Below are 57,671 nucleotides of genomic sequence, written 5' to 3' on the forward strand. Positions count from 1 at the left end.
AATTTAATCTATGGCGATCGTTCATTAGAGGACGTTTCTGAGTACGCGAGTACGGAATGGTCGCCATCCTTATGTCTCTCCACTTCCCCGGTTCTGCATTCCGATCTCTTTAGGTCGCGCCCTGATGATAGCCATTTGCCGGCAGTGCATCAGCACCGCCGACTTTCTATGGTTAATTACCTGTTGGACTTCAGCGTTCCCTTAAGACCATGCGGTTCTGAGCGAAGATACTGCGGCGGAACGCTCACCTGAGCGCCCAGGGCTGCCGCGGCATGCCATGGCCAGTGCGGATTGTAGAGCACGGCGCGGGCAATGGCGATGAGGTCGGCGTCGCCATTTTGTAGCGCCTCTTCCGCCTGCTGCGCTTCCGTCACCAGACCCACACCGATCACCGGGATATTCACCTTCTCGCGGATTTCACGCGCGAACGGCAGCTGATAGCCGGGCCCCACCTGAATCGCCTGATGAGGCGACAGCCCGCCGCTGGAAACATGAATATAGTCGCAGCCAAGCGCCTCAAGCTGCTGGCTGAAGATAATCGATTGTGCGTTATCCCAGCCGCCATCCACCCAGTCTGTTGCTGAAAGTCGGACGCCCACCGCGATGTCCTGACTGACGGCCTCACGGATGGCCCGGAATATCTCGAGCGGAAAACGCAAACGGTTCTCCAGCGAGCCGCCGTATTCGTCGGTACGCTGGTTACTGAGCGGTGAAAGGAACTGGTGCAACAGGTAACCATGCGCGGCATGCAGTTCAATCAATTCAATACCCATCCGCTCAGCGCGTCTGGCGCTGTCTACGAATGACTGCTTGATGCGTTTCATGTGGTCCTGAGTAAGTTCAACCGGAGGTCGTTCACCTTCACCATAGGCCAGCGCTGATGGCGCAACCGTGTCCCATCCGCCAGAATCATGCGCAAGCTGGTATCCCCCCAGCCAGGGGGCTGCGGAAGAGGCTTTTCGTCCGGCATGGCCCAGCTGGATACCGATGGGGATTGAAGCGTACTGGCGGATATCGTTCAGCACGGTGCGTAATGCGGCTTCCGTTTCGTCATTCCATAAGCCCAGATCAGCCGGGGTAATGCGTCCGGCGGGCTCTACAGCGCTGGCTTCGATAATCAGTAAGCCCGCACCGGAAAAAGCCAGTTGTCCAAGATGGATACGATGCCATGCCGTGGCCTTGCCATTGTCGGCGGAGTACTGGCACATTGGCGCAATGACAATACGGTTCTCAAGTTCCAGCTTACCGATTCGCACCGGACTAAAAAGTTGACTCATAGATACCTCTCAATAATAGAAGCCTTACGGACATTATAAGTAGCATGTGTTGATGCATGGCACTTCCCGTTTTTTGCGTTTATACGCGTTGGGCCAGTCTTATGAGGTATGGCGCGATGCGACTTCCTGCCCGCCGCTGCTGATGCAAACAATAACGCAGGAGCCCGCGAGAAACCGGGTTTCGCCGGCAGAAGAAAGAGAGATGACAGTATAAGAATGTATGCTAAGAACGAAACGCTGATAAAACAAAAGGCACCGCGAGCGGTGCCTTTTGTTTCGACTCTCAACATTCAGAGAAGGTGAACAGCAGAGAGTGACGTTGCCGTTTAACCAGCTCCTTTCTGATGGAGAGGATGCGCATATTACGACGCGACTGGCCTTCCAGCCAGCGTGCTTTACGGCGACTCACCTGCCGAAGCATGCGCCAGCGCCCTACTTCCGTTCTACTACGCTTCATTGCAACTACTCTACAAGTAAAAACAGCCTGCATTATAGACCGATGAATCTGGCTAACCAACGCTTTCGCTGCGTTTTTATTTGCCAGATGGATGATGATGCGTAAACTCATGTCATCAAGTCATTCAAAAGGATTTTTCATCTATGACAACCTTTTACACGGTGGTGAACTGGCTGGTTATACTCGGTTACTGGCTACTTATCGCCGGTGTAACATTACGGATATTAATGAAAAGGCGCGCGGTCCCGTCAGCGATGGCATGGCTGCTTGTCATTTATATTCTTCCCCTGGTGGGCATTATCGCCTATCTCTCTTTTGGCGAACTGCATCTGGGTAAACGCCGCGCCGAACGCGCGCGGGCCATGTGGCCCTCAACGGCCAAGTGGTTAAAGGACCTCAAAGCCTGCAAGCATATCTTTGCCGAGGAGAATAGTCCGGTCGCGGAATCCTTGTTCAAGCTCTGCGAACGTCGGCAGGGCATTGGCGGCGTCAAAGGCAATCAGCTCCAGCTGCTCACCGAATCCGATGACGTCATGCAGGCGCTCATCCGCGATATCCAGCTCGCTCGTCACAATATTGAGATGGTGTTCTATATCTGGCAGCCCGGCGGCATGGCCGATCAGGTCGCCGAATCATTGATGGCGGCGGCAAGGCGCGGCGTACACTGCCGGCTGATGCTCGACTCCGCCGGGAGCGTGGCGTTTTTCCGTAGTCCCTGGGCCGCCATGATGCGTAATGCCGGCATTGAAGTCGTCGAAGCCCTGAAGGTCAACCTGATGCGCGTTTTTCTGCGCCGTATGGACCTGCGTCAGCATCGTAAAATGGTCATGATCGATAACTATATTGCCTATACCGGCAGTATGAATCTGGTCGACCCGCGTTTCTTTAAGCAGGACTCCGGCGTTGGCCAGTGGATCGATCTGATGGCGCGAATGGAAGGTCCGGTAGCGACAGCGATGGGCATTGTCTACTCCTGCGACTGGGAGATTGAAACCGGCAAACGTATTTTGCCTCCGCCGCCGGACGCGAACATTATGCCGTTCGAAGAGGCCAGCGGGCACACGATTCACACTATCGCCTCGGGCCCGGGCTTTCCGGAAGATTTGATCCATCAGGCTCTGCTCACGGCCGCCTACGCGGCCAAAGAGCATTTGATCATGACGACCCCCTACTTTGTGCCCAGCGACGACCTTTTGCATGCCATCTGTACCGCCGCCCAGCGCGGCGTCGATGTCAGCATCATCCTGCCGCGCAAGAACGATTCTCTGCTGGTGGGCTGGGCCAGTCGCGCCTTCTTTACCGAGCTGCTGGCTGCCGGGGTAAAGATTTACCAGTTTGAAGGCGGTCTGCTGCATACTAAGAGCGTGCTGGTTGACGGCGAACTTAGCCTTGTGGGCACCGTTAACCTCGATATGCGCAGCCTGTGGCTCAACTTCGAGATTACGCTGGTGATTGACGATGCCGGATTTGGCAGCGATCTGGCCGCGGTGCAGGACGATTACATCTCCCGCTCGCGCCTGCTGGACGCCAGGCTGTGGTTAAAACGTCCGCTGTGGCAGCGGATCGCCGAGCGACTGTTTTACTTCTTCAGTCCGTTGCTGTAAAACGTGCCAATCAGATGTTTAATGGGTAGCAATCATGGATATGGATTTAAACAATCGCCTGACCGAAGACGAAACGCTTGAACAGGCTTACGACATTTTCCTCGAACTGGCCGTCGACAACCTCGATCCGGCGGATGTCATTCTGTTCAACCTGCAGTTTGAAGAACGCGGCGGCGCCGAGCTCTTCGATCCGGCGCCTGACTGGGAAGAGCACGTCGATTTTGACCTCAACCCTGACTTCTTTGCTGAAGTGGTCATTGGTCTGGCCGATGAAGATGGCGGCGAAATTAACGATATTTTTGCGCGCGTGCTGCTGTGCCGTGAAAAAGACCACAAGCTCTGTCATATCCTGTGGCGCGAATAAGCTCTTTCTTAAGCAAATAGCTTATATATAAAAGAAGAAGCCTGCCTGAGTTAACCAGGGCAGGCTTTTTAGTTATTCAGGCAGTTCGCTGCCGCAGGCGTTGCAGTAGCGAGCGTCTTTTTCATGAACGTTATGCTGGCAATGCGGACACTGGCGCTGAGTCCGGCGACTCTGAAATGCGGTGGTCATATGGCTGGTAATTAAGCCGGTGGGGATCGCAATAATCGAGTAGCCAATTAAGATAAGAATGGAGGCCAAAATTCGCCCCAGCGGCGTATGCGGCGTAATATCGCCATACCCTACCGTGGTTATCGTCACTATCGCCCAGTAAACCGACGCGTTTAGCGTAGTAAAACCGTATCGCGGCCCCTCAACCAGATACATCAGGGAGCCAAAGATCACCATGACGATGGCAATAAAAGAATAGAACAGGATCAGCTGGTGGCGAGCGCTGACGATAGCGGCCCAGAAAATATTCAACGACGGCATAAAGCGCAGCAGCTTAAGGATACGCAACGCGCGGATAGCGCGCATGGCCCGCCAGGCAAACACGTACTCAATACTGATCTCGGGCCACAGCCACATAACGTAAAGCGGTAAAATGGTAGCCAGGTCAATAATGCCCCAGAAGCTGAAAATATACTTTAGCGGATTCGGCCAGCTGATAATGCGCAGAAAATACTCAAAGGTAAAAACCGCCGTCACGACAAGTTCGAGCCAGACGAAAATATGCCATTCGTCTAAGGTCAGATGATATTGCGTTCCGAGCCCGGACTCGATAAATATCACCAGCACGCTAAGCAGGGCAAATACGCCGCAAAGTCCCTCGAAATGCCGACCGGATCGTCGGTTTTGATCGAAGAGTAAATGATACAGCCGCAGACGAGCGGCATGAATATGAAAAGCCACGTTAACCTCGCTAAAAAAAGGGCTGACTAACGTCAGCCCCTGAGATTATAACGGGTCCACCTTCAGGCAGGAAACCGCATGGCGGAAACTGCCCTCCAGCACCGGTCGCGTCTTAGCGCACTCCGGCCCGGCAATCGGGCATCTGGTGCGGAATACGCATCCCGACGGCGGGTTAATCGGCGATGGCAATTCCCCCTCCAGAAGCTGGATCGTTTTATTCTTTTCCTTATCAGGGTCCGGAACCGGCACCGCCGACATCAGCGCTTTGGTATAGGGATGCAGCGGATTATGATACACCTCATCATAGGTGCCGAGCTCCACGGCATGGCCAAGATACATCACCAGCACGCGATCGGAGATATGCTTCACGACCGCCAGATCGTGGGCGATAAAAATCAGCGACAGTCCCATTTCCCGCTGCAGCTGCTGCAGCAGATTCACTACCTGCGCCTGAATCGACACGTCCAGCGCTGACACCGGCTCATCGCAGATAATGAGCTTCGGTTCAAGAATTAGCGCGCGGGCGATACCGATACGCTGGCACTGGCCGCCGGAGAATTCATGCGGATAGCGGTTAATCAGGTTCGGCAGCAGCCCCACTTTCATCATCATCGCCTTAACGCGATCGCGAACTTCCTGGCGCGGCATTTTGGGATGATAGGTGCGCAGCGGCTCGGCGATGATTTCCCCGATAGTCATGCGCGGGTTTAGCGACGCCAGCGGATCCTGAAAGATCATCTGAATATCGCTGCGTACGTCGCGCCACTCGTCGGCCTTCATCCCCAGCAAATCTCTGCCTAACCAGGCGACTTTACCGTCGGTGGCCTTCACCAGACCGATGATGGCGCGCGCGAAGGTCGATTTTCCGCATCCGGACTCCCCGACCACGCCCAGCGTTTCCCCTTCATACAGACGCAGCGTTACGCCATCTACCGCTTTCAGCGTTTTCGACGGCTGCCAGAACCACTGTTTGCCGTCTTTAATATCAAAGTGTACTTTCAGATCGGCGATTTCGAGCAGGACTTTTCTTTGTTCCGTTACGGCGTTCATAGCAAATCCCCCACCGGTTGAAAGCAGGCGCGCAGGCGGCCCGGCGCAAACTCCTCCAGAGGCGGAGCGCTGTTGCAAATCTCCATCGCGTGCGGGCAACGCGGCTGGAATGGACAGCCTTTCGGCAGACGCAGCAGGTTCGGCGGGTTGCCCGGAATCGTTAACAGGGCGTCGCCTTCTGCGTCCAGGCGCGGGACCGCATTGAGCAGGCCAATAGAATAAGGATGAGAGGGATGGTAGAAGACGTCGCGCGCCTGACCATATTCCATCGTGCGTCCGGCGTACATCACCAGCACCTTATCGCAGATCCCGGCGACGACGCCGAGATCGTGGGTAATCATAATGATCGCCGTATTGAACTCGCGCTTGAGCTCATTAAGCAATGTCATTATTTGCGCCTGCACGGTCACGTCCAGCGCCGTTGTCGGCTCATCGGCAATCAGCAGCTTAGGCCGGCACAGCAGCGCCATCGCAATCATGACGCGCTGGCGCATCCCGCCGGAAAACTCGTGCGGATACATTTTCATCCGTTTGCGCGCCTCGGGCATTTTGACCGCATCCAGCATTTTCACCGACTCTTCAAAGGCTTCGGCTTTGCTCAGCGCTTTATGCAGCATCAGGACTTCCATCAGCTGTTCGCCTACCCGCATATACGGATTAAGCGACGTCATCGGGTCCTGAAAAATCATTGAGATCTGCTCGGCGCGCAGCTTATTCAGCTCGCGCTCCGGGAGGTTAAGGATCTGCTTCCCGTTAAAGGTCGCTGACCCCCCGATACGGCCGTTGGCGGCCAGCAGGCCCATCAGCGCAAAAGCGGTTTGCGACTTACCGGAACCGGACTCGCCTACGATGCCTAAGGTTTCCCCCGCCCGTAGATTAAAATTGAGATCGTTGACCGCAGTCACATCACCATCGGGAGTCGCAAAGGTGACGCGGAGATCTTTCACATCCAGAAGCAATCCGGATTGTTGTGCTGCCTGCGGCGCTTTCGCCGTTTCCATCGTACTCATGTCGGCGCTCCTTAGCGGTCTTTCGGGTCGAGGGCATCACGCAGGCCATCGCCGATAAAGTTAAAACAAAACAGCGTTACCACCAGAAAACCGGCAGGAAACAGCAGCAGCCACGGCGATACTTCCATTGAGTTCGCGCCATCGCTGAGCAGCGCGCCCCAGCTACTTAACGGCTCCTGGGTACCCAGGCCGAGGAAGCTTAAGAAGGATTCAAACAGAATCATGCTCGGGACCAGCAGGGAGGCGTACACCACGACCACGCCAAGCACGTTAGGCACGATATGGCGGATAACGATATTGCCGGTTGAAACGCCGCCGACCTGCGCGGCTTCAATAAACTCTTTTCGCTTCAGGCTTAGGGTCTGACCGCGAACGATACGCGCCATATCCAGCCAGGAGACCATCCCAATGGCAACGAAAATCAGCAGGATATTCTGGCCAAAGAAGGTCACCAGCAGGATGACGAAGAACATAAACGGAAAGGAGTTGAGGATTTCCAGCAGGCGCATCATCACTGAATCCACCTTGCCGCCCAGATAGCCGGAAAGCGACCCGTAAAGCGTCCCCAAAATCACCGCCACCAGCGCTGCAGCCACGCCGACCATCAGCGAGATACGTCCGCCGATCGCCACCCGCACCAGCAGGTCGCGGCCCGAAGAGTCGGTCCCAAAGTAGTGTCCGGACTCCATATCGGGGGCGCTGGACATCATGCCCCAGTCGGTATCGTAATAGGAAAACTGCGATACCATCGGCGCGATGGTGACAAAGAGCGCGATGATCACCAGCACAATCAGGCTGGCAACCGCAGCACGGTTATGCATAAAGCGGCGGCGGGCGTCCTGCCAGAGGCTGCGCCCCTCGACTTCCAGCTTTTCACTGAAGTTTTCCAGCGCCTCGTTGTTTTTCTTACTTAACATCATGGCGAACCCCAGCGTTAGTAACGGATCTTCGGATCGATAACGGCATACAGCACGTCAACGATCGCATTAAACAGAATGGTCAATGCGCCAACCAGAATGGTCAGACTGAGTACCAGCGAGTAGTCGCGGTTCAGCGCGCCGTTGACGAACAGTTGACCAATTCCCGGCAGGCCATAAATGGTTTCAATGACCATCGAGCCGGTAATAATGCCGACAAACGCGGGTCCCATATAGGAGAGCACCGGCAGCAGCGCGGGCTTTAACGCGTGACGCAGAATAATGCGGCGCATCGGTAAGCCTTTTGCCCGGGCGGTGCGAATGAAGTTAGAGTGCAGCACTTCGATCATCGAGCCGCGGGTAATACGCGCGATACTGGCGATATAGGCCAGGGATAGAGCCACCATGGGCAAAATCATATATTGCAGCGCCCCACCGTTCCATCCGCCGCCCGGCAGCCAGTGCAGCGTAATGGCAAATATCATGACCAGTAAGGGCGCGACCACGAAACTCGGTATCACAACCCCGGTCATTGCCACCCCCATTACGGCAAAGTCCCATTTCGTATTTTGCTTCAATGCCGCAATCACCCCGGCACTCACGCCAAGCACCACCGCGAGAAAAAATGCGGCGAAGCCTAATTTGGCGGACACCGGGAAGCTGGACGCCACCAGATCGTTGACCGAGTAATCTTTATATTTAAAGGAAGGACCGAAATCACCGTGCGCCAGCTGCTTCAGATAATTGAAGTACTGGGTCATGATGGGGTCATTTAAATGGTATTTTGCTTCAATATTCGCCATGACTTCTGGCGGCAGCGTGCGTTCACCGGTAAAGGGGCTTCCCGGCGCAAGACGCATCATGAAGAAAGAGATAGTAATAAGAATAAATAGCGTCGGAATCGCTTCCAGACAGCGACGTAAGATAAATTTTAACATTGCCCGTACCTTCTGGCGTGTGCCTTCAATAGTGCGATGAAATAAGACACCGTGAGGCAAGCGGTAACGCCTGCCCCACGTATTGCCATTAGTGCTTCACAATGTACATATTTCTTGTATACGTATTATCCAGCGGATCTTTGCCGGTATAGCCACCGACCCACGGTTTAACCAAACGGGCGTTGACATAATAGAAGACCGGTACGATGACGGAGTCTTTATCCAGCTGCTGCTCAGATTGCGCGTAAAGGTCCGCTCGTTTCGCGTCATCGCTGGTTTTCAGCGTTTCAGCGATAATCTTGTCGAAAGCCGGGCTCTTATAATGCGAGGTATTGTTTGAGCTGTCGCTCAGCATCGTATTAAGGAAGGAGGTCGGTTCGTTGTAGTCCGCACACCAGCCGGCGCGCGCAACATCAAAGGTGCCCTGATGGCGATTATCGAGGAAGGTTTTCCATTCCTGATTTTCCAGCTTCACGTTTACGCCGAGGTTTTTCTTCCAGATAGACGCCACCGCGATAGCCAGTTTTTTGTGCAGATCGGACGTGTTATAGAGCAGATTGAAAGTCAGCGGCTTATCAGCGCTATAGCCAGCTTCGGTCAGCAATTTTTTCGCTTCTTCATTACGTTTTTCCTGCGACCACTTGAACCATTCAGGCTCAATCAGCTTCATGCCATCGGTGTACGGCGGCGTATAGCTGTAGGCTGGCAGGTCGCCCTGATTCTTCACTTTATTGACAATAATGTCGCGATCCAGCGCCATCTTCAGCGCAGTACGCACGCGAACGTCGGTAAATGGCGCTTTCTGGTTATTGATTTCGTAATAATAAGTGCACAGATACGGATCGACGTGAACTTCTTTCGGGATCTCTTTTTTCAGTTTCTGGAACAGTTCGATCGGCATGTTGTTATAGGTCATATCGATTTCGCCGCTGCGGTAGCGGTTGACGTCGGTGACTTCAGAAGAAATCGGCAGGAAGGTGACCTGATTAATCACGGTTTTGGCGTTATCCCAGTAGTTGGTATTACGCTCCAGAACAATGCGTTCGTTAACAACCCAATCTTTTAATTTATACGCACCATTGCTGACGATATTGGCCGGCTGGGTCCATTTGTCACCAAATTTCTCAATAGCGGATTTAGGTACGGGTGAAACGGATGGGTGAACGAGCAGTTTGTAGAAATACGGCACCGGCTCGCTGAGGGTCACTTCAAAGGTATGATCGTCCAGCGCTTTTACGCCCAGATCGGTCGCGGGTTTTTTCCCGGCGATAATGTCATCAACGTTGGCTAAATGGCCATACTGCAGATAGCTTGCATAAGGAGACGCGGTTTTCGGATCCGCCAGACGCTGCCAGCTATAAACGAAATCTTGTGCCGTGACCGGCGTGCCGTCGGACCACTTTGCATCTTTACGCAGATGGAAGGTCCAGACTTTAAAATCTTTGTTGTCCCATTTTTCCGCAACGCCCGCGACCGGATGGCCGTCCAGGTCGCTCACCAGCAGCCCTTCAAACAAATCGCGGTTAATATTGGACTCCGGCACGCCTTCAATTTTGTGCGGATCGAGAGACTGCACTTCGGAGCCATTGTTACGTACCAGCGTTTGTTTGTCCGCCAGCTGTACCCCTGCCGGTACATCTGCCGCAACGGCGGCGTTGATGGTCATTAACGCAGAGAGGACTCCTGCGGCAACCAGGCTTTTTTTCGTGATGATGGTCATGTGTTTGTTACTCCAATCATTATAATTACTGGCTATTTAACCAGCCTGTTTTCTCTTTTCTGGATTCTGAACAGTGCAGGAGTTTATGCTGCTGTCAGAGAGTACTGCTTGCTATCACCGACTTATTTATTACGACCGCTCAAACGGCAGTCTTGACGTCGATTCTTGCCCCCCTGTCCGGGGGCGATGTAGTCCCGATGGGCTATATAATAAAAATTCTCATTTGCGTACATATTCCGCTAAAGATCACGCCGGAAAGTACCAAAACGCTTTATTGTCCGCCAATGCAATTTGCAAATATGTTACCGGATTCTCTTTTGTGGCCTTCTGGCGGCGAAGATTTATCACCCCTCGCGCATGCCAGAAATAATTAATATTCTATTTATCAATCAATTAGTATAAATGTCTCGCACTATGTGCCCTGCATCGCCGAATAGATGCTTTTTTGTACGAAAAATTAACAATCGCTTATTATTTAGCACATTCATCTGCTTCATGAGTGAAATTACTAATATCATTTCGATTATCAGACGGCAAGCACCAGAGAATGGTGTGAGGAAAATAACAGTGATTAATGTGGGTAAAAGGCCGCACTCGTGGCAAATGAAATGGATAACTTATTGATAATAAATAACAATATCAAAACATTAGAAAATAGTATTGCAGGTCGATAAATCACTTTTTTTGATATGTTTTTCTGATAATGCGCAAACGCGGAACACGTTGTTCCGCGCGGCAACACAGGTTAATTCACAAGGCCAGGAAAGAGCGCCTTTATTCCGGTAACGATGAACTCGATGCCGAGAGCCATCAGCAACAGCCCCATAATACGGGTAATCACGTTAATGCCGGTTTGTCCAAGCAGGCGAACCAGCCAGGGGGCCATACGGAAAATGCCCCAGCAGCACAGCGCGAAAAGCGCAATCGCAACTGAAAATCCCACAAAATGGGCGATGCTATGGTAACGCGTGCCCCAGACAATGGTTGAACTGATGGCCCCGGGTCCCGCCATCAGGGGCAGCGCCAGCGGCACGACGCCGATACTTTCACGAATGGCCGTTTCTGATTTTTCTTGCTTGTTCTGTTTATCCTCGCCGAGCTTGCCGCTGATCATCGACATGGCGATGGTGACCACCAGAATCCCACCCGCAATACGGAAGGAGTCAATGGAAATACCGAAGATCTGGAGGATCGCATCGCCTAAAAACAGCGACGTGAGCAAGATGATGGCGACCGACAGGTTGGCTGTCAGATTGGTTTTATTACGCACCGCCGCCGTCTGGTAGCTGGTCATACTGATAAAAACCGGGATAATGCCAACCGGGTTTACCAGCGCAAATAGCCCAATGAAAAATTTAAAGTAGGCTGAAAAATCAAACAATGATTGAATCACAGGGTGCTCCGCAGCATCATTAAAAATGGCTGTTGACAGTTACCGGCATAAAATATCCGCGAGAAGATACGCTGTTTGAAAGCATAATTCATCCCTGTTGACGCATAAGTGCATAATTTAAGCTCGGATGTTAGTTATTTGTTTCTGCAATGCTATTTAAGTCTTTAATTAGCATACCGTATCATTACACTTGATCAAACAGGTCAAAAAATGAACTGCTGAAAGGTATCAGCTTGGCTGATTATTGATTTAGATCACATAAATTGTACTCAGAAGTGAGTAACCTTGTTTACACCCAGAAGAGGAGGCAAAGCAGCGGTACCTGAAAGAAAAAACAAAAGCTTTTTTAGTCAATCGGTGAAGTCAGAAGCACAAAATTCTTTACGTTAACATTTAAATGCAAGCCGTTAACACACTGTCTATACTGTCGAATCGAGCTACTGATTCACTAAAAAAGTTTAACATTATCAGGAGAGCATTATGGCTGTTACTAATGTCGCTGAACTTAACGCACTCGTCGAGCGCGTAAAAAAAGCCCAGCGTGAATATGCCAGTTTCACTCAAGAACAAGTAGACAAAATCTTCCGCGCCGCCGCTCTGGCCGCTGCAGATGCTCGAATCCCTCTCGCCAAGATGGCCGTTGCCGAATCCGGCATGGGCATCGTCGAAGATAAAGTGATCAAAAACCACTTTGCTTCCGAATACATTTATAACGCCTATAAAGATGAAAAGACCTGCGGTGTCCTGTCTGAAGATGACACCTTCGGTACCATCACCATCGCTGAGCCGATTGGTATTATCTGCGGTATCGTCCCGACCACTAACCCAACTTCAACCGCTATCTTTAAATCTCTGATTAGCCTGAAGACCCGTAACGCCATCATCTTCTCTCCGCATCCGCGTGCTAAAGATGCGACCAACAAAGCGGCTGATATCGTACTGCAGGCAGCTATCGCAGCCGGCGCGCCGAAAGATCTGATTGGTTGGATTGACCAGCCTTCCGTTGAACTGTCAAATGCGCTGATGCACCATCCGGATATCAACCTGATCCTTGCGACCGGCGGTCCGGGCATGGTTAAAGCGGCGTACAGCTCCGGTAAACCTGCCATCGGCGTAGGCGCAGGTAACACGCCTGTTGTTATCGATGAAACGGCTGATATCAAGCGTGCCGTTGCTTCCGTCCTGATGTCTAAAACCTTCGATAACGGCGTTATCTGTGCTTCTGAGCAATCCGTTGTGGTTGTGGATTCCGTATACGATGCCGTTCGCGAACGTTTCTCCAGCCACGGCGGCTATCTGCTGCAGGGCCAGGAGCTGAAGGCTGTTCAGAATATCATCCTGAAAAACGGCGCCCTGAACGCCGCGATCGTAGGTCAACCGGCGTATAAAATCGCTGAACTGGCTGGCTTCACCGTCCCTGTTTCCACCAAAATTCTGATTGGTGAAGTCACCGACGTTGATGAAAGCGAACCGTTTGCCCACGAAAAACTGTCTCCGACGCTGGCAATGTACCGTGCGAAGAACTTCGAAGACGCGGTTGATAAAGCTGAAAAACTGGTGGCAATGGGCGGTATCGGTCATACCTCTTGCCTGTATACCGACCAGGACAACCAGCCAGAACGCGTTGCTTACTTCGGTCAGCTGATGAAAACCGCACGTATCCTGATCAACACCCCTGCTTCTCAGGGTGGTATCGGTGACCTGTATAACTTCAAACTCGCACCTTCCCTGACTCTGGGTTGTGGTTCATGGGGTGGTAACTCCATCTCTGAAAACGTTGGTCCTAAGCACCTGATCAACAAGAAAACCGTTGCTAAGCGAGCTGAAAACATGTTGTGGCACAAACTTCCGAAATCTATCTACTTCCGTCGTGGCTCACTGCCAATCGCGCTGGATGAAGTGATTACTGATGGTCACAAACGCGCGCTGATCGTGACCGACCGCTTCCTGTTCAACAACGGCTATGCTGACCAGATCACCTCTGTGCTGAAAGCGGCTGGCGTTGAAACTGAAGTTTTCTTTGAAGTAGAAGCTGACCCGACGCTGACCATCGTCCGTAAAGGCGCTGAGCTGGCGAACTCCTTCAAACCAGACGTGATTATCGCGCTGGGCGGCGGTTCCCCGATGGATGCGGCGAAAATCATGTGGGTTATGTACGAGCACCCGGAAACCCACTTCGAAGAACTGGCGCTGCGCTTTATGGATATCCGTAAACGTATCTACAAGTTCCCGAAAATGGGCGTGAAAGCCAAGATGGTCGCCATCACCACGACTTCCGGTACCGGTTCTGAAGTTACGCCGTTCGCCGTTGTTACCGATGACGCAACCGGTCAGAAATACCCGCTGGCAGACTATGCCCTGACTCCGGATATGGCGATTGTTGATGCCAACCTGGTCATGGAAATGCCGAAGTCACTGTGTGCTTTCGGTGGTCTGGATGCGGTGACTCATGCCCTGGAAGCTTACGTTTCCGTACTGGCTTCCGAGTTCTCTGACGGCCAGGCGCTGCAGGCTCTGAAACTGCTGAAAGAAAACCTGCCAGCGTCCTACCACGAAGGTTCTAAGAACCCGGTAGCGCGTGAGCGTGTGCACAGTGCTGCGACCATCGCCGGTATCGCGTTTGCGAACGCCTTCCTCGGGGTATGTCACTCAATGGCGCACAAGCTGGGTTCTCAGTTCCACATTCCTCACGGTCTGGCGAACGCCCTGCTGATCAGCAACGTTATTCGCTATAACGCGAACGACAACCCGACTAAACAGACAGCATTCAGCCAGTACGACCGCCCGCAGGCACGTCGTCGCTACGCTGAAATCGCGGACCATCTGGGTCTGACTGCACCGGGTGACCGCACCGCAGCGAAAATCGAAAAACTGCTTGGCTGGTTGGACGAAATCAAAGCTGAGCTGGGTATTCCTAAGTCTATCCGCGAAGCTGGCGTGCAGGAAGCCGACTTCCTGGCCCACGTTGACAAGCTGTCTGAAGACGCATTTGACGACCAGTGCACCGGCGCTAACCCGCGCTACCCGCTGATCGCCGAGCTGAAGCAGATTCTGCTGGATACCTTCTACGGACGTAATTACGTTGAAGGCGGCGTGGAAGAGAAAAAAGAAGCCGCGCCGGCTAAAGCTGAGAAGAAAGCGAAAAAATCCGCTTAATTCCACAGCCGTAAAGTCAGTAACGCTGAGCCCCATCTTTTGATGGGGCTTTTTTGTCTCTGTCGTTCAGCAGCCGGCAAAACGCCTCAGACAGCCGAAACGTATAATCATGTGCCAAAGGCTTAGTAAATGAAAAAAGGCGCTGTAAAAGCGCCTGAGACGATTTAAAGGGTGGGTATTAGCAGCTGCGCTGTTTGTTCTGCACCGCGGTCAGAGAGCCTTCGCTCAGCGCCTCTTTATAATGTTTACGGCATACGGATACATAGCGCTCATTGCCGCCAATCACCACCTGTTCCCCCTCATTGTACGGCCTACCTTCCTGATCGAGGCGCAAAACCATACTCGCCTTACGGCCGCAGAAACAGATAGTTTTTAATTCAACCAGCTTATCGGACCACGCGAGCAAATATTGACTGCCCGTAAAAAGTTCGCCGCGAAAATCTGTCCGCAATCCATAGCACAATACGGGAATATCGAGCTGGTCCACCACCTCGGACAGCTCGCGCACCTGCTCCCGGGTTAAGAACTGGCTCTCATCAACTAATACGCAGTGGATGGGTTGACGCTTATGTTCGTCTGCAATGTCGGTAAATAACGCAGTTTGGGTATTATACAACCGCGCCGGCGATGAGAGACCGATCCTCGAACTCACTTTCCCTGAACCAAAGCGGTCATCAATCTCTGCCGTATAAACCACCGTGCGCATCCCTCGCTCCTGGTAATTGTATGATGACTGCAACAGAGCGGTGGACTTGCCTGCGTTCATTGCTGAATAGTAGAAATAAAGTTGTGCCATCGGCCGCGTAACCCCAATCAATGTGTTTTTTAGCAGTAAAATTGTATCATATATTCACACGCTATCAGCCCTCGCCGTGCGGGTATTGCCGGGAACGTTCACTCGGCGGAGACCTGAAAGATTAAGCCTGTTAATTGAATGGTAATGCCTGCTATTCGTACGACCCAGGCGGCCACGCAGACGTCACTATTGCCCTTTTGTGCTTATCAGCCATTTTCGGATAGCTATAACCGCGCTGGACAAGTGTTTTATATTAAACATCATCGTCGCTGCTGCGCTAATACCCACAATGATATTTATCCATGCAAAGTATAATTTTTCCCACTGCGCATCGGAAAAAGCATACTATCTCAGGGTTTTAGCTTATCCTCTCCATCATCCTATAAGCGAAAAAGATGTGAACCCGCACATAAAATTTAAGTTAAATGAATTAATTCCCGAGACAAATAACAAGTTATTTTGACTTCCTTACATTCTCCCCTATTGCACATCTGAATTTATCGCTCTATTATTAGTCCAACAAACCACCCCACAATATAAGTTTGAGATTACTACAATGAGCGAAGCACTTAAAATTTTGAACAACATCCGTACTCTTCGTGCGCAGGCAAGAGAATGCACCCTTGAAACGCTCGAAGAAATGCTGGAAAAATTAGAAGTTGTCGTTAACGAACGTCGTGAAGAAGAAAGCGCTGCGGCTGCGGAAATTGAAGAACGCACTCGTAAACTGCAGCAATACCGTGAAATGCTGATCGCTGACGGTATTGATCCTAATGAACTGCTGAGCACCATGGCGGCAGTTAAAGCGGGAACTAAAACCAAGCGCGCTGCACGTCCGGCTAAATACAGCTACGTTGACGAAAATGGCGAAACTAAAACCTGGACTGGTCAGGGTCGTACTCCGGCAGTGATCAAGAAAGCGATGGATGAGCAAGGTAAATCCCTGGACGATTTCCTGCTGTAATAAGCCATCCTGTTCGTTTAAAAATCCCGCTGCGGCGGGATTTTTTTTATCCGTTATTCGGGACCGGTTCCGGGCGGGCATAAAAAAACCGGGAAACGAATCTCGCTCCCGGTTTCGCATTCTGCCGCGAACGATTACTTCGCTACGGCTTTATCCAGCCAGGCTTTAAATTCAGCGCCCAGGGACTTGTGGCGTACGCCATATTCAACAAAAGCCTGCATATAACCCAGCTTATTACCGCAGTCGTGGCTCTTGCCTTTCATATGATAGGCTTCTACCGTTTCTTTTTCGATCAGCATATCGATGGCGTCGGTCAGCTGAATCTCATCGCCGGCTCCCGGAGGGGTTTTCGCCAGCAGTGGCCAAATATCCGCGCTCAGCACGTAACGACCGACAACCGCCAGATTAGAAGGCGCTACGTCCGCTTTCGGTTTCTCGACGACACCAACCATCGGTACGCTCTCACCCGGCTGCAGGGCCAGGCCCTTGCAATCGACAACGCCGTATGCGGTAACGTCAGCAACCGGTTCAACCATGATCTGGCTTGCGCCGGTCTCATCGAAACGAGCGATCATTTCGGCCAGGTTGTCGCGAGACAGATCGGATTCATATTCATCAAGGATAACGTCCGGTAAAATAACCGCGACCGGCTCATCACCCACTACCGGGTGCGCGCAAAGCACAGCGTGGCCCAGACCTTTAGCCAGCCCCTGACGGACTTGCATAATAGTCACGTGCGGCGGACAAATAGATTGGACTTCTTCCAGCAGCTGGCGTTTTACGCGTTTTTCCAGCATCGCTTCCAGTTCAAAACTGGTATCGAAATGGTTTTCAATCGAGTTTTTCGAAGAGTGCGTAACCAGAACAATTTCGGTAATCCCGGCGGCAATACATTCGTTAACAACATATTGAATTAATGGCTTATCTACCAGCGGCAGCATTTCTTTCGGAATAGCCTTAGTAGCGGGCAACATCCTGGTGCCTAATCCCGCAACCGGGATGACAGCTTTTCTTACTTTTGAATTAAGCGCAGCCATTGAAATCTCCTGGACTGTTCGTTTTTTAAACTTCTCGTTAATAATATGGTATCGAGTATATCAGCCTGCTCAGTCAAAGCTGTTCCGAAAAGGATTAGATATCTTCGAATTAGGAATTTTACGCATTAAACCCGGCGATAGTACCACCACAAAAGATCGCGTGGTAATCCCACGAGCCTAAAAATAAGCACAATTGTTCACTCCGTGGTCAACATCAGGCGTAAACGTCCGCCAGCCCCCCAAATTTGGCACTGCCATGATGCGCAGCGTTGACTAATTTGGTTGAGGTATGCATTACCTAAAGTGCCTAACGGAACGCCATTACTAATCTGAATTTGATGTTCTCCCGTATTCAAGGTGCCATTCAAACCCGCGGAGACTAAAATTAAATTCTTCAAGCCGCTGTGGTAATACCCTACCAATAATGGGAATTGCCCGGGTAAGTTTGCCTGCCGCAGCAATTGGTTAACCTGTTTTAGCAGACTGCCCATCTCCGGCAAACGCTGCCCCTGATGAGCGAGCTGCTCCTGCAGTAACCCATTAAACAGCGCGCGCAGCAATAGGGCCGCCAGAACGCCATTATCACCTGCTCGTGTGACATCCAGACAATAAAACGCCAGATCGTTTTCTGATAGCGGCGCAATATCGAGCACGAGCCCTGGCTTATCGACAGAGACAAGCTGGCGATAGTGAATACGGCAACGCGACATCTCCTGCTGCACCGGCGGCTGGAGCTCCTGAAGCAGCCTCGACGCCGCGCTAGGATCGCTTACCAGCGCATCCCAGTCCTCAAACAGGCGCTCTTCTTCTTCGACACGCGAATTAAACATATTGGGATAGAGGCAGGCATACACGGTTTCTCGCAGGCGATCGAAATCTTTAACCGGTTTGAGCAGGATATCCTGAACGCCCAGGCGCAACGCTTTGGCGATGTCCGCCATGTTTTCCGTCGCTGAAATCATCAGAATCGGCAACTGCTCGCCCTGGTTACGTACATGTTCTACCAGCTGCAGTCCGTTCATTCGCGGCATGGAGATATCGCAAATCATCAAATCGGGTTTTGACTCCGCCATTTTTTGCAGTGCATCTATACCATCTTCCGCCTGTACGATGGTCGCACCAAGTGAAGCTAACCAGGTGTGCATAAGAGAGCGGAAAACGGGTTCGTCTTCAACTATCAGAATCTGTTTTCCCGCCAATGGCTGCGTCATGATCTCTCCCCTGACTGACGATAATTTAATAGTGGCATGATATTCACGCTACCGCCTGTCAGAATTTACTTAAGTATGCATCAAATGCGCTCCACGGGGGTACGCACTAAAGGTAATAGTTCATCCATTTTCTTTTCCACTGCCAGATGTCCGGCGGCGATAGCTTCGCCGGCCCGGTGGAAATCAAGCGTGGAGATTTGCGGGCAAAAGGGCTGAATCAGGATATCAGGCGGGTCGCCCGCCATACGATTTCGCTTGAGGCGATTCTCCAGAACCTGAATTGACGTCGACATGATTTCCATCGCCGTTGGCGCCCTCGTCGCCCGACGTGACGTCATACGCGCCAGGCGCGTGCGCAGCCGTGAATGCCACGAAAAATCTTCCTCGCTCTCCGGACGAGGCACCTCCATTGACAGCAAATCCTGCTGCATCAGATGCGCATCGTGCTGCAAATCAACGGCAATGACGATATCTGCGCCCATGGCGCGAGCCAGAGACACCGGCACGGGGTTAACCACCGCGCCATCCACCAGCCAGTAGCCATTATGCATCACCGGCGCCATCAAACCCGGCATACTGCAGGACGCACGGATCGCCAGATGCAGATCCCCTTCCGTAAACCACAGTTCACGACCGGTGCTTAAATTCGTTGTGACCGCCGCGAAAGGACGTTCGCAGCGCTCGATCTCGCTGACGGGCATGAGTTTGCGGTATTGACTAAACACGCGCTCGCCCCGCAGCAGGCCACCCCGTTGCCAGGAGAGATCCATTAACTTCAGTACGTCCCAGTTACTAAAGGAGCATACCCATTTCTCCAGGGCCGGAAGCCGATTGCAGGCGTACGCCGCTCCGACCAGCGAGCCAATGGAGCACCCTGCGATAACATCGACGTCGATACCCGTCCGCCGTAAGGCATTAATCACGCCGATATGCGACCACCCGCGAGCGGCGCCAGCCCCTAACGCCAGGCCAATTTTAAGCTTTCTCATGAGTACCGAAACATATCCTTCCACTCCGGGCATGGCATCATCGCCATACCTCAGTTAACATAATGCGCTTTGGCGGCGTAGCGCCGTCTTTCTTTTTCCTGTGGAGGCCGTTTTGTCGCCATTATGCCCCTGTGGCAGCGCTCTGGAGTATAGCTCATGTTGTCAGCCTTATCTGGCTGGCGCGCAGCTGGCGCCAGATCCGTCACAGCTGATGCGCTCCCGCTATAGCGCGTTTGTTATGAAAGACGCCGACTATCTGATTAAAACCTGGCACCCCTCCTGTCAAGCGCAGCAGTTTCGCGCAGACCTGGAAAACGGTTTTACCCGCACACAGTGGCAGGGTCTCACCGTCTTTGCCGCCGAGACGGGCAAGAACCCGGATGAAGGCTTTGTCAGCTTTATCGCTCGTTACGCTGACGATAACCGCTCCGGAGCCATTATTGAACGATCCCGATTCTTAAAAGAAAACGGACAGTGGTATTATATTGACGGCACGCGACCGCTAATCGGTCGTAACGATCCCTGCCCTTGCGGTTCAGGTAAAAAATTTAAAAAATGCTGCGGTCAGTAAGCCAGCAGCAGAAATAGCAAACACTACAGGATTTTCCCCGCGATGCATTCACAACAACGTAAAGTACTGCGCACTATTTGCCCTGATCAGAAAGGCCTCATCGCGCGTATCACTAATATCTGCTACAAGCACGAACTGAATATCGTGCAGAACAATGAGTTTGTTGACCACCGAACCGGCCGCTTCTTTATGCGCACCGAGCTCGAGGGTATTTTCAATGATTCAATCCTGCTGGCGGACCTCGACAGCGCGCTGCCGGAAGGTTCAATTCGTGAACTCAATCCAGCAGGGCGCCGCAGGGTCGTCATTCTGGTCACCAAAGAGGCGCACTGCCTCGGCGATCTGCTGATGAAAGCTAACTACGGCGGCCTGGACGTAGAAATCGCCGCCGTCATCGGCAATCACGAAACGCTACGCTCACTGGTTGAACGGTTTGATATCCCCTTCCAGCTGGTGAGCCATGAGGGTTTAACTCGCGAAGAGCATGATAAACAGATGGGCGACGCGATCGCCGCCCTTGAGCCGGATTACGTTGTGCTGGCGAAATACATGCGGGTGTTGACCCCAGAGTTTGTCTCTCGTTTCCCGAATAAAATTATTAATATTCATCACTCATTCCTGCCGGCTTTTATCGGCGCGCGTCCGTATCACCAGGCCTATGACCGCGGGGTGAAGATTATTGGCGCCACCGCACACTACGTGAACGATAATCTGGATGAAGGCCCAATCATTATGCAGGACGTCATTCACGTCGATCATACCTACACCGCGGAAGATATGATGCGCGCTGGCCGCGACGTCGAGAAAAACGTTCTGAGCCGCGCGCTGTATCAGGTTCTTGCTCAGCGGGTATTTGTTTACGGTAACCGGACGATTATTCTTTAATCTCAGGGAAATGAATTGATTAGCTTTGCACCTTTACGGATAAAAAGCAGGCAAACAGCTTCATTTCCCTAAAGGAATGCTTTACAGGGGCGTCTCATTTGATATGATGCGCCCCGCTTCCAGCAGGAAGCAGGCCAGTAAATAGCATTACCCCGTGGTGGGGTTCCCGAGCGGCCAAAGGGAGCAGACTGTAAATCTGCCGTCATCGACTTCGAAGGTTCGAATCCTTCCCCCACCACCATTCTTTACCACGTTGTTGTGGTAATACCGATGAACGTAAACGATGTTTGCACTTATCGGGAAGGGTGAGAATCTTCGACCAAGGTTCGAGTCGAGCGAAAGCGAGACAACGTTGCCGCAGGCAACGGCCCGAAGGGTGAGGAGCGAAGCGACGAATAATCCTTCCCCCACCACCATCTCTCAGCTTGACCTCAAAATTTGAATTACCCCTGGTGGGGTTCCCGAGCGGCCAAAGGGAGCAGACTGTAAATCTGCCGTCATCGACTTCGAAGGTTCGAATCCTTCCCCCACCACCATCACTTCCATGTCGTATTGAATTCACACTTCGCTCAGTGCCCCATATCCATCCCATGCGGGAAGGATGAGAAGCTTCGACCAAGGTTCGATTCGAGCGGAGCGAGAAAGCGTTGCCGCAGGCAACGACCCGAAGGGCGAGGCGCAACGCGCCGAGTAATCCTTCCCCCACCACCATCACTTCCATGTCGTATTGAATTCACACTTCGCTCAGTGCCCCATATCCATCCCATGCGGGAAGGATGAGAAGCTTCGACTAAGGTTCGATTCGAGCGGAGCGAGAAAGCGTTGCCGCAGGCAACGACCCGAAGGGCGAGGCGCAACGCGCCGAGTAATCCTTCCCCCACCACCATCACTTCCTTGCAGTACCTCAGCAAAATCAAATTATCAAAACCGTCTTAGTTAGCTCTTTTATTTCTCCAGAACTGATTCTGTATTTCTGCCATATGTGCCCCGGCGGCGCTACGCTTGGCCGGGCTACAGACTGCATGCCCTTGTAGCCCGGCCAAGCGTAGCGCCGCCGGGAGCAGACCGCACAAATGAAAAACCCTGCCGCAGCAGGGTTTAGCTTTACTCGAAATAGAATTAGCGACGGGCGCGAACAATCTGGTATTTGCGCGTCAGGTACTCCACCGGCGCGCTCCAGATATGCACCAGACGGGAGAACGGGAACAGCACAAACAGCGTCATGCCCAGCACCAGGTGCACGCGGAAAATAAACGCCACGCCGTCCAGGTGCGAAGATGCTCCGCCGTGGAAGGTCACCACCGACTGCGCCCAGCCGACCAGCTTCATCATTTCGCTACCGTCCATATGCTGAGCGGAGAACGGAATAGTCAGCAGGCCCAGGGCGCACTGCACCATCAGCAGGGAGAGGATCAGAATATCCGCTCCGGTGGTGGTGGCGCGCACGCGCGGGCTCAGCAGACGACGTTTCAGCAGCAGCAGACCGCCCACCAGCGTCATCACGCCGCAGGCGCCGCCCGCAATCATCGCCATCTTCTGCTTCACGTCGACCGGCAGGAAGGATTCGTACATCCAGTGCGGCGTCAGCATACCGAGAAAGTGACCGGCAAAGATCCCCAGAATCCCGATATGAAACAGGTTCGAAGCCAGATTCATCCCTTTACGGTCCAGCATCTGGCTGGAGGCCGCACGCCAGGTATACTGCCCGTAGTCATAACGCAGCCAGCTTCCCACCAGGAACACCGTACCGGCGATATACGGATAGATGTCAAAGAAGAACATATTCAGGAAGTGCATTATTGCTGTCCTCCGTTAGAGATATTCAAATATTGCGGGGCAACGGCTCCGGCAAAACGACGCTGGTGAGCGGAGATCTCCGACTCGCCGCAGCCCTGATCGGCAAAGAATTTCACCTGTTCTTCTTCCCAGACGGCGTCCAGCGCCTGCGGCGTATCGTCGCGGGCTTCATCGGCGATTTTTTCCGCCACTTTCTGGCTATCGACCTGCGCGTTAGCCAGCTTGAGCAGCAGCTCAAACAGCGCCACGTAGCCGCTCTCGCGCTGCTGCAGGCGAGCGCTGAGCAGGCCGAGAATCGGCGCGACGTCCTGCAATCCGCCGAGCGCTTCCGCTTCCGGCAGCTGCGCCAGATACTCCAGGTACAGCGGGAGATGATCCGGCAATTCGCGGCTATCCAGCTGCAGACCGTGGCGCTCATACTGCGCCATCAGGTCAACCATTGCCTGGCCGCGATCGCGGGATTCGCCGTGCACGTGCTCAAACAGCAGCAGCGAGGTCGCGCGGCCGCGATCGAACAGTTCGCTATAGCGAGACTGCGCGTCCAGCACATCCTGAGCGGTCAGGTCACGCAGGAAAACGCTCAGCTTATGGGCATCCTCCGGCGCGAGCTTTTCCGAAGCGGCGATAGCGTCAAACAGCTCCTGCTGATGCTGCCATAAGGCAGCGTCAGGGTACTCGAGAAGGCGCGACACAATGACGAGTTCAATCATGGGTGCGGCTCCGTTTTGCTGGTGACGTCGATAGCATCGATACGGCGGCTGTTAAACAGATTGAACTGGCTGTCAGAACCGTGGCAGCCGTCGCCGAAGGTAAAGCCGCAACTGTTTTTCTCCGGGAAGGCGTCGCGGGCCTGCTCGCGGTGGCTGCTCGGCACCACGAAACGGTCTTCGTAGTTAGCGATAGCCAGATAGCGATACATCTCCTGCGCCTGGGCTTCAGTGAGGCCTACCTCTTCCAGCGCCCGGGTATCCAGTACGCCGTCGACGGTTTCCGCGCGTTTGAAGTGGCGCATCGCCAGCATGCGTTTCAGCGCCAGCAGCACCGGCTGGGTATCGCCCGCGGTCAGCAGGTTGGCCAGATACTGAACCGGGATACGCAGGCTTTCCACGTCCGGCAGAATACCGTTGCTGCCCAGTTCCCCCGCGTCGGCGGCCGACTGAATCGGCGACAGAGGCGGCACATACCAGACCATCGGCAGGGTGCGATATTCCGGATGCAGCGGCAGCGCCAGCTTCCAGTCCATCGCCATTTTGTACACCGGCGACTGCTGGGCTGCGTCGATAACGCCCTGCGGCACGCCGTCTTTCAGCGCTTGCTCAATCACTTTCGGGTCGTTCGGGTTGAGGAACACGTCCAGCTGACGCTGATACAGGTCTTTCTCATTCTCCGTGCTGGCGGCATTTTCAATGGCGTCCGCGTCATACAGCAGCACGCCGAGGTAGCGAATACGCCCCACGCAGGTTTCCGAGCAAACGGTCGGCATCCCGGATTCGATACGCGGGTAGCAGAAGATGCACTTCTCCGATTTCCCGCTCTTCCAGTTGAAGTAGATTTTCTTGTACGGACAGCCGGTGATGCACATACGCCAGCCGCGGCACTTGTCCTGGTCGATCAGTACGATGCCGTCTTCTTCACGTTTGTAGATGGCGCCGCTCGGGCAGGTCGCCACGCACGCCGGGTTCAGGCAGTGCTCGCACAGACGCGGTAGATACATCATGAAGGTGTTTTCGAACTGGCCGTACATCGCCTTCTGCATGTTCTCAAAGTTCTGGTCTTTGGCGCGTTTCTCGAACTCGCCGCCCAGAATTTCTTCCCAGTTTGGACCGCTGGTGATTTTATCCATCCGCTGGCCGGTGATCAGCGAGCGCGGGCGGGCGATCGGCTGGTGTTTGCTTTCCGGCGCGTTGTGCAGGTTCTGGTAGTCGTAGTCAAACGGCTCGTAGTAGTCGTCGATGCCCGGCAGATGCGGGTTAGCAAAGATTTTACCGAGCAGCATCGCGCGGTTGCCCATGCGCGGCTGTAGCTTGCCGTTGATCTTACGGATCCAGCCGCCCTTCCACTTCTCCTGATTCTCCCAGTCGTTCGGGAAACCGACGCCCGGTTTACTTTCAACGTTGTTGAACCACGCGTACTCCATACCCTCGCGGCTGGTCCAGACGTTTTTACAGGTGACCGAGCAGGTATGACAGCCGATGCACTTATCGAGATTCAGCACCATGCCGACTTGTGAACGAATTTTCATTTTACGCTCTCCTGTACCTGGTCGTTACCTTCGCCATCTAACCAGTTAATATTCTTCATCTTACGTACCACCACGAACTCATCGCGGTTCGACCCTACCGTGCCGTAGTAGTTAAAGCCGTAGGCCAGCTGGGCATAGCCGCCGATCATATGGGTCGGCTTCGGCGTAATACGGGTCACGGAGTTGTGGATCCCGCCGCGCTGCTCGGTGATCTCGGAACCCGGCAGGTTTACGATACGCTCCTGGGCGTGGTACATCATGGTCATCCCGGCCGGCACGCGCTGGCTGACCACCGCGCGGGCGGTCAGCGCGCCGTTGCTGTTGAACACCTCGATCCAGTCGTTATCCTCAATCCCCAGATCTTTGGCGTCCGCTTCGCTCATCCACACAATCGGCCCGCCGCGCGATAGCGTCAGCATCAGCAGGTTGTCGCTGTAGGTGGAGTGAATACCCCACTTCTGGTGCGGCGTCAGGAAGTTCAACGCCTTCTCCGGGTTGCCGTTGGATTTCGCCCCCATCACCGTTTTCACCGAACGGGTATCAATTGGCGGACGATAGACCAGCAGGCTTTCGCCGAAATCACGCATCCACTGGTGATCCTGATACAGCTGCTGGCGGCCGGAAAGCGTACGCCACGGGATCAGTTCGTGAACGTTGGTGTAGCCGGCGTTATAGGAAACGTGCTCATCTTCGAGTCCGGACCAGGTCGGGCTGGAGATAATTTTGCGCGGCTGGGCCTGAATATCGCGGAAGCGGATTTTTTCCTCTTCTTTATTCGTCGCCAGGTGCGTATGGTCGCGACCGGTAAATTCGCTGAGCGCCGCCCAGGCTTTCACCGCCACGTGGCCGTTGGTCTCCGGCGCCAGGGTCAGGATCATCTCTGCCGCATCAATTGCGGTGTTAAGCATCGGCTGGCCTTTCGCCGGGCCGTCCGCTTTGGTGTAGTTGAGCTTGCGCAGCAGATCCATTTCGCTCTGGGTATTCCAGGCGATGCCTTTCCCGCCGTTGCCGATTTTCTCCATCAGCGGGCCGATAGAAGTGAAGCGTTCGTATGTCGCCGGATAATCGCGCTCGACGGTCAGAATATGCGGCGCGGTTTTCCCAGGAATCAGGTCACATTCGCCTTTTTTCCAGTCCTTAACGTCCAGCGGCTGCGCCAGTTCGGCGGCGGAGTCGTGCTGGATAGGCAGCGTCACCACGTCGGTCTCTTTGCCGAGGTGCCCCACGCAGACTTCAGAGAATTTCTTCGCGATATCTTTGTAGATATCCCAGTCGCTTTTCGATTCCCAGGCCGGGTCGACGGCGGCTGATAGCGGATGAATAAACGGATGCATATCCGAGGTATTCATGTCGTCTTTTTCATACCAGGTGGCGGTCGGCAGCACGATGTCGGAATAGAGGCAGGTGCTCGACAGACGGAAATCGAGTGTCACCACCAGATCCAGCTTGCCGTCGAGACCGTTGTCTTTCCACTCCACTTCTTCCGGCTTCACGCCGCCCTGCTTACCGAGATCTTTGCCCTGAATACCGTTTTCCGTACCCAGCAGGTACTTCAGCATGTACTCGTGGCCCTTACCGGAAGAGCCCAGCAGGTTAGAACGCCAGATAAACAGGTTGCGCGGATGGTTTTTACCGTTTTCCGGCTGCTCTGCGGCAAAGCGAATGGAACCCTCTTTCAGGGATTTGACGGTGTAATCGACCGGCGTCATGCCCGCTTTCTTCGCCTCTTCCGCGATGCGCAGCGGGTTGGTGCCCAGCTGCGGCGCCGACGGCAGCCAGCCCATACGTTCAGCGCGCACGTTGAAGTCAATCAGGTGGCCGCTGTAGCGGGATTTATCCGCTAACGGCGACAGCAGTTCCTGTGCGGTCACGGTTTCGTAGCGCCACTGGCTGGAGTGGTTATAGAAGTACGACGTGCTGTTCATATGACGCGCCGGACGCTGCCAGTCGAGAGCAAACGCCAGCGGCTGCCATCCGGTCTGCGGACGCAGTTTTTCCTGGCCGACATAGTGCGCCCAGCCGCCGCCGCTCTGACCGACGCAGCCGCAGAAGATCAGCATATTGATAAGACCGCGATAGTTCATATCGAGGTGGAACCAGTGGTTCAGACCGGCGCCGACGATAATCATCGAACGGCCGTGGGTCTTATCGGCGTTATCGGCAAACTCCCGCGCGGTACGGATAATGTGCGCCCGGGAAACGCCGGTGATTTTCTCCGCCCACGCTGGGGTATACGCTTTGACGTCATCGTAGCTGCTGGCGCAGTTTTCATCGCCAAGACCGCGATCCAGACCGTAGTTCGCCATGGTCAGGTCGTAGACGGTGGTGACCAGCACGCTAGAGCCATCGGCCTTCTGCAGGCGTTTGACCGGCAGTTTGTGCAGCAGCACGTTTTCCAGCTCGACTTTATTAAAGTGCTCGGTGCCTTCGCCGCCAAAATACGGGAAGCCGACGTTGGCGATATCGTCGTGGCCGCCCAGCAGGCTCAGGCGCAGCTCAACGTCTTCGCCGGTTTTGCCGTCGCGCTGTTCCAGGTTCCACTTGCCTTTGTCGCCCCAGCGGAAGCCGATAGAGCCGTTCGGTACGGTGATTTCGCCCTTCTCATCAAAAGCGACGGTTTTCCATTCCGGGTTCGTTTCCTGACCTAATGCATCCACCAGGTCAGCCGCGCGCAGCATGCGGCCCGCCGCGTAATAGCCGTCGCGCTCTTCAAGCATCACCAGCATCGGCATGTCGGTGTAGCGGCGCACGTAATCGGTGAAATACTGGCTAGGTTTGTCGAGATGGAACTCGCGCAGCATGACGTGGCCCATCGCCAGCGCCATCGCCGCATCGGTACCCTGCTTCGGCGCCAGCCACAGATCGCAGAGCTTGGCGATTTCGGCGTAGTCAGGGGTGATGGCAACGGTTTTGGTACCTTTGTAGCGCACTTCGGTAAAGAAGTGGGCATCCGGGGTACGGGTCTGCGGAACGTTGGAACCCCAGGCGATAATATAGCTGGAGTTATACCAGTCGGCGGATTCCGGCACGTCGGTCTGCTCGCCCCAGGTCTGCGGTGACGCAGGCGGCAGGTCGCAGTACCAGTCGTAGAAGCTCAGGCAGGTGCCGCCGATCAGCGACAGATAGCGCGCGCCGGAGGCATAGGAGACCATTGACATCGCCGGAATAGGCGAGAAGCCCGCCACGCGGTCCGGGCCGTAGGTTTTGACGGTGTAGACGTTAGAGGCGGCAATCAGCTCGTTCACTTCCTGCCAGGACGAACGCACGAAACCGCCGCGGCCGCGCGCCTGCTTAAAGCTTTTCGCTTTGTCGGCGTCTTCAATAATAGAGGCCCAGGCATCCACCGGATCGCTGTGCTGAACTTTCGCTTCACGCCACATTTTCATCAGGCGTTTGCGCATCAGCGGATACTTCAGGCGGTTGGCGCTGTAAAGATACCAGGAGTAGCTGGCACCGCGCGGGCAGCCGCGCGGCTCGTGGTTTGGCATATCCGGACGGGTGCGCGGATAGTCTGTCTGCTGGGTTTCCCAGGTAACCAGGCCATTTTTGACATAAATCTTCCAGCTGCACGAACCGGTGCAGTTGACACCGTGGGTGGAGCGCACAACTTTATCGTGCTGCCAACGTTGACGGTATCCATCCTCCCAGTCCCGGTTGGTTTTTAGAAGCTGGCCGTGCCCATCGGCAAAGGTTTCACCCTTCTGTTTGAAGTAGCGAAACCGGTCCAGGAATTTACTCATCGGGTCTCTCCTGTGTGGAGCCTGACGGCTCTCTGATAAATCGACATTGCTGGATTTGCAGCGAAGGTAACGCTATGAAAGAGGGAGAGAATTGATAACGATCAAGACGATATGGCTTATAAAAACGGGTTAACACAGTAATTACCACCAAAGTAGTATTTATTTCTATTTTTTATTTTATTGATTAACAAAGATATTTTTCATAAAAGCCTGCAGAAAATAAGGATTAGCGATCCGCCATGGTATTAAGGGGTAGATACCCCTGAAGTCATTTTTTCTGTGACTTCAGGGGGCTTTTAAAATTACCCTATACCATTAGTATGTTGTAACTAAAAAATAAACGCTAAAAAGGGCGCAAATACCGTTGCGCCCTTTGCAGAAACTCAGAAAGAAATATTATTTCTGCTTGCGTCCGTAGACTGCCCAGGTAATCACCACGCAGGCGATATAGAACACCAGGAAGACCTTCATAGCGCCGGCCGGTGAGCCGGTTAAATCCAGCGAAATACCAAACGCTTTTGGAATAAAGAAGCCGCCAATCGCGCCAATCGCCGAAATAAAGCCCAGCGCCGCCGCCGTATCGGTCGCCGCTTCACGCATGGCCTGCGCTTCGCTGCCGCCCTGCGCCTTAACGCGATCCATGGTCATTTTGCGGAAGATAACCGAGATCATCTGGAAGGTAGACGCGCTGCCCAGACCGGCGGTCAGGAACAGCACCATAAATACCGCGAAGAAGGCAATAAAGTTGCCGCCCTCGCCGTGGGCCGGCAGCGTCAGGAACAGCAGGCCGCAGAAGATAGCCATAACCACGAAGTTCACCAGCGTCACGCGAGTCCCGCCGAGGCGGTCGGAGATCGCCCCGCCGGTCGAGCGCGCCAGGGCGCCGATAAACGGCCCGAAGAACGCATAGTGCAGAATCTGCACATCCGGAAACTGGGTCTTCGACAGCATGGCGAAGCCCGCCGAGAAGCCGATAAACGAGCCGAAGGTGGCAAGATAGAGCAGCGCCATAATCCACAGATGGGCGCGCTTCAGTACCGGTAGCTGCTCGCTCAGCGACGCCTTCGACGCCGACAGATCGTTCATAAAGAACCACGCCGCCAGGGTGAAGATAATCAGGAACGGCACCCAGATCCACGCCGCGTTTTCCAGATACAGCATGGAACCGTCCGGCTGCTCGCTGCCGGTACCGCCAAAGACGGCGAAGATCGACAGCGAAATCACCAGAGGGGCAACCAGCTGCATTACGCTGACGCCCATGTTCCCGAGGCCGCCGTTGATGCCCAGCGCGCCGCCCTGCTTCTGCTTCGGAAAGAAGAAGCTGATGTTAGCCATGCTGGAAGCAAAGTTCGCCCCCGCAAAACCGCAGAGCAGTGAAATAATCACGAAAACGCTGAAGGGCGTAGAGGTATCCTGTACCGCAAAGCCCAACCAGACGCAGGGCACGATCATGATCCCGGTACTGAACGCGGTCCAGCGACGTCCGCCGAACAGCGGTACCATAAACGCGTAAGGCACGCGCAGCAGCGCGCCGGAGAGCGCCGGGAGCGCGGTCAGCATAAACAACTGGTCGGTGGTAAACTGAAAGCCGACTTTATTCAGGTTGACGGCAACGGCGCTGAACAACATCCAGACGCAGAATGCCAGCAAAAGACACGGGACGGAGATCCACAGATTGCGGCTGGCGACGCGATGACCGCGCTGCTGCCAGAATTCAGGATCTTCGGGATGCCAGTCGCTAATGACTGAACTGTTAGTCTTCTCCGGGATTGAAGAGTGACTCATAGACACCTCTAATAATTCATATTAACCCTGGCTACCTTATGGGTTACAGGCGGCGGTAAGTTGATATAAATCAAAGGAAAAGTTGGCGCTAATTTGGCTAAAAAAAACGCATCACCCGAAGTGAGTAGCTATTTCTGCGTAAAAAAGTGTGGTTTTTCACGCCAGTGCTGGCATTGCCCGAACGTCTGCCACCAGCCCATCACACCCTGACAATTAAGGGGTAATCCTTTAGGGGTATGGGTATACTCCAGGGGATGTCCGAGAATAAGCGCCACTCCCGGATGATTTGCCGGTCAGGAGCCTCATACCCCATGTTGAAACGTCTTTTTACGCCGCTAACGCTGGTTAATCAACTCGCGTTAATCGTTCTGTTAGCCACGGTCATCGGCGTCGCCGGAATGGCGATCTCTTCTCGCCTGGTGCACGGCGTTCAGGGCAGCGCGCATGCGATTAATAAAGCCGGCTCGCTGCGCATGCAGAGCTACCGCCTGCTGGCGGCAGTACCGCTGGGCGAGAGCGATCAAAAGCTGCTCGATGAAATGACGGCCACCGTTTTTAGCCCGGAACTGCAGTACGCCGCCCGCCATGACGATCAGCAGCGCCAGCTTCAGGCGTTACAGCACTACTGGCAGCTGGAGCTGGCGCCGGGAATGCGCAGGGCGCAAAATCAGGCCTCGGTCGCGACGGATGTCGCTGGCTTTGTCGATCGCATCGACCAACTGGTGACCGCTTTCGATCACACCACCGAGGAGCGGATTAAACACGTGGTCTGGATCCAGCGCATCATGGCCGTGGGGATGGCGCTGCTGCTGGTGTTTACCATCGTCTGGCTGCGCGCCCGCCTGCTACGCCCGTGGAAACAGCTGCTCGGCATGGCCCGAGCGGTGAGCCGACGCGATTTTACCCAGCGCGCGCAGATTAGCGGACGCAACGAGATGGCGACGCTCGGTATGGCGCTGAACAATATGTCTGAAGAGCTGGCGGAGAGCTATTCGGTGCTTGAACGCCGGGTGCAGGAAAAAACCGCCGGTCTGGAGCAGAAAAACGAGATCCTCGCCTTCCTGTGGCAGGCCAACCGCCGACTGCACTCGAACGCGCCGCTCTGCGAGCGCATTTCGCCCGTTCTTAACGGGTTACAGGGGCTAACCCTGCTGCGCGATATTGAAGTTCGCGTTTACGATATGGAAGATGAAGACAACCATCAGGAGTTTTCCTGCCACTCCGATATTCAGTGCGACGACAGAGGCTGCTATCTGTGTCCGCGCGATCTGCCGCCGCTGCCGGATACCGGCACCACCTTAAAATGGCGGCTGTCGGATGCCCATAATCAGTACGGTATTTTGCTGGCCACCCTGCCCGCCGGGCGGCATCTGAGCCACGATCAGCAGCAGCTGGTGGATACGCTGGTTGAACAACTCACCGGCACCCTCGCCCTCGATCGCCATCAGGAGCGCCAGCAGCAGCTTATCGTGATGGAGGAGCGCGCCACTATCGCCCGCGAGCTCCACGACTCCATCGCCCAGTCGCTCTCCTGTATGAAAATGCAGGTTAGCTGCCTGCAGATGCAGGGCGACGATCTGCCGGAAGCGAGCCGCCAGCTGCTGGGGCAAATCCGTAATGAACTCAATACCTCCTGGGCCCAGCTGCGCGAACTGCTGACGACCTTCCGGCTACAGCTCACCGAACCGGGGCTGCGCCCGGCGCTGGAGGCCAGCTGCCGGGAATACAGCGCCCACTTCGGTTTTACGGTACGCCTGGATTATCAGCTGCCGCCGCGTTTTGTTCCATCGCATCAGGCCATTCATCTGCTGCAAATCGCCCGGGAAGCGCTCAGCAACGCGCTGAAACACGCCAATGCCACCGACGTCAGCGTTACCGTGGCGTTGCGGGACAATCAGGTCCGGCTGACGGTGGCCGATAACGGTCGCGGCGTGCCGGATCACGCGGAGCGCAGCAACCACTACGGCCTGATTATCATGCGCGATCGCGCGCAGAGCCTGCGCGGGGACTGTCAGGTTCGGCGTCGGGAAACCGGCGGTACCGAAGTGGTGGTCACTTTTATCCCTGAAAAATCGTTTTCAATCCAATAAGGAGAACTTCATGAGTCAACAGGAACGGGCAACCATCCTTCTCATCGACGATCACCCGATGCTGCGCACCGGCGTCAAACAGCTGATCAGCATGGCCCCGGACATCCAGGTTATCGGCGAAGCCAGCAACGGCGAGCAAGGGATTGCGATGGCGGAATCATTAGATCCCGATTTGATTCTGCTGGATCTCAATATGCCGGGCATGAACGGTCTGGAAACCCTCGACAAGCTGCGCGAAAAGTCGCTTTCCGGCCGCGTGGTGGTATTTAGCGTTTCCAATCATGAAGAAGATGTGGTGACCGCTCTGAAACGCGGCGCCGACGGCTATCTGCTGAAGGATATGGAACCGGAAGATCTGCTGAAGGCGCTGCAGCAGGCCGCGGCAGGCGAAATGGTGCTCAGCGAAGCGTTAACCCCGGTGCTGGCTGCCAGCCTGCGCGCTAATCGCGCCACCTCGGACCGCGACATCAGCCAGCTGACCCCGCGCGAACGCGATATTCTCAAGCTGATTGCCCAGGGCCTGCCGAACAAAATGATCGCCCGCCGTCTGGACATCACCGAAAGCACGGTCAAAGTCCACGTCAAGCATATGCTCAAGAAAATGAAGCTGAAATCGCGCGTGGAAGCGGCGGTTTGGGTCCATCAGGAGCGCGTATTCTAGGGCAGATGCTGCCACGACACGCCCTCGGCCGGTACCCGTACCAACGGCTCAGTCAGCGCCAGTGCGATCTCATTGGATGAGACGCGCTGACCCGTTTTATCCTCCACCACCAGCGAAAGATGCCAGCGGTTGCTCGCCCCGGCTTCGCTGCTCCAGCGCGGCATAATCACGGTCCAGCCGTCCGTACTGTTCGCCTCAATTGGCGATGTCAGGCTTAGCGCCTGGGTGTCCCCCTGCCAGCTCAGCGACTTAATGCCGTGCAGGCTGCGAATCTGCAGTTTCAGCTGCACCGTTTCCCCGGGCTGAAGATCCCAGGGCGGCGTCGCCAGATAAACCGACAGCGTTTTACGCTGGCGATATTCAACGACCGGCAGGTTATCCCGTTCCGGGCTGTCGTAGCGGCTGCCGCGAAGCGATCGGCTAACGGCGACTTCATCGGCCGCCAGCTGCTGCTTCAGCGGGACGCCGAAGCGATAGTTCAGCTTCAGCCCGACATCATTTTGGCTGACGCCGCTCTCGCCCTGCTTATGCTTAGCCGTGACCGTCACCAGCGGAACGGGAGTGTAATTCAGCCCCACCGACACCGCGACCGGGTTATGGTAGCCGGTACCCGAATGGAACAGATCGACGCTATCGCCAAAATACTGCTCCACGCTGACGCTGGTATTAATGTGCTGATAAAACGGCAGCCGCGCCTGGGCGGTGACATCGTAGCCGCTCGCCATACGCTGCTGCTGGGTCAGGCTACTCCCCTGCTGCCAGCCGCCGAGCGGCTGGTAGTAGTTCGCCGACAGGCGCAGCGACTCACCCCAGGCTTCGGCCCCGACGCTGCCGCGCGCCATCCGATCGTCCAGGGCTTTATCGTAGAAAGAGTTGTAGCCCAGCAGCCAGGAGCCCATCCGCCAGCGCTGGCCGAGACCAATATTGCCGACCAGACCCGTATCCCGCTGGGTGACCGAGTACTGATTCCAGGTAAGGTAGTCGCCGTTATCCTGCAGAGGGACAAACCAGCTCCCTTTGCTGCCGGTAAAATTGCCCTCTTTATCCACCAGCAGATCGACGTTGGCGTTGCCCCACGGCGAAAGCCAGTTCTCCAGCTGGTGGCTGACCTCGTTCCCCAGTTTACCGATGGCAAATACTCGCGCCTGTTCGCTGGTTGTCAGCCCGTTATCGCTCATACTGGCTTCGCCAAATTTCTTCGCCATCTCGGCAAAGTGCTTTGCGTCGTCGTCGACCTGCGGCGCCAGGCCGAGGTCGGGTAAGCTCTCAGGCGCGCCGGAGAACGCCTGATTATCCTGCAGCGCGCGGGCGGGCGCGCCTGCCAGCAGCAGGAGAAGCGGTAAATACGGGGTTATGCGGAACGACAGAGAGCTCAAATCGGTTACGTCTACTCACGAAGTGGTGGCGGCAAAACCTAAGTTTATCGTTTTTTGCCCGCCCTCGCAGCCTCTGGCGCGATTCCAGGAATATGCTGAATCTCAGGCCTCAACCCGCTTCGCCGCCAGCAGCGCCTTAAGCTCCGGGAGACAGGAACCGCAGTTGGTGCCGCATTTGAGTTTCGCCCCAGCGCGGCAGGCGTACGGCAGCCGCTGGCAATCGCTTCGCCTATCGCCCGTTCGCCCACGCTAAAGCAGCTGCAGATAATGCGCCCGCGCGGCATCTCATCGCCGCCTTTTCTGCCGCTCAATAGTGCATGGCGCCGGGCGGCGTTCTGCGGCGGGGTGCGAAACGCGGCGTGAATCCACTCGGCATCAATAGCCGGCTCGCTGGCGTCGCTCCACCAGCCGAGCATCAGCTCTCCCCCCTGCCACGCCAGCAGGTTCCAGACGTTGCCGCCTTCGGCTACCTGCATCTGCCATCCCTGCCGCTGACACCAGCCCACAAGCCAGTCGCGGGAGCGGGTATCCCCCGCCAGCGAAAGATGGATAACGCCCTGCGCCGCCCGCCGCCGCCAGTGCAGCGAGGCGGGGAGCGGAACCGGCTGGCGAGCAAAAAGCTCGCCTTTCCACGCCGGCAGCCAGGCGGCTATCGCTACCGCCGCCTGTTTACTTTCCGGCTGCCCGGAGTGCGGGTCGGTGACCGCCCTCAGCAGGTTATTCACCCGTCCCTGGCGAGCATACTGATCATTCCAGTGCATCGGCACAAACAGCGACCCGGGACGCTGGCCAGCGCTGATTGTCACTTTTGCTACCATCACCCCATTCGGTGAGCGGACCCGCGCCAGTTCACCTTCCAGCAGCTGATAGCGCGTCGCGTCCGCTGGCGCGACTTCCACCACCGGTTCGCTAATATGCTGCATCAGACGCGGCACCGCGCCAGTGCGGGTCATGGTGTGCCACTGATCGCGGATCCGCCCGCTGTTGAGGATCAGCGGATAGAACGCATCGGTGACCGCCCGAGTGGGCTGTGGTGTCACCGGGACCATGCGCAGTTTGCCGCTGCGGTGCCACCCCTTGAGCAAACCCCAGCTTGCATGGCTGCGGCTCACCGGCCAGCGCACCGGTTCCAGCGCATCCCACGCTTCGCGGCTGAGATCCGCCAGTCCGCCGATGTCAAACGCCCGCTGGCCATCGTTTTCATATCCTGAAAGCGCGGCGTGTTCGCTGAACACCTCGTGCGGATGCTGCCAGGCAAAGGCGGAGCCGAAGCCCAGCGCCTGGGCCACGCGGGCGACGATCCACCAGTCGGCTCTGGCCTCCCCCGGCGGCGGCATGAAAGCGCGCTGGCGTGAGATCCGCCGTTCGGAGTTGGTTACCGTGCCGCTCTTCTCCCCCCACGCCAGCGCGGGAAAGCGGATATGGGCAAAGCGTCCGGTATCGGTAGCGGCGGCGACGTCGGAAACGATGACCAGCGGACAGGCCGCCAGCGCTTCGCTTACCGCATGGCTGTCCGGCAGCGACACCACCGGATTGGTGCCCATAATCCACACCGCTTTCACCTCGCCGCGGCCAATGGCGGCGAACAGATCCACCGCCGTCAGCCCCGGCGTTTGCGCCAGACGTTCGGTCCCCCAGAAGCGCGCCAGACGCCGTAAATCATCGGTTTCAAAATTCATATGCGCCGCCAGCATGGTCGCCAGCCCGCCCACCTCGCGCCCGCCCATGGCGTTAGGTTGTCCGGTCAGCGAAAAAGGCCCGCAGCCCGGGCGTCCAAATTTCCCGCTCGCCAGGTGAACGTTGATGATAGCGTTGCATTTATCGCTGCCGCTGGCGGACTGGTTAATCCCCATGGTATAGAGCGTGATGGCGCGCGGAGCGGCGATAAACTCGCTGTAGAAATCGGCGACCTGCTGTCGCGGCAGGCCGCAGAACTGCGCTACTTTGTCGAGGTCCCAGTTCCGGGCGATAGCCAGCGCCTGCGGCGCATCGCTGAAATCACCGCTGATGGCGCCGCTGGCGGCAATGGAGTTCAGCAGGCCGACAAACAGCCCGCCGTCGCTGCCGGGAGCCAGCGCCAGATGCCGGTCCGCGATATCGCAGGTGGCGGTCCGACGCGGATCAATGACCACCACCCGCATCTGCGGATTGTCGCGCTTCGCCTGCGCCAGCCGCTGATAGAGTACCGGATGCGCCCAAGCGGCGTTCGACCCGACCAGCACCACCAGATCGCTGTTTTCCACGTCCTCATAGCTGCACGGCACCACATCAGCGCCCAGTGCCCGTTTGTAGCCGGTAACCGCTGAAGACATGCACAGCCGCGAATTGGTATCGATATTTGCCGCGCCGATAAACCCCTTCATCAGCTTATTCGCCGCGTAGTAGTCTTCGGTCAGCAGCTGGCCGGAGGCATAAAACGCCACCGCCTGCGGCCCGTGACGGTCGATGACCTCCCGCAGGCGCGAACCCGCCGCCGCCAGCGCCTGGGTCCAGGTTGCGCGCTCGCCGTCGACTTCCGGGAAGAGCAATCTTCCCGCCAGGCCGACCGTTTCGCCCAGCGCCGCCCCCTTCACGCACAGGCGTCCAACGTTTGCCGGGTGCTGCTCATCCCCGCGTACGGTAACCTGGCCATCGGCATTCAGGCTGGCGATAACGCCGCAGCCGACTCCGCAATAGGGACACGTGGTCCTGGTTTCCGTCATCAGGAGGCCTCCGCGCGCGCCAGCAGCTGCTGGTTGCCAACCCACACTTTACCGTTCTCCACTTTAACCGGCCAGGCGCGTACCGCCAGTTCGCCGCCGTCGCACTGGCGGCCATCGCGCAGGCGGATACGCTGCTTATACAGAGGCGAAATCACGATCGGTTCGCCGCCCGCATCGCCAAGCAGGCCGCGCGACAAAACGTTGGCCTCGCTGCCCGGTTCAAGGTTATCGAGGGCATACACCTGGTCGCCGAAGCGGAACAGCGCAATCTGCCGCTCGCCGAGCCGCGCGCCAATCCCCGCCTGCTGTGGAATAGCATCGAGTTCGCAAATGGCCTGCCACGGGCGGGACGGCAGCGCCGGTTCGGCATGCGCCGCGAACGGGGCCAGCTGCGGCTGGCCGCGCAGGGTTTGCCGCTGTACGCTTTCGTCCGGCTCATCGCTGTTCACGTAGGAGCGGAACAGCGCCAGCCGCTGCGGATCGTTAAGGGTGGTTTGCCATTCGCACTGGTAGCTCTCGACCACCCGCGCCATCTCCTGCTCCAGCTCTTCGCCGATGCCGAGGCTGTCTTCGAGGATCACCTCGCGCAGATAGTCGACCCCGCCTTCAAGGTTATCCATCCAGGTACTGGTGCGCTGCAGGCGATCCGCGGTACGAATGTAGAACATCAGCAGCCGATCAATACTGCGAATAAGGGTGGCCTCATCAAGATCGCTGGCGAACAGGTCGGCATGGCGCGGCTTCATGCCGCCGTTGCCGCAAACGTACAGGTTCCAGCCCTTCTCCGTGGCGATAACCCCAATATCTTTCCCCTGGGCTTCCGCGCATTCGCGGGTACAGCCGGAGACGGCCATTTTAATTTTGTGCGGCGCGCGCAGCCCCTTGTAGCGATGTTCGAGGGTGACCGCCAGGCCGGTGGAATCCTGGACGCCGTAGCGGCACCAGGTCGAACCGACGCAGGATTTCACCGTCCGCAGGGATTTGCCGTAGGCGTGGCCGGTTTCAAATCCCGCCTCTGCCAGCTCGCGCCAGATTGCCGGGAGCTGCTCCAGGCGCGCGCCGAAAAGGTCGATACGCTGGCCGCCGGTCACTTTACTGTATAGCTGATAGCGTTTGGCGATCTGGCCGATCGCAATCAGCCCGTCCGGCGTCACCTCGCCCGCCGCCATGCGCGGCACCACCGAATAGGTACCGTCTTTCTGAATATTGGCGAAGTAGCGATCGTTGGTGTCCTGAAGCGGCAGATGCGCCGGCTTCAGCAGATATTCATTCCAGCAGGAGGCCAGCACCGAGGCCACCAGAGGTTTACAGACTTCACAGCCGTGGCCGTGTCCATAGCGGGCAATCAGCTGTTCGAAGGTGCGGATATGGTTGACGCGTACCAGGTGATAGATCTCCTGCCGCGACCACGGAAAGTGCTCGCAGATATCCTTTTTAACTTCGACGCCCTGCCCGGCAAGCTGGTACTCCATCACCTGTTTCACCAGCGCGCTACAGCCGCCGCAGCCGGTCGCCGCTTTAGTGCAGCTTTTTATCGCCGCCATATCGCCCGCGCCGCCGCTCACCGCCTGGCAGATATCGCCTTTGCTGACGTTGTGACAGGAGCAAATCTGCGCGCTGTCCGGCAGCGCCGCTACCCCGAGCGCTTTTGGCGCGCTGCCCTCCCGCGCCGGCAGGATCAGGCTTTCCGGGTGTTTGGGTAAAGCCATCCCGTTAAGCATCATCTGTAGCAGCGTGGCATAGTCGCTGGCATCCCCGACCAGCACCCCGCCGAGCAGTTTTTTGCCCTCCGCGCTGACCACGATTTTTTTGTAGATCTGCTGCGGCCCATCAGTCCACTGATAGCTCTGACAGCCCGGCGTGCGCCCCTGGGCGTCGCCGAACGAGGCGACATCGACGCCCAGCAGCTTCAGCTTAGTGCTCATATCCGCGCCGCTAAAGCAGCCCGCCTCGCCCGCAAGGGTGGCCGCCGCGGCGCGCGCCATCTGATAGCCGGGCGCCACCAGACCATAAATTTTGTTTTCCCACAGGGCGCATTCGCCGATCGCCAGTACGTCCGGGTCGGAGGTACGGCACTGGTTGTCGATGCATATGCCGCCACGTTCGCCTACGTTCAGTCCGCCGCTGCGCGCCAGCGCGTCCTGGGGGCGAATACCGGCGGAGAACACCAGCATATCGGTCGCCAGCGAGCTGCCGTCGGCGAAGTTCAGCTGCAGCCCCTGCTCATTGCGCACAATTTCCGTCGTCGCCTTGCTGGTATGCACCCCGACGCCCAGTTGGCTGATTTTTTCCCGCAGCATCGCCGCGCCGCCGTTGTCCAGCTGCACCGCCATCAGGTTCGGCGCAAACTCGACAACGTGAGTTTCCAGCCCCAGCTGCTTCAGCGCGTTGGCCGCTTCCAGCCCGAGCAGGCCGCCGCCGATAACCACACCCCGTCGGGCGGTTGCGGCGCGGGCGGCAATCTGGTCGAGGTCGTCTAGCGTACGATAAACAAAGCAGCCCTCGAGATTATGACCCGGCACCGGCGGAACAAACGGGTAAGACCCCGTCGCCAGCACCAGCTTATCCCAGTGGGTTTCGTGGCCGAAGGCATCGCGCACCACCCGCGCTTCGCGGTCGATGCTGGCGACCGATTCGCTGAGGCGCAGCTCAATACCGTGCTGAGCGAAAAAATCGCCCTCAACCAGCGACAGCGATTCCGCGCTGCGTCCGGCGAAATATTCAGTCAGATGAACCCGGTCGTAAGCGGCATAGCGCTCCTCGCAGAACACCACAATCCGGTACTGTTGATGAAGGTGACGGTCGACGCATTGCTCAAGAAAATGGTGGCCGACCATACCGTGTCCGACCAGCACTAATACAGGTTTTGTCATCGTAGTTTGTCCCGCAGCGCGCGGCTGCATCGTTGAAGAGGGATCGAAGAGCCACTCTGCCGGCGCCGGCGCATGCGCCCCCAGCAGAGCGGTGAGGGGCGCGGCGCTGCTGCAATCGCCCAGCAGCAGTACGCCGCGCAGCTTGCCGTCGCGCAGCAGCAGGCGACGGTAGTGGCGATCCAGCGGATCCCAGCTGGTATATACGTCATCCTGTTCGGCGGCCCGCAGCTCGCCGGCGCTGAAGAGCTCAATGCCGGTGACCTTCAGGCGGGTGCCGCTGTCCTGCCAGCTGAAATCCTCGCCAGGGGTCGCGCACAGGCGGTCCGCCAACACCTCCGCCTGGCGCAGACACGGTGCCACCAGCCCCCAGGTCTGACCGTCGATTTCACAGCACTCGCCGATGGCGCTGACGCCCGGCTGCGCGGTTGCCAGCTGGCGGTCAACGAGGATTCCGCGGGCGCAGGCCAGCCCGCTGCGCTCGGCCAGCCGTTTGTTCGGCTGCACGCCGGTCGCCAGCACCACCCGCGAGGCGGCAAACGCGCGGCCGTCCTCCAGCCGCACCTGATGTTCATCAATAGCGGCGATACGGCTCTCCATCACGCAGCGAATCCCGCGCTCGGCAAGCAGCATTTGCAGCTGCTCGCCGGCAAAAGCATCGATTTGCTGCTCCATCAGCCCGCTTCCGCGATGGAGCAAAGTGACACTGTCACAATGACACCGCAGCGCCGCGGCGGCCTCTACGCCGAGTACGCCGCCGCCGATGACCACCGCCGGGCCGTCGATGGCCAGGATGCCCTCAACGTCCGCCAGGGTGCGGAAAGCAAAAACGTGCGGCTGGGTGATGCCCGGCAGCGGCGGCAGAAACGGCAGCGAACCGGTGGCGAACACCAGCTCATCCCAGCCCAGTTCGCCTGCGGTGGTTTGCAGCGTACGGGCCGCAATATCCACCGCCGTAACCGTTTCACCGGCGCGTACCGTCACGTTATGCCGCGGATACCACGACGCGGGCAGCAGCCGCGTCTCGCTTGCCGCTTTCTCGGCGCCAAGCACCGGCGACAGCTGAATGCGGTTATAGGCCTGGCACGGCTCATCGCCGATGAGGGTGATGCTAAACCGCTGCGCATCGCGCTCCACCAGCGCCTGCGCCAGGCGCGTGGCCGCCATACCGTTGCCAATAATCACCAGTTGCCGCCTCATCGCCGCCCCCTATGCCGCTTTCGGCTGTTTTTCATAGAGGAAGTGCAGGATCTGCTGGCGCAGATGGTGATAGCGGCTATCGTCCGCCAGCTGCACGCGATGGCGCGGTCGCGGCAGATTGACGTCGAGGATCTCCCCGACCGTCGCCGCCGGACCGTTGGTCATCATCAGCACCCGGTCGGAAAGCAGCACCGCTTCATCAACGTCATGGGTAATCATGACGATGGTGGTATTCAGCGACTGCTGGATCTGCATAACCGCGTCCTGTAAATGCGCCCGCGTCAGGGCATCAAGGGCGCCAAAGGGCTCATCAAGCAGCAGCACTTTCGGTTTCATCGCCAGCGCCCGGGCAATGCCAACGCGCTGCTTCATGCCGCCGGAGATTTCTCCCGGGCGCTTGTGCAGGGCGTGTCCCATCTGTACCCGCTCGAGGTTGTGCTCAATCCACTCTTTACGCTCGCCTTTGCTCATGCTGCGGCGAAAGACCTGATCCACCGCCAGCGCCACGTTGTCAAAGCAGGTTAGCCACGGCAGCAGAGAGTGGTTCTGAAACACCACCGCGCGTTCCGGCCCAGGCCCGGCGATTTCACGGTTGTCGCACAGCAGGCCGCCTTCCGTCGGCAGGGCTATCCCGGCTATCAGATTCAGCAGGGTTGATTTACCGCAGCCGGAGTGGCCGATCAGGCTGATGGTTTCCCCTTCGTAGATGTCGAAGGAGACGTTCTGCAATGCCAGGAATTCGCCGCTGGCGGTGTTAAAACGCTGGCTGACGCCCTGGACCTGAATTAATGGTTTCATCTACGACTCCCTATTTTTCCTGCCAGCTAAAACGACGGGCGAGCAGCATCAACCCCTGTTCCAGCAGCAGCCCGACCACGCCGATAATGACGATGGCGATGATGATGTTTTCGACGTTGAGGTTGTTCCACTCGTTCCAGATCCAGAAGCCGATCCCTAAGCCGCCGGTGAGCATTTCGGCGGCGACAATCACCAGCCAGGCGATACCGATGGAGAGACGAACCCCGGTCAGCACCGCGGGCAATACCGCCGGAAAGAGGATCTTGCGCATCACCGTCCACTCCGACAGCTGCAGCACCCGGGCGACGTTGAGGTAATCTTCCGGAATGCGCCGCACGCCCTCGGCGGTGTTAATGACCATCGGCCAGATCGAGCAGATAAAAATGGTCCAGCTGGAGGCGGGTTCCGCTTTCTGGAACAGCAGCAGGCCGATGGGCAGCCAGGCCAGCGGGCTGACCGGGCGCAGCAGCGCGATCAGCGGGTTAAACATGCGGGCGAAAAACAGCGAGCGGCCAATCAGGAAGCCGAGCGGAATTCCCGCCAGCGCGGCAAGGCCAAATCCCACCGCCACCCGCTGCAGCGACGCCAGCACGTTCCAGCCGATGCCCATATCGTTCGGCCCGTCCTGATAAAACGGGTCGGCGAAAAGGGTTAGCGCGGAATCCAGCGTGCTGAGCGGCGTCGGAAAGCCTTTGCTGTTCATCGCCGCCAGCTGCCAGCCCAGCAGCAGCAATCCCAGCCCGAGCAGCGGCGGCAGAAGACGTTGGGTGACATCCCGCAGCCAGCGGCTGAGCGGAGGCGTGGTTTTGCGCACCTGCAGCGGCGGCAGGGTAATGACTTCGCCGGGCGCGCTGTCGGCGCCGGCCTGCGGTTGCGGTTTATATGCGTGTTTCATCTCATGCCCCCTTACGTTGAATCGCGAAACTGCGGGCGTAGCCTTCCGGATCGGCCCCATTCCAGACCTTGCCATCGATCAGCGTGCTGCTGCGCATCGCCTGCGTCGGCGCGCTGATGCCGCCGACCGCCTGCGCGGCCTCTTTCCAGACGTCAATCCGGTTAATGCGCTGGGCCACCGCCAGATAATCCGGCGCCGACTTCAGCAATCCCCAACGGCGGAACTGGGTCAAAAACCACATGCCGTCCGAGAGCCACGGAAAACTCACTTCTCCCCGTTCGTAGAAGCGCATCGGGTGCGCGTCCTGCCAGCGGTGGCCGATACCGTTGTCGTATTCGCCGAGCATGCGCCCGCTGAGGTACTGCTCTTTGGTGTTCAGCCACGCGCGTCTGGCGAGAAGGCGCGCCGTTTCGCGAGTGTTCTCGGCGGATGCGTCAATCCAGCGCTGGGCCTCTATCAGCGCCGCCACCAGCGCGCGCGCGGTGTTGGGATGACGCTCAACCCATTCGCTGCGGGTGCCGAGAATTTTTTCTGGATGCTCCGGCCAGATATCCTGCGAAGTGGCGGCGGTGAAGCCGATACGATCGTTTATCGCGCGCGCGTTCCACGGTTCGCCAACGCAAAAGCCGCTCATATTGCCGATGCGCATGTTCATTACCATCTGCGGCGGCGGCACAACGACGGTGCGAATATCGTCAAAGGGATTAATTCCACCGCTCGCCAGCCAGTAGTAGAGCCACATCGCGTGGGTGCCGGTTGGGAAGGTGTGGGCGAAGGTGTAGCTGCCCGGCGCCTGCTGGCCGATCAGTTTTTTCAGCCCGCCCAGGTCGGTGACGCCCTTCTCCTGCAGCTCGCTGGAGAGCGTTATCGCCTGACCGTTGCGGTTAAGGGTCATCAGATTGGCCATCGCCTGAGGTTTACTGGCGATCCCCAGCTCAAGGCCGTAGAGCATGCCGTACAGAATGTGCGCGGCGTCCAGCTCCCCGGCAACCAGCTTGTCGCGCACCGCCGCCCAGCTGGCCTCCTTGCTCGGGACGAGGGTGATACCGTACTTTTTATCGAATCCCTTCAGGGAAGCGATAGCTAAGGGGGCGCAGTCGGTCAGCGGAATAAAACCGACCCGCACGGTAGTCTGTTCCGGCTTATCCGACCCCGCCGCCCATGCCGCCTGCATCATGCCGGGCAGCAGCATCGCGCCGCCCAGCGTCGCCCCCGCCTGTAATAAACGCCGCCGTGAAATTGAAAACGTATCGCCCATACCCGCTCCAGAAACGCGCAAAAAAAAGCGCCCGGCGGTGCTTACGCACCGCTGGACGCCTTTATCCTTAGACATACGTGCCGCCGTTGGCCCGCTGCCCAAAACCTTTATTCACTCGTTTTATTTAATGCAAAGCCAATGCCAGATTTGCGGAGGCCCGGTTCACGCGCGTTGGCTCACTCGTCGGGGGCGTTTGAGGCAAAAATTGCACCGTCGGCTGGCAACATATGCCCACTGATTGTGCATCTACTCCTTAGGTGGTACTTGCCATAGCGACTTCACCGTCAGCAGCGCGCGGGCTATCTCAACCATGCGCTGATTTTTGTCCATCGCCATTTTACGCAGCGCCTGCCAGGCCTGCTCCTCCTGCATTCCCTGGTGGGTCATCAGCACGCTTTTGGCTTTTTCAATCAGCTTGCGCTCTTCAAGCGCATCTTTTAACGACGCGAGCTGGGCGGAGAGCTGCTGTAGCTCATGGGCCTGCTGGCGCACCAGCGGCAACAGCTGCTTATCCAGCCGCAGGGCTATACCGTCCTCCTGCCAGTCGGCGGGCGGCACCTGGACCTCCCGATCGTCTCCCTCCAGCAGCGCATCGGCCGCGTTAAGCAGGTCTGCGATCAGCCGCTCTTCCACGCCGCGCAGCTGCTCAAGACGCTGGGTCTGAACGCAAAACCAGCGCAGCGCCGTTTCTCCCTCGTCCGGCGGCGGTTGGCGGGTGCAGGCGACCCGCCGCAGCTGTTCAATTTCCAGGCCGGCCTGGCACTGCTCAACAAACAGAACGGTTTGCGGCGAACTGGCTAAAGCCTGAAAAGTGTCAAAACAGGGCTGCTGGCCGTCAATGCGGTCCACCAGCTGCTGGCGCAGCTCATCGCTGAACAGTCCGCGGGCAAAGCCCAGCGCGCCCAGCGCGCGCTCCTGTCCGACCAGCTCTTTCCCCTGCATAAAGCTGTAAAGCGCGACCATCCGCCCGGCGATTTGCGGATCGTCGATACTGTCGTTGAGCTGCGGAACGATATTCAACAGGTGGCGGATAATGCGGCTAAACTGCCCGGTGGCCTCTTCGGCGGCTATCTCCAGGCCGCGCACGCGTTTACGCAACGCGACAAGCTGCGTCAGATACCACACCGCGCAGGCAATGCGCCAGCAGAGCGCGCTGCTGGCGGCATCGCGGGCAGGTTCCAGCGCCGCATAAAACCGCGTGAGCTGCTCATCAACCAGCGCCGCGCCCGCCCGGCACTCCGCCGCGTATAGTCTGCCGCCCGAGCATAGCCAGATATTTGACGCGCCGCGCTCGCACTGCAGCATATGCACCAGCGCGCTTATCTGGCCTGCCAGCGCCCCCTGCTGCGCCAGCTGGTGCAGCTGCCGCTTCTGTAAGCGACGCGCGCGCGCAAACCAGTCGACCACCTCAGGCGTATTACCCGCCACATTATTCATACCCTTCCCCCGGGTTAACGCTTTATACTTCAGCCAAGCAATAACCGTGCCTTATAGAAGGAGTCCTTATGCAACGTATTGTGATTATCGCTAACGGTGCTGCCTACGGCAGCGAATCCCTGTTCAATAGCCTGCGTCTGGCTATCGCCCTGCGCGAGCAGCAGTCTGACCTCGAACTGAAATTATTTTTAATGTCTGATGCGGTGACCGCCGGCCTGCGCGGACAGAAGCCAGCGGAAGGCTACAACATTCAGCAGATGCTGGAGATCCTCACCGCGCAAAACGTGCCGGTGAAGCTGTGTAAAACCTGCGCTGACGGTCGCGGAATCGGCGCGCTGCCGCTGATTGATGGCGTGGAGATTGGCACCCTCGTCGAGCTGGCGCAGTGGACGCTGGCGGCAGATAAAGTCCTGACCTTCTAAAAATCCGCCATTCAACGGGATTAAATATTAAGCTGGCGGCGTTTGTTAACCGAAAACAATGTCAGCTGAATGCTTTCAGGCACAACGTCATTTTTGTTTAATCTTTATTCCTTTTTTTGATCAAAATCAGCATCTGCCCCCCTCCCCTTTGGTGTTATGCACAGAGCAAAGTGTGAACAATATCACGCGGGTTAATGGGCTGGCAGGATGCTGTAGACAGAAACGGGGTCGAGATTAAATGGCAATGGTAAAAGCAAGTTTAACGTTGTTTGGCGGTGATACGTTGGTGGTGCGTTGTTCCGAACGCTGCCACATTCACCTGATGAGCGCCAAAGTGCCTGGCGATAGTCATGCGGATATTCTGAGTGTGCAGGACAGAGATAGCGCGTATCTGACCGTGCCTTACAGCGGCACCTGGAACGTTCTCATCGACAGCCACAGCCAGTCGCTGGAGCACTCCATCAGCTACGTTCCCGCCTGATAGCAAACGCCCGGGGAAACCCGGGCGATATACTCTTAAGCCAGCCCGGGCTGGCTGCTTTCCCCCAGCAGATGACGCACCTTGCCGACTAAATCGTCGAGGCAGGCATCGTACATCCCGAGTTTGCGCAGCTCCTGATCGAGCGAGAACAGATACTGAGCGTTGGTGCCAAGCGGGCCGCTGGCGCGCGCTATCAGCGGCGCAATCACCTGCGCGCTGGTGTCCGCCTCAAACAGCGGATGACGCGGGTCCATAATAAAAACTAATGCATTGACGGTGCGGCCATCGTCCAGATCCAGCTTGCACCAGGTCGGCAGGTAGCAGCCGGTGATCATCTCCCGCTTCCACAGCAGGGTCAGCTCTTCTTCGAGAGTGTCATCAGGCAGGCGGTAGGCAACCCCGGTGGTGCGCCCGCCCTCTTTCAACGCCAGCATTCGACCCGGCTGAGTGGCGCTACCGCGCCCGGCGGTGAGCCGCAGGCAAAACGCGCGGTGCCAGCCCGGTAGCGTACCGGTACAGGATTCGCGATACTCCAGCGCCGGATTCCACATCAGCGAACCGTAGCCAAAGATCCACACCGAGCCATCGTCCGGACGACAGGCCAGGGTCGCCGCCAAAGAGGCTGCCCGCTGCTCTGCCGACCAAAGAAGCGATTCCTCAATAGCGCCAAACGCCGTTTTACAATCCGCATTCAGTAAGAAATCACGCGTTAACACTTTCTACTACCTCCGCCACTGCCCGCTTCCCGGCGATTATCTGGTGCCATCCGTGAAGTATTGCCGAATTATTATCCAGCTTTATTTGACAATAAGCAATGAACGAGCCGCGGGCAAGGGCTCAGGCAGCACATGAGGTAGCAAAAGCGATTACTTCTTCTTATGCCACTTATCATCATCGCCTTTTTGGTACTCATTTTTCACCGCCGCCCAGGCGACTTTGTGCGCCGTCTCTTCACGGCTGGCGTCATCGCGTCGGTCTTCTTTATGCTTATACTGGTCCCAGGCGCTGTTAAAGGCCTCTTTGTAAATCTCCTGGGCATGCGCAGGCAGAACGTGCTGAACGCTGTCGGGTAATTCACTTTTGTTGCTATAGGGCATGGCGACCTCCAGATTTAAGGTGAATAGTCAGTCTGTCAGGCGATTTACCGGCTGGCAAGGCGATGGATAAATGAGAAAGATGTTTTAGTAATTATCTGAATAATAAATACAAAACGATATTAACCGCAGTTTATGGCAATCTACCACTTTTCCATGGTCAGAGTGGTAAATTTAAGTAAAAAAACAAAGTAGTTCGATCAATGTCTGTTATTTTATTAACTTACAGTATCTATAATTATAACACCTGCACACCTGGAGATAATTCATGACCGATGCACATGAGGCGGTGAAAACCCGCCACAAGGAGACCTCCCTCGCCTTTCCGGTTCTGGCGCTGGCGGTGCTGTTTTTCTGGGGAAGCAGCCAGTCACTGCCAGTGGTCGTTGCCATTAATATCCTGGCGCTGGTCGGGATTCTGAGCAGCGCGTTCAGCGTTGTTCGCCACGCCGACGTTCTGGCGCACCGCCTTGGCGAACCCTATGGTTCGTTAATTTTAAGCCTTTCAGTGGTTATTCTCGAAGTCAGCCTGATTTCCGCATTAATGGCCACCGGCGACGCCGCGCCGACCCTGATGCGAGATACGCTTTATTCAATCATCATGATTGTTACCGGCGGGCTGGTAGGTTTTTCTTTATTGTTGGGCGGGCGCAAATTCGCCACCCAGTATATGAATCTGTTCGGCCTTAAACAGTACCTCATTGCCCTCTTTCCGCTGGCGATCATCGTCCTGGTCTTTCCCATGGCGCTGCCCGGAGCTAATTTCACCACCGGCCAGGCGCTGCTGGTTGCGCTGATCTCCGCCGCCATGTACGGCGTGTTCCTGCTGATTCAAACGAAAACGCACCAGAGCCTGTTTGTTTACGAACACGAGGATGACGGCGACGACGATGACCCGCATCACGGCAAACCGTCGGCCCATAGCAGCAAGTGGCACACCGCCTGGCTGCTGGTACACCTGGTTGCGGTTATCGCCGTGACTAAAATGAACGCCAATCCGCTGGAGACGCTGCTGACCAGCATGAATGCCCCCGTCGCCTTTACCGGCTTCCTGGTCGCGCTGCTGATCCTCTCTCCGGAAGGCCTTGGCGCGCTGAAAGCGGTCCTGAACAATCAGGTCCAGCGGGCGATGAACCTGTTCTTCGGCTCCGTGCTGGCCACCATTTCCCTGACGGTACCGGTGGTGACGCTTATCGCCTTCCTCACCGGCAACGAACTGCGCTTTGGCCTTGGCGCGCCGGAAATGGTGGTGATGGTCGCCTCGCTGCTGCTGTGCCAGATATCGTTCTCTACCGGGCGTACCAACGTGCTGAACGGCGCGGCGCACCTGGCGCTGTTCGCCGCCTACCTGATGACCATTTTTGCCTGAACCTTCCCCGGCGGCGTCCGCCTGTCGGGGAGATAAAAAAAGCCTGCCGGTTTTGCAACGGGCAGGCTTTTGTCATTTCAGCGACGGTTACTTGCTGGTATCGAGCTCATCGAAGCCTTTAACCAGATCGTCGATGGCTTTCATCTGCTTGAGGAACGGCTCCAGTTTATCCAGCGGCAGCGCGGACGGACCGTCGCATTTCGCGTGCTCCGGATCCGGATGCGCTTCAATAAACAGGCCGGCGATACCCACCGCCATCCCGGCACGCGCCAGTTCGGCAACCTGCGCGCGGCGTCCGCCGGAAGCGGCGCCAAACGGGTCGCGGCACTGCAGAGCGTGAGTAACGTCGAAGATAACCGGTGAGTTATTGGAGGCTTTCTTCATCACGCCAAAGCCCAGCATGTCGACCACCAGGTTATCGTAGCCGAAGTTCGCGCCGCGATCGCAAAGGATCACTTTGTCGTTGCCGCCTTCGATAAACTTATCGACGATATTGCCCATTTGGCCCGGGCTCACGAACTGCGGTTTTTTCACGTTGATCACCGCGCCGGTTTTCGCCATCGCTTCAACCAGATCGGTCTGACGGGCAAGGAACGCTGGCAGCTGAATAACGTCCACCACGTCAGCGACCGGCTGAGCCTGGCTGGCTTCGTGAACGTCGGTGATGATTTTCACGCCGAACGTTTGTTTCAGCTCCTGGAAAATCTTCATCCCTTCTTCCAGCCCCGGCCCGCGATAGGAGTGGATGGAAGAACGGTTAGCTTTATCAAAAGAGGCTTTAAACACATAAGGAATACCCAGCTTCTGCGTGACGGTCACGTAGTGTTCGCAGATACGCATCGCCAGATCGCGGGATTCCAGCACGTTCATGCCGCCAAACAGCACGAATGGCAGGTCGTTTGCTACGTTGATATCACCAATGCTAACCACTTTTTGTTTCATAAGTTCGCCTTATCAGGGTGTAACCGGAATGGTTTCAGACTAATGCAATGTAATTTGTTTGTGCGAAATGGTGTTGATCTGCGCGCGGATCATCTCGCTGATGGGATCCTCCGGGCACTGTTCAACGAAGTAACTGAGGTCCTGCAGCGCCACGTGATCGCAATCCAGCTGGGCGTATATCAGTCCCCGGTCGCGAATTTCGTACGGGTCTTCCGGATTGAACTGCAGCAGCGCTTCGCTGGTCCGTAACGCCAGTTCCATCTGCCGCTCTTCCATCAGCGCCGATTTGAGCGTGTCGAGCAGCTTGCGGATCACTTCCGCGTTGTCGGCTTCATCGAGGTCTTCGTTAAACAGCTCGGCGACCGGACTAATATTGCCCTTCAGCCACACTTCCAGCGTATGCTCGTTGAGCGTTTCGCCGTTAAATGGATTAATGAGCCACATCTCTTCGCTCTCTTCAGGGTCGGCGCGCAGCAGCATCTGGGTCGGAAAAATCACCGGCACCACCGGCAGCGCCAGGCGCTGGGCAATCCACAGCAGGATTGCGCCTAGCGATACCGCGCTACCCTGACGATTGTTCAGGACTTTATCAAGCCAGAGCACGTCGGACAGGCGGTAAACGCCGCGCGAATCGCTAAAGCCCCAGTCATGATAGAAAAGCTCCAGCAGACGTTCTATCTGGCGCTCCTGGTCCCACGAAGCGGCAATCTCCTCACGCGCCAGGCCCAGCAGCCGCTCCAGCTCATCCTGAACATAGTGCGTCGGAAAATCGTCGCGGATTAATTCAGAAATGAGGACCATGCCGTCGCATAACGGCGCTTTATTAAATTCGAAATCAGCTAACGACCTCATGCCTTACCCCAGTAACGGTGTTCTTGTGATGGCGAGTTGAATAATGATAAACAACACCACCAGGGCCAGCAGAAAGGCGACAAACCGGCTCTGCTGACTGCGCTGGCGACGACGGCCCAGCGCGATAAATCCCAATGCGATATAAATGATAACGCCAAACAGCTTCTCAGTCAGCCATGTACCCTCTTCGGTAAACGGCAGATAGTGCGTTATTGCCATTAGTCCGGCGCCGCTGAGAAACAGCAGCGTATCGCTACAGTGCGGCGCGATACGAACCCAGCGCTGGTCGAGCAGACGGTTACCGCTCCAGCTCCACCAGTAGCGCAGCACGAACAGGCTCACCGAAACCACCACGCAGGCGATATGCAGATACAGTACCGCGTTAAACAGATTCATACGCCTCCCTGATATTGCCCGAGCGTCAGACGCTCGTTGTCTCCGTAGTCCCGACAGGTGGCAATATTGCCATAACCCGCCGCGCGAAAGATTGCGCGCACGGCTTCCCCCTGCGTCCAGCCGTGTTCCAGCAGCATCACGCCGCCGGCAGCCAGATAGCGGCGGCCTTCGCGGATGATATGCGCCAGATCGGCCAGACCGCCATCGGCGGCGACCAGCGCCGTTTTCGGCTCAAAGCGCACATCGCCCTGCGCAAGATGCGGGTCGGTTTCATCGATATAGGGCGGATTGCTGACGATGATGTCGAACTGCTGCCCGGCGAGCGCGCTAAACCAGTGGCTTTGCAGTATCCTGACGTTAGGGATAGCGAGATGTTCAGCGTTACGCGCCGCCAGCGCCACCGCGTCGGGCATTACGTCAACGGCGGTGACGTGGCAATCGGGGCGTTCGCTGGCCAGCGCCAGAGCGATGGCCCCGGTGCCGGTGCCGAGATCGAGAATGCGGCACGGCTTGTCGGATAACCGCGCCAGCGTCTGTTCAACCAGGCATTCGGTATCCGGACGCGGGATCAGCGTGGCGGGAGAAACGAACAGCGGCAGCGACCAGAATTCGCGCTGGCCCACCAGATGAGCCACCGGCTCGCCCCGGGCGCGACGGCTGAGCAGCGTTTCCAGCTCGGCGGCCTGCGCCGCCGTCAGCGCCGTTTCGCCAAAGGCGAGAATATAGGTCCGCGCCCTGCCGGTCACGTGACCCAGCAGGATTTCGGCATCCCGGCGCGGGCTTTCACTTTGGCTCAGGCGGACGATGGCCTGCGTCAGCCACTGCTGAAAAGTCATCATTCCTGCTCGGAAAGAGCGGCCAGCTGATCGGCCTGATATTCCTGAACGATCGGCTCAATCAGCATATCCAGCTTGCCTTCCATCGCTTCGTCCAGACGGTAAAGCGTCAGGTTGATGCGGTGATCGGTCACGCGGCCCTGCGGAAAGTTATAGGTGCGGTTACGATCGCTGCGATCGCCGCTGCCCAGCAGGTTACGGCGCTCTGAGGCTTCCGCCTGCTGGCGCCTTGAAACTTCCGCGGCGCGAATACGCGCGCCAAGCACCGACAGCGCTTTGGCTTTGTTTTTGTGCTGAGAACGTTCGTCCTGACACTCGACGACGATGCCGGTCGGCAGGTGGGTAATACGGATCGCCGAGTCGGTGGTGTTAACGTGCTGACCGCCCGCGCCGGAGGAGCGGAAGGTATCGATGCGCAGATCGCTCGGGTTGATATCCGGCATTTCGGCTTCCGGCAGCTCCGGCATGACCGCCACGGTGCAGGCGGAGGTATGGATACGCCCCTGGGATTCGGTAGCCGGCACGCGCTGTACGCGATGGCCGCCGGATTCGAACTTCAGTCGCCCATAGACGCCGTCGCCGCTGATTTTGGCAATCACTTCTTTAAAGCCGCCGTGCTCGCCTTCGTTGGCGCTCATGATTTCCACGCGCCAGCGGCGTGATTCCGCGTAACGGCTGTACATACGGAACAGATCGCCCGCGAACAGCGCCGCTTCATCGCCGCCGGTACCGGCGCGAACTTCAACAAACGCGTTACGCTCGTCGTCCGGGTCTTTTGGCAGCAGCAGAACCTGCAGCTGCTGCTCCATCTGCTCACCCTTTTCTTTCGCTTCGCGCAGCTCTTCCTGCGCCATTTCGCGCATTTCCGGGTCGTCGAGCATCATCTGCGCGGCTTCGATATCATCCTGCAGCTGACGCCAGTCGGTGTAGCAGCGGGCGACGTCGCTCAGCTGTGCGTATTCGCGCGACAATGCGCGAAATTTATCCTGATCGGCGATGGTTGCGGCATCGCCGAGTAGCGCCTGAACTTCCTCATGGCGTTCGTAAAGGGCTTCCAGTTTGGCAACAATAGAAGGCTTCATAGGCGTGAATTCACCCTGTCCTAAAAAAGAGAGAAAGGTGCGCTATTCCAGCCCGAGGCTGTTGCGCAGAATATGCAGGCGTTCATCATCCCCGTCACGGGCGGCCTGCTGAAGAGATTTGGTTGGCGAGTGGATCAGGCGGTTAGTCAGCTTACGCGCCAGATCCTGCATGATTTCCTGCGCATCGCCGCCCTGATTGAGCGCAGCCAGCGCTTTTGCCGTCAGCTCCTCGCGGACCTGCTCGGCCTGGGAGCGATATTCGCGGATAGTCTCGCTGGCGCTCTGAGCGCGCAGCCAGGCCATAAATTCGCTGGCTTCCTGCTCGACAATGGTTTCCGCCTGCACCGCCGCGGCTTTACGCTGCGCCAGATTGTTCTGAATGATGTTTTGCAGATCGTCCACGCTGTAGAGATAGGCGTTCGCCAGCTTGCCAACCTCCGGTTCGACATCGCGCGGAACGGCGATATCCACCAGCAGCATCGGCTGATTGCGGCGCGCCTTCAGCGCGCGCTCCACCATCCCTTTGCCAATAATCGGCAGCGGGCTGGCGGTAGAACTAATAATGATATCCGCTTCTTTTAGCCGTTCGTCGATGTCGCTCAGGGCGATCACCTCCGCGCCGACTTCATCGGCCAGCGCCTGAGCGCGCTCGCGGGTGCGGTTAGCAATCACCATCTTGCGCACCTTATGCTCGCGCAGATGGCGGGCCACCAGCTCGATAGTCTCACCGGCGCCAACCAGCAGCACGGTCACGCTGGAGAGTGATTCGAAGATTTGTCGCGCCAGGGTACAGGCGGCAAACGCCACGGAGACCGCGCTGGCGCCGATATCGGTTTCGGTACGCACGCGTTTGGCCACCGAGAACGACTTCTGGAACATGCGCTCCAGCTCGCTAACGTTCAGGTGACCACGGCTGGAGTCGGCAAAGGCTTTTTTCACCTGCCCGAGGATCTGCGGCTCGCCCAGCACCAGCGAATCCAGGCCGCTGGCGACGCGCATCAGATGGCTAACCGCCTCGTTGTCCTGATGCCAGTAGAGGCTTTTGCGCAGGTCGTCTTCATTTAAACCGTGGTAGTCGCACAGCCAGCGGATAAGCACTTCCTGAAGGTTATCCTGCTCTTCGACGCTGAGATAGAGTTCCGTGCGGTTACAGGTCGACAGCACCACCCCGCCCTGCACCATTGGCTGGGCCAGCAAGCTCTCCAGCGCCTGATCGAGCGTATCCGGCGAAAACGTTACGCGTTCTCGCAGCGCTACAGGAGCTGTTTTGTGGTTAATGCCAAGAGCTAAAAGCGTCATTGTGAGGGAGTAGTACCAGCGTTGCTAAGGTTAGTCTGCAGGCATCATACAGGATGCGCGTAATCAATAAAAGAGAGGCTCCCCTTTTGGAGTAATAGCTAATCTGTAATAGCCATTAACGGTAATTTTTTGATTTCAGACAACTTGAACGTAGACGCTACCGTCCGGCAACGCTAGCATTAATGGTTATAATTGTAACCCGCTACACAAATCGGCCGCCTGTTTCTCCCATTCGCCGCATTTCACTGTAGACATCAAGGATTTGTCATCATTATGAATCGACTGTTCCGCCTGTTGCCGCTGGCAAGCCTCGTTCTGACCGCCTGTGCGATTAATGCTCCGAAAGGGCCGGGTAAAAGCCCGGATTCTCCACAGTGGCGTCAGCACCAGCAAGATGTCCGCAATCTTAATCAGTTCCAGACGCGCGGCGCTTTTGCTTATCTTTCTGATGAGCAAAAAGTCTATGCCCGCTTCTTCTGGCAGCAAACCGGCCAGGACCGCTACCGCCTGCTGCTGACTAACCCCCTCGGCAGCACCGAGCTGTCGTTAACCGCCCAGCCGGGCAGCGTGCAGCTGATTGACAATAAAGGCCAGACCTACACGGCGACCGACGCCGAAGAGATGATTGGCCGCCTGACCGGCATGCCGATTCCGCTCAACAGCCTGCGCCAGTGGATTATTGGCCTGCCGGGCGAGGCCACCGACTACTCGCTTGACGACCAGTACCGCCTGCGCGAGCTGAACTACACGCAAAACGGCAAAACCTGGCACGTCACCTACGGTGGCTACACCTCGGACACCAAACCTTCGCTACCGGCCAATATGGAGCTTAACGACGGCAGTCAGCGCATCAAGCTGAAAATGGATAACTGGATTGTGAAATGATGACCCGCTGGCCTTCTCCCGCAAAGCTGAATCTGTTTTTGTATATTACCGGGCAGCGCGCCGACGGTTACCACACCCTGCAGACGCTGTTTCAGTTTCTGGATTATGGCGACACGCTGACGATTGAACCGCGCGACGATGGCCAGCTGCGTCTGCTGACGCCGGTTGACGGCGTGCCGGATGAAGAGAACCTGATTATTCGCGCGGCCAGGCTTTTAATGCAGGCCGCAGCCCAGGCCGGGAAGCTTCCTGCGGGCAGCGGCGCCGATATCAGCATCGACAAGGTTCTTCCGATGGGCGGCGGCCTCGGCGGCGGTTCGTCCAACGCCGCGACCGTACTGGTGGCGCTGAATCACTTATGGGGCTGCCATCTCTCGGAAGATGAGCTGGCGGCGTTGGGTCTGCAGCTGGGCGCCGACGTGCCGGTGTTCGTGCGCGGCCATGCGGCCTTTGCCGAAGGCGTCGGGGAAATTCTCACCCCGGCCGAACCGGAGGAAAAATGGTATCTGGTGGCCCATCCGGGAGTGAGCATTCCCACGCCGATCATTTTTCGCGATCCGGAACTACCGCGCAATACCCCGTCAAGGTCAATTAATACGTTATTAAAATGTAAATTCGGCAATGATTGCGAGGTTATCGCAAGAAAACGTTTTCGTGAGGTTGATGCAGCGCTTTCCTGGCTGTTAGAATATGCGCCGTCGCGCCTGACTGGCACCGGTGCATGTGTGTTTGCTGAATTTGACACTGAATCCGCCGCTCGTCAGGTGCTTGAAAAAGCCCCGGCATGGCTGCATGGCTTCGTAGCGCGAGGTGTTAATATCTCTCCGCTCAAGCAGGCGCTGCGCTAAGTTCTGCTCATTATAGCAAATTTGGTGAAAACGCCGGGGAAACTGAGTTACGGTGACAACGTCACCCTGTTCCAGACGTTGCATCGGGCTCTTTAAATACACCGCCTGGATGAAATCGTGCCCACCCGCACCGTTTTTGGCCCATTTCATCCACCACTGGACGCATGCCTGAGGTTCTTCTCGTGCCTGATATGAAGCTTTTTGCTGGTAACGCCACCCCGGAACTAGCACAACGTATTGCCAACCGCCTGTACACTTCTCTTGGCGACGCCGCTGTAGGTCGTTTTAGCGACGGCGAAGTCAGCGTACAAATCAATGAAAACGTACGCGGTGGTGATATTTTCATCATCCAGTCCACTTGTGCTCCCACCAACGACAACCTGATGGAACTGGTTGTTATGGTTGATGCTCTGCGTCGTGCTTCGGCAGGTCGTATCACCGCTGTTATCCCCTACTTCGGTTATGCTCGCCAGGACCGTCGTGTTCGTTCTGCTCGTGTGCCTATCACCGCGAAAGTGGTTGCTGACTTCCTGTCCAGCGTCGGCGTTGACCGCGTTCTGACCGTTGACCTGCACGCAGAACAAATTCAGGGCTTCTTTGACGTTCCGGTGGATAACGTATTCGGCAGCCCGATCCTGCTGGAAGATATGCTGCAGCTGAACCTGGATAACCCTATCGTGGTTTCTCCGGACATCGGCGGCGTGGTTCGCGCTCGCGCTATCGCCAAGCTGCTGAACGATACCGATATGGCTATCATCGACAAACGCCGTCCGCGCGCTAACGTTTCTCAGGTGATGCACATCATCGGTGACGTCGCCGGCCGTGACTGCGTAATGGTTGACGATATGATCGATACCGGCGGTACCCTGTGTAAAGCTGCGGAAGCGCTGAAAGAGCGCGGCGCGAAACGCGTATTCGCCTACGCCACGCACCCGATCTTCTCCGGCAACGCCATCCAGAACATCAAAAACTCTGTGATTGACGAATTCGTCGTCTGCGATACCATTCCGCTGACGCCGGAAATCAAAGCGCTGGAAAAGGTACGTACTCTGACGCTGTCTGGTAT

At 56.7% G+C, this 57,671-nt stretch carries 46 protein-coding genes, 2 tRNA genes, 3 other RNA genes and 1 pseudogene (1 of these 52 cut by a window edge); 19 read left to right on the plus strand and 33 right to left on the minus strand.

Features of this window, described 5'->3' with window-relative positions; genetic code table 11:
• Positions 1 to 176: 176 nt before the first annotated feature.
• Both CDA56_RS08220 and CDA56_RS30680 read right to left on the minus strand, forming a co-directional pair.
• On the minus strand, positions 177 to 1,277 hold the full coding sequence (locus CDA56_RS08220) for an NADH:flavin oxidoreductase/NADH oxidase (RefSeq protein ID WP_048262493.1): 1,101 nt from the start codon (positions 1,275 to 1,277) through the stop codon (positions 177 to 179).
• Positions 1,278 to 1,560: 283 nt separating this feature from the next.
• Positions 1,561 to 1,734, minus strand: coding sequence for a YciY family protein (locus CDA56_RS30680; RefSeq protein ID WP_004851815.1), 174 nt, complete (start codon positions 1,732 to 1,734; stop codon positions 1,561 to 1,563).
• 143 nt (positions 1,735 to 1,877) lie between these two features.
• Between CDA56_RS30680 and cls the strand changes: the two genes are divergently transcribed.
• On the plus strand, positions 1,878 to 3,338 hold the full coding sequence (gene cls / locus CDA56_RS08230; RefSeq protein WP_009653730.1) for a cardiolipin synthase: 1,461 nt from the start codon (positions 1,878 to 1,880) through the stop codon (positions 3,336 to 3,338).
• A gap of 34 nt (positions 3,339 to 3,372) precedes the next feature.
• A complete protein-coding gene (locus CDA56_RS08235) occupies positions 3,373 to 3,702 on the plus strand; it encodes an HI1450 family dsDNA-mimic protein (protein ID WP_004103097.1) in 330 nt (109 codons plus the stop codon).
• A gap of 72 nt (positions 3,703 to 3,774) precedes the next feature.
• On the opposite strand, the gene CDA56_RS08240 is transcribed toward CDA56_RS08235, so the two are convergent.
• The 7 genes from CDA56_RS08240 to CDA56_RS08275 form a co-directional block, all read right to left on the minus strand.
• Positions 3,775 to 4,611 carry an ion transporter gene (locus CDA56_RS08240; protein WP_004851820.1) on the minus strand — a complete coding sequence of 279 codons (837 nt, stop codon included), beginning with the start codon at positions 4,609 to 4,611 and terminating at the stop codon, positions 3,775 to 3,777.
• A gap of 45 nt (positions 4,612 to 4,656) precedes the next feature.
• Positions 4,657 to 5,661, minus strand: coding sequence for a murein tripeptide/oligopeptide ABC transporter ATP-binding protein OppF (gene oppF / locus CDA56_RS08245; protein WP_004851821.1), 1,005 nt, complete (start codon positions 5,659 to 5,661; stop codon positions 4,657 to 4,659).
• Positions 5,658 to 6,671 (minus strand): ABC transporter ATP-binding protein, encoded by a 1,014-nt coding sequence (oppD, locus tag CDA56_RS08250; RefSeq protein ID WP_004851823.1) that lies wholly within the window; start codon positions 6,669 to 6,671, stop codon positions 5,658 to 5,660. The genes oppF and oppD overlap by 4 nt, the downstream gene beginning before the upstream one ends.
• A gap of 11 nt (positions 6,672 to 6,682) precedes the next feature.
• Positions 6,683 to 7,591: an oligopeptide ABC transporter permease OppC gene (gene oppC / locus CDA56_RS08255; protein ID WP_004121697.1), complete on the minus strand. Its 909-nt coding sequence runs from the start codon at positions 7,589 to 7,591 to the stop codon at positions 6,683 to 6,685.
• Between the two features lie 14 nt (positions 7,592 to 7,605).
• Entirely contained in the window at positions 7,606 to 8,526 is a 921-nt protein-coding gene (gene oppB, locus CDA56_RS08260; protein WP_004851825.1) for an oligopeptide ABC transporter permease OppB, read from the minus strand.
• Between the two features lie 88 nt (positions 8,527 to 8,614).
• Complete coding sequence (gene oppA / locus CDA56_RS08265; protein WP_025108232.1) at positions 8,615 to 10,246, minus strand: oligopeptide ABC transporter substrate-binding protein OppA; 1,632 nt, start codon at positions 10,244 to 10,246, stop codon at positions 8,615 to 8,617.
• Positions 10,247 to 10,991: 745 nt separating this feature from the next.
• The gene (locus CDA56_RS08275) at positions 10,992 to 11,639 is read right to left on the minus strand and encodes a YchE family NAAT transporter (RefSeq protein ID WP_004851832.1); all 648 of its coding nucleotides are present in this window, start codon (positions 11,637 to 11,639) and stop codon (positions 10,992 to 10,994) included.
• A 480-nt stretch (positions 11,640 to 12,119) separates the two neighbouring features.
• Here CDA56_RS08275 and adhE point away from each other — a divergent pair, with 480 nt between their 5' ends.
• Positions 12,120 to 14,795 (plus strand): bifunctional acetaldehyde-CoA/alcohol dehydrogenase, encoded by a 2,676-nt coding sequence (gene adhE, locus CDA56_RS08280; protein WP_004132197.1) that lies wholly within the window; start codon positions 12,120 to 12,122, stop codon positions 14,793 to 14,795.
• A 178-nt stretch (positions 14,796 to 14,973) separates the two neighbouring features.
• On the opposite strand, the gene tdk is transcribed toward adhE, so the two are convergent.
• A complete protein-coding gene (tdk, locus tag CDA56_RS08285; protein ID WP_025108233.1) occupies positions 14,974 to 15,591 on the minus strand; it encodes a thymidine kinase in 618 nt (205 codons plus the stop codon).
• A 556-nt stretch (positions 15,592 to 16,147) separates the two neighbouring features.
• Here tdk and hns point away from each other — a divergent pair.
• On the plus strand, positions 16,148 to 16,555 hold the full coding sequence (gene hns, locus CDA56_RS08295) for a histone-like nucleoid-structuring protein H-NS (protein WP_004121719.1): 408 nt from the start codon (positions 16,148 to 16,150) through the stop codon (positions 16,553 to 16,555).
• 134 nt (positions 16,556 to 16,689) lie between these two features.
• Here the strand turns inward: hns and galU are convergent, their stop codons facing one another.
• The 3 genes from galU to rssA all read right to left on the minus strand — a co-directional run bounded on the left by galU (position 16,690) and on the right by rssA (position 19,792).
• Positions 16,690 to 17,592: a UTP--glucose-1-phosphate uridylyltransferase GalU gene (gene galU, locus CDA56_RS08300; RefSeq protein WP_004851836.1), complete on the minus strand. Its 903-nt coding sequence runs from the start codon at positions 17,590 to 17,592 to the stop codon at positions 16,690 to 16,692.
• A 197-nt stretch (positions 17,593 to 17,789) separates the two neighbouring features.
• Entirely contained in the window at positions 17,790 to 18,803 is a 1,014-nt protein-coding gene (rssB, locus tag CDA56_RS08305) for a two-component system response regulator RssB (RefSeq protein ID WP_025108235.1), read from the minus strand.
• A gap of 80 nt (positions 18,804 to 18,883) precedes the next feature.
• Entirely contained in the window at positions 18,884 to 19,792 is a 909-nt protein-coding gene (rssA, locus tag CDA56_RS08310) for a patatin-like phospholipase RssA (RefSeq protein WP_025108236.1), read from the minus strand.
• A gap of 112 nt (positions 19,793 to 19,904) precedes the next feature.
• On the opposite strand from rssA, the gene CDA56_RS08315 reads away from it, so the two are divergent.
• The 7 genes from CDA56_RS08315 to CDA56_RS08345 all read left to right on the plus strand — a co-directional run bounded on the left by CDA56_RS08315 (position 19,905) and on the right by CDA56_RS08345 (position 22,134).
• A complete protein-coding gene (locus CDA56_RS08315; RefSeq protein ID WP_014229741.1) occupies positions 19,905 to 20,363 on the plus strand; it encodes a YchJ family protein in 459 nt (152 codons plus the stop codon).
• A gap of 42 nt (positions 20,364 to 20,405) precedes the next feature.
• Positions 20,406 to 21,248: a formyltetrahydrofolate deformylase gene (gene purU / locus CDA56_RS08320; protein ID WP_004121732.1), complete on the plus strand. Its 843-nt coding sequence runs from the start codon at positions 20,406 to 20,408 to the stop codon at positions 21,246 to 21,248.
• A 156-nt stretch (positions 21,249 to 21,404) separates the two neighbouring features.
• A tRNA-Tyr gene (locus CDA56_RS08325) sits at positions 21,405 to 21,489 on the plus strand.
• Between the two features lie 43 nt (positions 21,490 to 21,532).
• A non-coding RNA gene (locus tag CDA56_RS08330) (RtT sRNA) lies at positions 21,533 to 21,664 on the plus strand.
• 35 nt (positions 21,665 to 21,699) lie between these two features.
• Positions 21,700 to 21,784: transfer RNA gene (locus CDA56_RS08335), tRNA-Tyr, on the plus strand.
• Between the two features lie 44 nt (positions 21,785 to 21,828).
• Positions 21,829 to 21,959: non-coding RNA, RtT sRNA (locus tag CDA56_RS08340), on the plus strand.
• Between the two features lie 44 nt (positions 21,960 to 22,003).
• Positions 22,004 to 22,134: non-coding RNA, RtT sRNA (locus CDA56_RS08345), on the plus strand.
• A 233-nt stretch (positions 22,135 to 22,367) separates the two neighbouring features.
• On the opposite strand, the gene narI is transcribed toward CDA56_RS08345, so the two are convergent.
• The 5 genes from narI to CDA56_RS08370 all read right to left on the minus strand — a co-directional run bounded on the left by narI (position 22,368) and on the right by CDA56_RS08370 (position 30,812).
• A complete protein-coding gene (gene narI, locus CDA56_RS08350) occupies positions 22,368 to 23,045 on the minus strand; it encodes a respiratory nitrate reductase subunit gamma (protein WP_014229742.1) in 678 nt (225 codons plus the stop codon).
• On the minus strand, positions 23,045 to 23,755 hold the full coding sequence (narJ, locus tag CDA56_RS08355; RefSeq protein ID WP_064375320.1) for a nitrate reductase molybdenum cofactor assembly chaperone: 711 nt from the start codon (positions 23,753 to 23,755) through the stop codon (positions 23,045 to 23,047). Before narJ ends, narI begins: the two co-directional genes overlap by 1 nt.
• Positions 23,752 to 25,287: a nitrate reductase subunit beta gene (gene narH / locus CDA56_RS08360; protein WP_102803454.1), complete on the minus strand. Its 1,536-nt coding sequence runs from the start codon at positions 25,285 to 25,287 to the stop codon at positions 23,752 to 23,754. Before narH ends, narJ begins: the two co-directional genes overlap by 4 nt.
• Positions 25,284 to 29,027 carry a nitrate reductase subunit alpha gene (locus CDA56_RS08365; RefSeq protein WP_014229745.1) on the minus strand — a complete coding sequence of 1,248 codons (3,744 nt, stop codon included), beginning with the start codon at positions 29,025 to 29,027 and terminating at the stop codon, positions 25,284 to 25,286. The genes narH and CDA56_RS08365 overlap by 4 nt, the downstream gene beginning before the upstream one ends.
• A 396-nt stretch (positions 29,028 to 29,423) precedes the next feature.
• Positions 29,424 to 30,812 (minus strand): NarK family nitrate/nitrite MFS transporter, encoded by a 1,389-nt coding sequence (locus CDA56_RS08370; RefSeq protein ID WP_102803455.1) that lies wholly within the window; start codon positions 30,810 to 30,812, stop codon positions 29,424 to 29,426.
• Between the two features lie 311 nt (positions 30,813 to 31,123).
• Here CDA56_RS08370 and narX point away from each other — a divergent pair, with 311 nt between their 5' ends.
• Both narX and narL read left to right on the plus strand, forming a co-directional pair.
• Positions 31,124 to 32,902, plus strand: coding sequence for a nitrate/nitrite two-component system sensor histidine kinase NarX (gene narX / locus CDA56_RS08375; protein ID WP_014229747.1), 1,779 nt, complete (start codon positions 31,124 to 31,126; stop codon positions 32,900 to 32,902).
• 10 nt (positions 32,903 to 32,912) lie between these two features.
• Complete coding sequence (narL, locus tag CDA56_RS08380) at positions 32,913 to 33,563, plus strand: two-component system response regulator NarL (protein ID WP_004103129.1); 651 nt, start codon at positions 32,913 to 32,915, stop codon at positions 33,561 to 33,563.
• Here the strand turns inward: narL and CDA56_RS08385 are convergent.
• The 7 genes and pseudogenes from CDA56_RS08385 to nasR all read right to left on the minus strand — a co-directional run bounded on the left by CDA56_RS08385 (position 33,560) and on the right by nasR (position 46,099).
• Complete coding sequence (locus tag CDA56_RS08385) at positions 33,560 to 34,939, minus strand: YchO/YchP family invasin (protein WP_033837193.1); 1,380 nt, start codon at positions 34,937 to 34,939, stop codon at positions 33,560 to 33,562. The two genes, narL and CDA56_RS08385, sit on opposite strands and share 4 nt — an antisense overlap.
• Before the next feature lie 102 nt (positions 34,940 to 35,041).
• Positions 35,042 to 37,641 (minus strand): annotated as a pseudogene (locus CDA56_RS08390) (nitrate reductase).
• The gene (gene nirB, locus CDA56_RS08395; RefSeq protein WP_072351765.1) at positions 37,641 to 41,711 is read right to left on the minus strand and encodes a nitrite reductase large subunit NirB; all 4,071 of its coding nucleotides are present in this window, start codon (positions 41,709 to 41,711) and stop codon (positions 37,641 to 37,643) included. The pseudogene CDA56_RS08390 and the gene nirB overlap by 1 nt, the downstream one beginning before the upstream one ends.
• 9 nt (positions 41,712 to 41,720) lie before the next feature.
• A complete protein-coding gene (locus CDA56_RS08400; protein WP_014838761.1) occupies positions 41,721 to 42,509 on the minus strand; it encodes an ABC transporter ATP-binding protein in 789 nt (262 codons plus the stop codon).
• Between the two features lie 10 nt (positions 42,510 to 42,519).
• The gene (gene ntrB, locus CDA56_RS08405) at positions 42,520 to 43,404 is read right to left on the minus strand and encodes a nitrate ABC transporter permease (RefSeq protein WP_014229752.1); all 885 of its coding nucleotides are present in this window, start codon (positions 43,402 to 43,404) and stop codon (positions 42,520 to 42,522) included.
• 1 nt (position 43,405) lies between these two features.
• Positions 43,406 to 44,662 (minus strand): CmpA/NrtA family ABC transporter substrate-binding protein, encoded by a 1,257-nt coding sequence (locus CDA56_RS08410; RefSeq protein ID WP_064375344.1) that lies wholly within the window; start codon positions 44,660 to 44,662, stop codon positions 43,406 to 43,408.
• 246 nt (positions 44,663 to 44,908) lie between these two features.
• On the minus strand, positions 44,909 to 46,099 hold the full coding sequence (gene nasR / locus CDA56_RS08415) for a nitrate regulatory protein NasR (protein ID WP_057173986.1): 1,191 nt from the start codon (positions 46,097 to 46,099) through the stop codon (positions 44,909 to 44,911).
• A 68-nt stretch (positions 46,100 to 46,167) separates the two neighbouring features.
• Between nasR and CDA56_RS08420 the strand changes: the two genes are divergently transcribed.
• Positions 46,168 to 46,521, plus strand: a complete 354-nt coding sequence (locus CDA56_RS08420) for a DsrE/DsrF/TusD sulfur relay family protein (RefSeq protein WP_014229754.1) — start codon at positions 46,168 to 46,170, stop codon at positions 46,519 to 46,521.
• Between the two features lie 238 nt (positions 46,522 to 46,759).
• The gene (locus CDA56_RS08425; RefSeq protein ID WP_002910387.1) at positions 46,760 to 47,002 is read left to right on the plus strand and encodes a DUF1883 domain-containing protein; all 243 of its coding nucleotides are present in this window, start codon (positions 46,760 to 46,762) and stop codon (positions 47,000 to 47,002) included.
• Between the two features lie 35 nt (positions 47,003 to 47,037).
• Here CDA56_RS08425 and CDA56_RS08430 read toward each other — a convergent pair whose 3' ends face one another.
• Together CDA56_RS08430 and chaB are read right to left on the minus strand one after the other, a co-directional pair.
• Complete coding sequence (locus CDA56_RS08430) at positions 47,038 to 47,718, minus strand: gamma-glutamylcyclotransferase (protein ID WP_004851874.1); 681 nt, start codon at positions 47,716 to 47,718, stop codon at positions 47,038 to 47,040.
• Between the two features lie 150 nt (positions 47,719 to 47,868).
• Positions 47,869 to 48,099 carry a putative cation transport regulator ChaB gene (gene chaB / locus CDA56_RS08435; protein ID WP_009651994.1) on the minus strand — a complete coding sequence of 77 codons (231 nt, stop codon included), beginning with the start codon at positions 48,097 to 48,099 and terminating at the stop codon, positions 47,869 to 47,871.
• Positions 48,100 to 48,364: 265 nt separating this feature from the next.
• Between chaB and chaA the strand changes: the two genes are divergently transcribed.
• Positions 48,365 to 49,465, plus strand: a complete 1,101-nt coding sequence (chaA, locus tag CDA56_RS08440) for a sodium-potassium/proton antiporter ChaA (RefSeq protein WP_024357863.1) — start codon at positions 48,365 to 48,367, stop codon at positions 49,463 to 49,465.
• A gap of 87 nt (positions 49,466 to 49,552) precedes the next feature.
• On the opposite strand, the gene kdsA is transcribed toward chaA, so the two are convergent.
• The 6 genes from kdsA to hemA are packed head-to-tail and all read right to left on the minus strand — an operon-like array spanning position 49,553 to position 54,872.
• A complete protein-coding gene (gene kdsA / locus CDA56_RS08445) occupies positions 49,553 to 50,407 on the minus strand; it encodes a 3-deoxy-8-phosphooctulonate synthase (RefSeq protein ID WP_004851877.1) in 855 nt (284 codons plus the stop codon).
• A gap of 39 nt (positions 50,408 to 50,446) precedes the next feature.
• Positions 50,447 to 51,259 carry an invasion regulator SirB1 gene (sirB1, locus tag CDA56_RS08450; protein ID WP_004851879.1) on the minus strand — a complete coding sequence of 271 codons (813 nt, stop codon included), beginning with the start codon at positions 51,257 to 51,259 and terminating at the stop codon, positions 50,447 to 50,449.
• 3 nt (positions 51,260 to 51,262) lie between these two features.
• Positions 51,263 to 51,655: an invasion regulator SirB2 gene (gene sirB2, locus CDA56_RS08455; RefSeq protein ID WP_004851880.1), complete on the minus strand. Its 393-nt coding sequence runs from the start codon at positions 51,653 to 51,655 to the stop codon at positions 51,263 to 51,265.
• Complete coding sequence (gene prmC, locus CDA56_RS08460; RefSeq protein ID WP_032694081.1) at positions 51,652 to 52,491, minus strand: peptide chain release factor N(5)-glutamine methyltransferase; 840 nt, start codon at positions 52,489 to 52,491, stop codon at positions 51,652 to 51,654. The genes sirB2 and prmC overlap by 4 nt, the downstream gene beginning before the upstream one ends.
• Entirely contained in the window at positions 52,491 to 53,573 is a 1,083-nt protein-coding gene (gene prfA / locus CDA56_RS08465; protein ID WP_004851884.1) for a peptide chain release factor 1, read from the minus strand. The genes prmC and prfA overlap by 1 nt, the downstream gene beginning before the upstream one ends.
• A gap of 42 nt (positions 53,574 to 53,615) precedes the next feature.
• Positions 53,616 to 54,872 carry a glutamyl-tRNA reductase gene (gene hemA, locus CDA56_RS08470; RefSeq protein WP_102803457.1) on the minus strand — a complete coding sequence of 419 codons (1,257 nt, stop codon included), beginning with the start codon at positions 54,870 to 54,872 and terminating at the stop codon, positions 53,616 to 53,618.
• Between the two features lie 273 nt (positions 54,873 to 55,145).
• On the opposite strand from hemA, the gene lolB reads away from it, so the two are divergent.
• The 3 genes from lolB to prs all read left to right on the plus strand — a co-directional run.
• Complete coding sequence (gene lolB, locus CDA56_RS08475; protein ID WP_004851888.1) at positions 55,146 to 55,757, plus strand: lipoprotein insertase outer membrane protein LolB; 612 nt, start codon at positions 55,146 to 55,148, stop codon at positions 55,755 to 55,757.
• Positions 55,757 to 56,605, plus strand: a complete 849-nt coding sequence (gene ispE / locus CDA56_RS08480) for a 4-(cytidine 5'-diphospho)-2-C-methyl-D-erythritol kinase (protein WP_009651969.1) — start codon at positions 55,757 to 55,759, stop codon at positions 56,603 to 56,605. Before lolB ends, ispE begins: the two co-directional genes overlap by 1 nt.
• Before the next feature lie 182 nt (positions 56,606 to 56,787).
• On the plus strand, positions 56,788 to 57,671 hold the 5' portion of the coding sequence (gene prs / locus CDA56_RS08490) for a ribose-phosphate diphosphokinase (protein WP_004103157.1). The gene runs 64 nt beyond the window's last position; 884 of the gene's 948 nt are visible here — the first part of the coding sequence; it begins with the start codon at positions 56,788 to 56,790; the stop codon falls past the right edge of the window.

This window comes from Klebsiella michiganensis, assembly GCF_002925905.1.
GTDB classification, from domain to species: domain Bacteria; phylum Pseudomonadota; class Gammaproteobacteria; order Enterobacterales; family Enterobacteriaceae; genus Klebsiella; species Klebsiella michiganensis.

Excerpts from the sequence above, each read along its gene's own strand:
- CDA56_RS08425 (WP_002910387.1), top strand. The coding sequence starts at position 46,760 with ATGGCAATGGTAAAAGCAAGTTTAACGTTGTTTGGCGGTGATACGTTG.
- narI (WP_014229742.1), bottom strand. The coding sequence starts at position 23,045 with ATGCACTTCCTGAATATGTTCTTCTTTGACATCTATCCGTATATCGCC.
- rssA (WP_025108236.1), bottom strand. The coding sequence starts at position 19,792 with ATGAGAAAGCTTAAAATTGGCCTGGCGTTAGGGGCTGGCGCCGCTCGC.
- galU (WP_004851836.1), bottom strand. The coding sequence starts at position 17,592 with ATGGCTGCGCTTAATTCAAAAGTAAGAAAAGCTGTCATCCCGGTTGCG.
- ispE (WP_009651969.1), top strand. The coding sequence starts at position 55,757 with ATGACCCGCTGGCCTTCTCCCGCAAAGCTGAATCTGTTTTTGTATATT.
- oppD (WP_004851823.1), bottom strand. The coding sequence starts at position 6,671 with ATGAGTACGATGGAAACGGCGAAAGCGCCGCAGGCAGCACAACAATCC.
- ntrB (WP_014229752.1), bottom strand. The coding sequence starts at position 43,404 with ATGAAACACGCATATAAACCGCAACCGCAGGCCGGCGCCGACAGCGCG.
- narX (WP_014229747.1), top strand. The coding sequence starts at position 31,124 with ATGTTGAAACGTCTTTTTACGCCGCTAACGCTGGTTAATCAACTCGCG.
- sirB2 (WP_004851880.1), bottom strand. The coding sequence starts at position 51,655 with ATGAATCTGTTTAACGCGGTACTGTATCTGCATATCGCCTGCGTGGTG.
- nasR (WP_057173986.1), bottom strand. The coding sequence starts at position 46,099 with ATGAATAATGTGGCGGGTAATACGCCTGAGGTGGTCGACTGGTTTGCG.
- adhE (WP_004132197.1), top strand. The coding sequence starts at position 12,120 with ATGGCTGTTACTAATGTCGCTGAACTTAACGCACTCGTCGAGCGCGTA.
- prfA (WP_004851884.1), bottom strand. The coding sequence starts at position 53,573 with ATGAAGCCTTCTATTGTTGCCAAACTGGAAGCCCTTTACGAACGCCAT.
- prmC (WP_032694081.1), bottom strand. The coding sequence starts at position 52,491 with ATGACTTTTCAGCAGTGGCTGACGCAGGCCATCGTCCGCCTGAGCCAA.
- nirB (WP_072351765.1), bottom strand. The coding sequence starts at position 41,711 with ATGAGGCGGCAACTGGTGATTATTGGCAACGGTATGGCGGCCACGCGC.
- oppA (WP_025108232.1), bottom strand. The coding sequence starts at position 10,246 with ATGACCATCATCACGAAAAAAAGCCTGGTTGCCGCAGGAGTCCTCTCT.
- CDA56_RS08220 (WP_048262493.1), bottom strand. The coding sequence starts at position 1,277 with ATGAGTCAACTTTTTAGTCCGGTGCGAATCGGTAAGCTGGAACTTGAG.
- lolB (WP_004851888.1), top strand. The coding sequence starts at position 55,146 with ATGAATCGACTGTTCCGCCTGTTGCCGCTGGCAAGCCTCGTTCTGACC.
- sirB1 (WP_004851879.1), bottom strand. The coding sequence starts at position 51,259 with ATGAGGTCGTTAGCTGATTTCGAATTTAATAAAGCGCCGTTATGCGAC.
- chaA (WP_024357863.1), top strand. The coding sequence starts at position 48,365 with ATGACCGATGCACATGAGGCGGTGAAAACCCGCCACAAGGAGACCTCC.
- tdk (WP_025108233.1), bottom strand. The coding sequence starts at position 15,591 with ATGGCACAACTTTATTTCTACTATTCAGCAATGAACGCAGGCAAGTCC.
- narH (WP_102803454.1), bottom strand. The coding sequence starts at position 25,287 with ATGAAAATTCGTTCACAAGTCGGCATGGTGCTGAATCTCGATAAGTGC.
- purU (WP_004121732.1), top strand. The coding sequence starts at position 20,406 with ATGCATTCACAACAACGTAAAGTACTGCGCACTATTTGCCCTGATCAG.
- hns (WP_004121719.1), top strand. The coding sequence starts at position 16,148 with ATGAGCGAAGCACTTAAAATTTTGAACAACATCCGTACTCTTCGTGCG.
- kdsA (WP_004851877.1), bottom strand. The coding sequence starts at position 50,407 with ATGAAACAAAAAGTGGTTAGCATTGGTGATATCAACGTAGCAAACGAC.
- chaB (WP_009651994.1), bottom strand. The coding sequence starts at position 48,099 with ATGCCCTATAGCAACAAAAGTGAATTACCCGACAGCGTTCAGCACGTT.
- oppB (WP_004851825.1), bottom strand. The coding sequence starts at position 8,526 with ATGTTAAAATTTATCTTACGTCGCTGTCTGGAAGCGATTCCGACGCTA.
- CDA56_RS08400 (WP_014838761.1), bottom strand. The coding sequence starts at position 42,509 with ATGAAACCATTAATTCAGGTCCAGGGCGTCAGCCAGCGTTTTAACACC.
- oppF (WP_004851821.1), bottom strand. The coding sequence starts at position 5,661 with ATGAACGCCGTAACGGAACAAAGAAAAGTCCTGCTCGAAATCGCCGAT.
- CDA56_RS08410 (WP_064375344.1), bottom strand. The coding sequence starts at position 44,662 with ATGGGCGATACGTTTTCAATTTCACGGCGGCGTTTATTACAGGCGGGG.
- CDA56_RS08420 (WP_014229754.1), top strand. The coding sequence starts at position 46,168 with ATGCAACGTATTGTGATTATCGCTAACGGTGCTGCCTACGGCAGCGAA.
- CDA56_RS08370 (WP_102803455.1), bottom strand. The coding sequence starts at position 30,812 with ATGAGTCACTCTTCAATCCCGGAGAAGACTAACAGTTCAGTCATTAGC.
- CDA56_RS30680 (WP_004851815.1), bottom strand. The coding sequence starts at position 1,734 with ATGAAGCGTAGTAGAACGGAAGTAGGGCGCTGGCGCATGCTTCGGCAG.
- narL (WP_004103129.1), top strand. The coding sequence starts at position 32,913 with ATGAGTCAACAGGAACGGGCAACCATCCTTCTCATCGACGATCACCCG.
- CDA56_RS08235 (WP_004103097.1), top strand. The coding sequence starts at position 3,373 with ATGGATATGGATTTAAACAATCGCCTGACCGAAGACGAAACGCTTGAA.
- rssB (WP_025108235.1), bottom strand. The coding sequence starts at position 18,803 with ATGACGCAGCCATTGGCGGGAAAACAGATTCTGATAGTTGAAGACGAA.
- cls (WP_009653730.1), top strand. The coding sequence starts at position 1,878 with ATGACAACCTTTTACACGGTGGTGAACTGGCTGGTTATACTCGGTTAC.
- oppC (WP_004121697.1), bottom strand. The coding sequence starts at position 7,591 with ATGATGTTAAGTAAGAAAAACAACGAGGCGCTGGAAAACTTCAGTGAA.
- hemA (WP_102803457.1), bottom strand. The coding sequence starts at position 54,872 with ATGACGCTTTTAGCTCTTGGCATTAACCACAAAACAGCTCCTGTAGCG.
- CDA56_RS08365 (WP_014229745.1), bottom strand. The coding sequence starts at position 29,027 with ATGAGTAAATTCCTGGACCGGTTTCGCTACTTCAAACAGAAGGGTGAA.
- narJ (WP_064375320.1), bottom strand. The coding sequence starts at position 23,755 with ATGATTGAACTCGTCATTGTGTCGCGCCTTCTCGAGTACCCTGACGCT.